At 46.4% G+C, this 57,375-nt stretch carries 45 protein-coding genes and 5 pseudogenes; 28 read left to right on the top strand and 22 right to left on the bottom strand.

The annotated features are described in order from the left end of the window. Positions 1 to 296: 296 nt before the first annotated feature. The 3 genes from QVA83_RS14350 (at position 297) to QVA83_RS14340 (ending at position 1,215) form a co-directional block, all read left to right on the top strand. The gene (locus QVA83_RS14350; RefSeq protein WP_015068532.1) at positions 297 to 557 is read left to right on the top strand and encodes a hypothetical protein; all 261 of its coding nucleotides are present in this window, start codon (positions 297 to 299) and stop codon (positions 555 to 557) included. A gap of 129 nt (positions 558 to 686) precedes the next feature. After that, complete coding sequence (locus tag QVA83_RS14345; RefSeq protein ID WP_081106152.1) at positions 687 to 989, top strand: hypothetical protein; 303 nt, start codon at positions 687 to 689, stop codon at positions 987 to 989. Further along, entirely contained in the window at positions 964 to 1,215 is a 252-nt protein-coding gene (locus QVA83_RS14340; protein ID WP_061487057.1) for a hypothetical protein, read from the top strand. The genes QVA83_RS14345 and QVA83_RS14340 overlap by 26 nt, the downstream gene beginning before the upstream one ends. A 99-nt stretch (positions 1,216 to 1,314) precedes the next feature. On the opposite strand, the gene QVA83_RS14335 is transcribed toward QVA83_RS14340, so the two are convergent. Together QVA83_RS14335 and QVA83_RS22455 are read right to left on the bottom strand one after the other, a co-directional pair. Next, positions 1,315 to 1,704 carry a hypothetical protein gene (locus tag QVA83_RS14335; protein WP_061487056.1) on the bottom strand — a complete coding sequence of 130 codons (390 nt, stop codon included), beginning with the start codon at positions 1,702 to 1,704 and terminating at the stop codon, positions 1,315 to 1,317. A gap of 9 nt (positions 1,705 to 1,713) precedes the next feature. Then, positions 1,714 to 2,871 (bottom strand): annotated as a pseudogene (locus QVA83_RS22455) (IS3 family transposase). A gap of 56 nt (positions 2,872 to 2,927) precedes the next feature. Between QVA83_RS22455 and QVA83_RS14315 the strand changes: the two are divergent. Further along, positions 2,928 to 3,229 (top strand): annotated as a pseudogene (locus QVA83_RS14315) (integrase core domain-containing protein); the annotation flags it as partial. A gap of 370 nt (positions 3,230 to 3,599) precedes the next feature. On the opposite strand, the gene QVA83_RS14310 reads toward QVA83_RS14315, so the two are convergent. Together QVA83_RS14310 and QVA83_RS14305 are read right to left on the bottom strand one after the other, a co-directional pair. Continuing rightward, positions 3,600 to 4,454 (bottom strand): hypothetical protein, encoded by an 855-nt coding sequence (locus tag QVA83_RS14310; RefSeq protein ID WP_061487054.1) that lies wholly within the window; start codon positions 4,452 to 4,454, stop codon positions 3,600 to 3,602. Positions 4,455 to 4,866: 412 nt separating this feature from the next. Continuing rightward, the gene (locus QVA83_RS14305; protein WP_156079194.1) at positions 4,867 to 6,333 is read right to left on the bottom strand and encodes a helix-turn-helix domain-containing protein; all 1,467 of its coding nucleotides are present in this window, start codon (positions 6,331 to 6,333) and stop codon (positions 4,867 to 4,869) included. Positions 6,334 to 6,868: 535 nt separating this feature from the next. Between QVA83_RS14305 and QVA83_RS14300 the strand changes: the two genes are divergently transcribed. Continuing rightward, the gene (locus QVA83_RS14300; protein WP_156079154.1) at positions 6,869 to 7,792 is read left to right on the top strand and encodes a ParA family protein; all 924 of its coding nucleotides are present in this window, start codon (positions 6,869 to 6,871) and stop codon (positions 7,790 to 7,792) included. Continuing rightward, positions 7,792 to 8,919 carry a ParB/RepB/Spo0J family partition protein gene (locus tag QVA83_RS14295; RefSeq protein WP_061487048.1) on the top strand — a complete coding sequence of 376 codons (1,128 nt, stop codon included), beginning with the start codon at positions 7,792 to 7,794 and terminating at the stop codon, positions 8,917 to 8,919. The genes QVA83_RS14300 and QVA83_RS14295 overlap by 1 nt, the downstream gene beginning before the upstream one ends. A 337-nt stretch (positions 8,920 to 9,256) precedes the next feature. On the opposite strand, the gene QVA83_RS14290 is transcribed toward QVA83_RS14295, so the two are convergent. From QVA83_RS14290 to QVA83_RS14280, 3 genes are all read right to left on the bottom strand, one after another. Then, positions 9,257 to 9,973: a hypothetical protein gene (locus tag QVA83_RS14290; RefSeq protein ID WP_156079155.1), complete on the bottom strand. Its 717-nt coding sequence runs from the start codon at positions 9,971 to 9,973 to the stop codon at positions 9,257 to 9,259. An 843-nt stretch (positions 9,974 to 10,816) separates the two neighbouring features. Next, complete coding sequence (locus tag QVA83_RS14285) at positions 10,817 to 11,476, bottom strand: hypothetical protein (protein ID WP_061487045.1); 660 nt, start codon at positions 11,474 to 11,476, stop codon at positions 10,817 to 10,819. Positions 11,477 to 11,585: 109 nt separating this feature from the next. After that, positions 11,586 to 11,936 carry a hypothetical protein gene (locus QVA83_RS14280; protein ID WP_156079156.1) on the bottom strand — a complete coding sequence of 117 codons (351 nt, stop codon included), beginning with the start codon at positions 11,934 to 11,936 and terminating at the stop codon, positions 11,586 to 11,588. A gap of 331 nt (positions 11,937 to 12,267) precedes the next feature. On the opposite strand from QVA83_RS14280, the gene QVA83_RS14275 reads away from it, so the two are divergent. Continuing rightward, positions 12,268 to 12,999 (top strand): hypothetical protein, encoded by a 732-nt coding sequence (locus QVA83_RS14275; protein ID WP_287498614.1) that lies wholly within the window; start codon positions 12,268 to 12,270, stop codon positions 12,997 to 12,999. 12 nt (positions 13,000 to 13,011) lie between these two features. Here the strand turns inward: QVA83_RS14275 and QVA83_RS14270 are convergent, their stop codons facing one another. Next, positions 13,012 to 15,945, bottom strand: a complete 2,934-nt coding sequence (locus tag QVA83_RS14270) for a Tn3 family transposase (protein ID WP_049589046.1) — start codon at positions 15,943 to 15,945, stop codon at positions 13,012 to 13,014. Between the two features lie 169 nt (positions 15,946 to 16,114). On the opposite strand from QVA83_RS14270, the gene QVA83_RS14265 reads away from it, so the two are divergent. From QVA83_RS14265 to QVA83_RS14255, 3 genes are all read left to right on the top strand, one after another. Next, positions 16,115 to 17,044 carry a chromate resistance protein ChrB domain-containing protein gene (locus tag QVA83_RS14265; RefSeq protein WP_049589047.1) on the top strand — a complete coding sequence of 310 codons (930 nt, stop codon included), beginning with the start codon at positions 16,115 to 16,117 and terminating at the stop codon, positions 17,042 to 17,044. A 2-nt stretch (positions 17,045 to 17,046) separates the two neighbouring features. Next, positions 17,047 to 18,504 carry a chromate efflux transporter gene (gene chrA / locus QVA83_RS14260; protein ID WP_049589048.1) on the top strand — a complete coding sequence of 486 codons (1,458 nt, stop codon included), beginning with the start codon at positions 17,047 to 17,049 and terminating at the stop codon, positions 18,502 to 18,504. A gap of 118 nt (positions 18,505 to 18,622) precedes the next feature. Next, positions 18,623 to 19,465 carry a DUF1259 domain-containing protein gene (locus tag QVA83_RS14255; RefSeq protein ID WP_197044410.1) on the top strand — a complete coding sequence of 281 codons (843 nt, stop codon included), beginning with the start codon at positions 18,623 to 18,625 and terminating at the stop codon, positions 19,463 to 19,465. 29 nt (positions 19,466 to 19,494) lie between these two features. Here QVA83_RS14255 and QVA83_RS14250 read toward each other — a convergent pair whose 3' ends face one another. Next, the gene (locus tag QVA83_RS14250; RefSeq protein WP_049589050.1) at positions 19,495 to 20,502 is read right to left on the bottom strand and encodes a tyrosine-type recombinase/integrase; all 1,008 of its coding nucleotides are present in this window, start codon (positions 20,500 to 20,502) and stop codon (positions 19,495 to 19,497) included. A gap of 207 nt (positions 20,503 to 20,709) precedes the next feature. Between QVA83_RS14250 and QVA83_RS14245 the strand changes: the two genes are divergently transcribed. Further along, positions 20,710 to 21,846: a DNA-binding protein gene (locus QVA83_RS14245; RefSeq protein ID WP_287498613.1), complete on the top strand. Its 1,137-nt coding sequence runs from the start codon at positions 20,710 to 20,712 to the stop codon at positions 21,844 to 21,846. Here the strand turns inward: QVA83_RS14245 and QVA83_RS14240 are convergent. After that, positions 21,831 to 22,880, bottom strand: coding sequence for a DNA-binding protein (locus tag QVA83_RS14240; protein WP_101566853.1), 1,050 nt, complete (start codon positions 22,878 to 22,880; stop codon positions 21,831 to 21,833). The genes QVA83_RS14245 and QVA83_RS14240 overlap by 16 nt on opposite strands. A 204-nt stretch (positions 22,881 to 23,084) precedes the next feature. Here QVA83_RS14240 and QVA83_RS14235 point away from each other — a divergent pair, with 204 nt between their 5' ends. The 11 genes and pseudogenes from QVA83_RS14235 to QVA83_RS14180 form a co-directional block, all read left to right on the top strand. Then, complete coding sequence (locus tag QVA83_RS14235; protein WP_287498612.1) at positions 23,085 to 24,107, top strand: tyrosine-type recombinase/integrase; 1,023 nt, start codon at positions 23,085 to 23,087, stop codon at positions 24,105 to 24,107. Positions 24,108 to 24,109: 2 nt separating this feature from the next. Further along, the gene (gene merR, locus QVA83_RS14230) at positions 24,110 to 24,496 is read left to right on the top strand and encodes a mercury resistance transcriptional regulator MerR (RefSeq protein ID WP_040133151.1); all 387 of its coding nucleotides are present in this window, start codon (positions 24,110 to 24,112) and stop codon (positions 24,494 to 24,496) included. Between the two features lie 93 nt (positions 24,497 to 24,589). Next, positions 24,590 to 24,937 carry a mercuric transporter MerT family protein gene (locus QVA83_RS14225; protein ID WP_007642845.1) on the top strand — a complete coding sequence of 116 codons (348 nt, stop codon included), beginning with the start codon at positions 24,590 to 24,592 and terminating at the stop codon, positions 24,935 to 24,937. Between the two features lie 55 nt (positions 24,938 to 24,992). After that, positions 24,993 to 25,268, top strand: a complete 276-nt coding sequence (gene merP, locus QVA83_RS14220; protein WP_011711647.1) for a mercury resistance system periplasmic binding protein MerP — start codon at positions 24,993 to 24,995, stop codon at positions 25,266 to 25,268. Positions 25,269 to 25,271: 3 nt separating this feature from the next. Next, a complete protein-coding gene (gene merC / locus QVA83_RS14215) occupies positions 25,272 to 25,691 on the top strand; it encodes an organomercurial transporter MerC (RefSeq protein WP_007642843.1) in 420 nt (139 codons plus the stop codon). A gap of 37 nt (positions 25,692 to 25,728) precedes the next feature. Beyond that, the gene (gene merA / locus QVA83_RS14210; RefSeq protein WP_101566849.1) at positions 25,729 to 27,396 is read left to right on the top strand and encodes a mercury(II) reductase; all 1,668 of its coding nucleotides are present in this window, start codon (positions 25,729 to 25,731) and stop codon (positions 27,394 to 27,396) included. 11 nt (positions 27,397 to 27,407) lie between these two features. Continuing rightward, positions 27,408 to 28,207 (top strand): annotated as a pseudogene (locus QVA83_RS22450) (putative bifunctional diguanylate cyclase/phosphodiesterase). Between the two features lie 19 nt (positions 28,208 to 28,226). Continuing rightward, entirely contained in the window at positions 28,227 to 28,661 is a 435-nt protein-coding gene (locus QVA83_RS14195; protein ID WP_011711644.1) for a MerR family transcriptional regulator, read from the top strand. A 23-nt stretch (positions 28,662 to 28,684) separates the two neighbouring features. Next, a complete protein-coding gene (locus QVA83_RS14190) occupies positions 28,685 to 29,080 on the top strand; it encodes a hypothetical protein (RefSeq protein WP_101566845.1) in 396 nt (131 codons plus the stop codon). Continuing rightward, a complete protein-coding gene (locus QVA83_RS14185; protein WP_040133153.1) occupies positions 29,077 to 29,643 on the top strand; it encodes a hypothetical protein in 567 nt (188 codons plus the stop codon). Before QVA83_RS14190 ends, QVA83_RS14185 begins: the two co-directional genes overlap by 4 nt. A gap of 116 nt (positions 29,644 to 29,759) precedes the next feature. Next, a pseudogene (locus tag QVA83_RS14180) lies at positions 29,760 to 32,522 on the top strand (Tn3 family transposase); the annotation flags it as partial. Here QVA83_RS14180 and QVA83_RS14175 read toward each other — a convergent pair. Next, a pseudogene (locus tag QVA83_RS14175) lies at positions 32,522 to 33,397 on the bottom strand (IS1595-like element ISAma5 family transposase); the annotation flags it as partial. The pseudogenes QVA83_RS14180 and QVA83_RS14175 overlap by 1 nt on opposite strands. A gap of 105 nt (positions 33,398 to 33,502) precedes the next feature. On the opposite strand from QVA83_RS14175, the gene QVA83_RS14170 reads away from it, so the two are divergent. The 3 genes from QVA83_RS14170 (at position 33,503) to tnpA (ending at position 36,190) form a co-directional block, all read left to right on the top strand. Then, positions 33,503 to 34,636, top strand: a complete 1,134-nt coding sequence (locus tag QVA83_RS14170; protein ID WP_175578052.1) for an argonaute/piwi family protein — start codon at positions 33,503 to 33,505, stop codon at positions 34,634 to 34,636. Between the two features lie 63 nt (positions 34,637 to 34,699). Further along, positions 34,700 to 35,617, top strand: coding sequence for a COG2958 family protein (locus QVA83_RS14165; RefSeq protein ID WP_069945404.1), 918 nt, complete (start codon positions 34,700 to 34,702; stop codon positions 35,615 to 35,617). A gap of 144 nt (positions 35,618 to 35,761) precedes the next feature. Next, entirely contained in the window at positions 35,762 to 36,190 is a 429-nt protein-coding gene (tnpA, locus tag QVA83_RS14160; RefSeq protein ID WP_069945403.1) for an IS200/IS605 family transposase, read from the top strand. Between the two features lie 328 nt (positions 36,191 to 36,518). Here the strand turns inward: tnpA and QVA83_RS14155 are convergent, their stop codons facing one another. The 6 genes from QVA83_RS14155 to QVA83_RS14130 form a co-directional block, all read right to left on the bottom strand. Then, positions 36,519 to 38,567: a TonB-dependent receptor family protein gene (locus QVA83_RS14155; RefSeq protein WP_158297413.1), complete on the bottom strand. Its 2,049-nt coding sequence runs from the start codon at positions 38,565 to 38,567 to the stop codon at positions 36,519 to 36,521. Between the two features lie 121 nt (positions 38,568 to 38,688). Next, complete coding sequence (locus QVA83_RS14150; RefSeq protein ID WP_101566840.1) at positions 38,689 to 39,837, bottom strand: alpha-hydroxy acid oxidase; 1,149 nt, start codon at positions 39,835 to 39,837, stop codon at positions 38,689 to 38,691. 22 nt (positions 39,838 to 39,859) lie between these two features. Next, on the bottom strand, positions 39,860 to 43,180 hold the full coding sequence (locus tag QVA83_RS14145) for an FG-GAP-like repeat-containing protein (RefSeq protein WP_101566838.1): 3,321 nt from the start codon (positions 43,178 to 43,180) through the stop codon (positions 39,860 to 39,862). A gap of 19 nt (positions 43,181 to 43,199) precedes the next feature. Beyond that, positions 43,200 to 43,661: a hypothetical protein gene (locus QVA83_RS14140; RefSeq protein ID WP_069945400.1), complete on the bottom strand. Its 462-nt coding sequence runs from the start codon at positions 43,659 to 43,661 to the stop codon at positions 43,200 to 43,202. Between the two features lie 12 nt (positions 43,662 to 43,673). After that, entirely contained in the window at positions 43,674 to 44,315 is a 642-nt protein-coding gene (locus tag QVA83_RS14135; RefSeq protein WP_101566836.1) for a QcrA and Rieske domain-containing protein, read from the bottom strand. A gap of 93 nt (positions 44,316 to 44,408) precedes the next feature. After that, a complete protein-coding gene (locus QVA83_RS14130; protein WP_231513035.1) occupies positions 44,409 to 46,205 on the bottom strand; it encodes a PQQ-dependent dehydrogenase, methanol/ethanol family in 1,797 nt (598 codons plus the stop codon). Between the two features lie 536 nt (positions 46,206 to 46,741). Between QVA83_RS14130 and QVA83_RS14125 the strand changes: the two genes are divergently transcribed. Both QVA83_RS14125 and QVA83_RS14120 read left to right on the top strand, forming a co-directional pair. Continuing rightward, entirely contained in the window at positions 46,742 to 48,736 is a 1,995-nt protein-coding gene (locus QVA83_RS14125) for a sigma-54-dependent Fis family transcriptional regulator (protein WP_231513036.1), read from the top strand. A gap of 381 nt (positions 48,737 to 49,117) precedes the next feature. Beyond that, positions 49,118 to 50,215: a hypothetical protein gene (locus tag QVA83_RS14120; protein WP_239247807.1), complete on the top strand. Its 1,098-nt coding sequence runs from the start codon at positions 49,118 to 49,120 to the stop codon at positions 50,213 to 50,215. Between the two features lie 67 nt (positions 50,216 to 50,282). Here the strand turns inward: QVA83_RS14120 and QVA83_RS14115 are convergent, their stop codons facing one another. Then, the gene (locus QVA83_RS14115) at positions 50,283 to 50,660 is read right to left on the bottom strand and encodes a hypothetical protein (RefSeq protein WP_101566832.1); all 378 of its coding nucleotides are present in this window, start codon (positions 50,658 to 50,660) and stop codon (positions 50,283 to 50,285) included. Positions 50,661 to 50,898: 238 nt separating this feature from the next. Then, entirely contained in the window at positions 50,899 to 52,338 is a 1,440-nt protein-coding gene (aldA, locus tag QVA83_RS14110; protein WP_101566830.1) for an aldehyde dehydrogenase, read from the bottom strand. 446 nt (positions 52,339 to 52,784) lie between these two features. On the opposite strand from aldA, the gene QVA83_RS14105 reads away from it, so the two are divergent. Further along, on the top strand, positions 52,785 to 53,486 hold the full coding sequence (locus QVA83_RS14105; RefSeq protein ID WP_101566828.1) for a hypothetical protein: 702 nt from the start codon (positions 52,785 to 52,787) through the stop codon (positions 53,484 to 53,486). Between the two features lie 559 nt (positions 53,487 to 54,045). Here the strand turns inward: QVA83_RS14105 and QVA83_RS14100 are convergent. From QVA83_RS14100 to QVA83_RS14090, 3 genes are all read right to left on the bottom strand, one after another. Beyond that, entirely contained in the window at positions 54,046 to 55,341 is a 1,296-nt protein-coding gene (locus QVA83_RS14100) for a tyrosine-type recombinase/integrase (RefSeq protein WP_239220270.1), read from the bottom strand. A 106-nt stretch (positions 55,342 to 55,447) separates the two neighbouring features. Continuing rightward, positions 55,448 to 55,723 (bottom strand): hypothetical protein, encoded by a 276-nt coding sequence (locus QVA83_RS14095; RefSeq protein WP_101566822.1) that lies wholly within the window; start codon positions 55,721 to 55,723, stop codon positions 55,448 to 55,450. Between the two features lie 643 nt (positions 55,724 to 56,366). Next, complete coding sequence (locus tag QVA83_RS14090; RefSeq protein ID WP_061487042.1) at positions 56,367 to 56,834, bottom strand: hypothetical protein; 468 nt, start codon at positions 56,832 to 56,834, stop codon at positions 56,367 to 56,369. Positions 56,835 to 57,375: the final 541 nt, after the last annotated feature.

Below are 57,375 nucleotides of genomic sequence, written 5' to 3'. Positions count from 1 at the left end.
AAATTTATGTTAGTAACAACTAACTTTTTAGCGTTATACAAGCGTAAAATATCCAGATTGCAAGCGCTTTTAATTATTTCTAAAACATAAAAATAAATTTATTCTTAAAAAAGGGTTTTTATAAAAACACGACATATGGTGTTCAAAATTTAAGTAAAACAGCACATGTAGTGTTAATGCTGATGAAATCACGTTAAGTTCATAAGTGTAAAAGTAAACGGCTTAATGGGTGGAAAGTCTTTACAAGAATCAACAATACACCATAATGTCGACAACAATAACTCAAGATGTAAATTATGGCGAACGCGTTCTATAGAATAAAAGAAGGTGAGTTTGTTAGACAGCTGGAAACTCAATCCATCACAAAGGTTATAGCTCAAGAAAGCCCAACCGAACCTCAGAAGTTTTTTGTCGTGGCCATCAATGCCAATACAGAAATAGCTTATGTAATGCGCCATGGGCGCTCAGACGAACCTAGAACATGGCGACTCGACAACTTGGCTAGGTTTTTACGTAAGAACGGCGTAGCATCATTTGAGACGCTTTTTGAGGCGTAAAGTCATAGCCGAGATTTTGTTTTGCAGCATGCCCACTTTTATAAAGTCGATAAGACATCACTGGCAGAGTAGTTAGAAATGTCTATTATGCAGTAACAGCATTAGAAAGTGGAAAACGTAGGAGTTGTTTTGAAAAAAGGACTTGATAGGCTGAGAGCGCTCAATGAGCAAATGTTGAAAGAAGCACAAAAGCGTCGAGATAAAGAGCCAGAGCGGATAATTGAAGAGCTTTCTGGAGTACCACCTTTTGCCTTTGGCCAAGATAAACAGTACACGCACGACGGCGTGGACAAAAGCACCCTGCGAACGGTATCGACCATCTGTACTACTAAAAGAATCTACGTACTGAGTTCACCTGGCGCTGCGGATGCTCTAAGAGCAGTTATTTTAGAAAGAATCTGGGAGTATGAAAAGCAAGATGAAACCCAATAAGCAGGAACTTGAGTTAATCGTAGGCCATGCTAGCAATGCCCACCCTCTAGGCATGCTAGCTAACATAATTTTTATTGGGGTCTTGGGAGCAGCGTTGTTTGGCCTGTTATTTAAAGGCAAGGCGATGATAGGCGTTGCCTTATTTGTAGTAGCCGGTTTTGCCTGTCGCCAATTAATATTTTTTCTTCTTAAGTTACACCTCAAGAAAAAGTATTGGTCAGAGTAAGCTAGTAACATTAAGAAGTAAGGCCTCGAACAAAATGGATATAGTATGGCCATCTCCTTCGAGCCTTCTAAAGCTTATTTAACCCGTTTCACTGCTGTTTTAATCTTCTCTAGTATCAAAAACAAAGCGTTCTTTATAGGCGTTTGAATATTCAATCACTAAATCATATTCATCAAATGTCGCCTCAATATCCTGTTTGAGATATTCTCTTCCCTGCCCTACATCCAGAGAAAATAGAGTAAGCTTTTCGTTTACAACCAAAGATGCTCCTTTAGCAAGCCAGTGCGTCGAACTATGAACAATGTTCACTTTAGAGCGTCGCGCTACTAGTTGAGGGACATCGGTATCCTTATCTACTTTCTTCCCGTTATGGAGAACCGTCAATGAACTGATAAAGGCCAGCCCAATTCCATTATTAGCTATATTAAAATGCAGCGAAATCACACCATTATTCACACTTGTAAGAGTGACGTGGTCAACCAAATTCACACAACTCAGTTAAGCCGCTTTTCCTAAATTAGCCATATCAGCCTCATATTGGTTTAGACTTTTGCAATCCAGATATGAGTGCATTCTTTGACTGTTATAAAACATAGTAATGTATTGCAGGATATCCTGCTGAGCAGCATGGCGGCTTTGGTAGTGACGCCATTGCACTCGCTCTTGTTTTACTGTACCGAAGAAGCTCTCCACAACGGCATTGTCCCAACAATCACCTTTCCTGCTCACGCTGCCTGTTACCTTGTACCGCGTCAGAAGTCTTCTAAATTGGCGTCTGGTGTATTGTGAACCACGATCTGAATGATGTATCAGACCTGCCTTGGGTTTACGTTGCCATACAGCCATTGTTAACGCATTACACACAAGCTGAGCATTCATCACTCCAGCCCACGACTTTGCGTGAGAACAGATCAATGACAACGGCCAGATACAGCCAGCCTTCCTGCGTCTAGATATAAGTAATGTCAGAGACATATGCCTGATCTAGTTTTTGCGCATCAAAGTCACGTGACAGCACGTTATTGAAGACAGGTTGTTGATGGTCACTGTTAGTCGTTACTTTGTATTTTCTACGCCGTATTACGCTCACGCCGGCTTCCGTCATCAAGGCTCTCGTACGCTGTTTTACAACCGGGTAACCGAGCGAATTCAGTGCACGTTTCATTCGCCTTACGCCATAGGTAAAGTCACTGGAATCTGCTATTATTTCAACCCACTCAATTAGCTCATCATGTTGTGGTTCGGGTTCAAGTTGTTCATTTCGTCGCACGGCACTGTAATAGTTATGGCGACTGACCCCCAGAACCTGACACATCAGACTAATCGGCCAGATCTTCTTTTGTTGGGTTACGAAACCGTATTTCACTTGGTTTCTTTGGCAAAGAAGATCGTCGCCTTTTTTAGGATCTCTTTCTCCATTTTTAGGCGCTTATTTTCTTCTCGCAACCGCCGAATTTCTTCCTGTTTCGGCGTCAACTTACCGTTGCCACGAAATGCATGAGCACCTTCCGACTCCTGCTCTTTAAGCCAGCGGCCTAGCATATTGGCGCTAATGCCAAGGCTACGAGCTGCCTCAGCGATCTTGTAATTTTGTTCTGTAACCAGACTTACGGCATCCAGTTTGAATTCTTTTGAGTAGCTTTTTCGCGATTTCATATACACTCCAGTTGAGATTATTATCTTTTAACTGATTGTGTGAATCTATTCGAGAACGTCACGTACGCGTGTTAGAACAGCTTAAGTCTGAGTGAGGGTTACCAATGGATAATGGACCAGAGCTAATTTCGGCGACGCTGACGGATTGGTGTGAATCCAATAATATTGAACTGGTATATATACAGCTAGGTAAACCGCAGTAAAATGGTTTCGTAGAGCGCTTTAGTGGTTTATTCCGCAGATAGTTTCTTGATGCTTACTTGTTTGAAAATCTTAATCAGGTAAGAGAAATGGTTTGTTCTGGCGACTGAATTATGACGAAGAAAAAACACATGAATTTCATGTTGATATAATCTAACTATAATCATAGTTCGATTAAAAAAATTTGTGAGTGGGTTAATCCCCCCTATCCTCTTCTTTCTTTTTCTATCTTATTCTAATGTGGTTACTTTTGGCACGTTCCGAACGTGGTTGGAATTTTAAGCATATCTATGGAGAATTTCGATTGTGGATGGAGCTAGTTTTATCCATCTGCGTATGGATGGCACCACTTGTGTTTAGCGCGGGCTCCATAGCTTTCGCTTGTCTCTTATTTTTATTATTTTATCGTGTATGGTTAAAAACTTGAGCGTTCGCTTTGTTGAATTGTATAAATTGCAGACTAATCTGAATTTTAGGCACGAGAAAACTCCAGAACAGTGTCTGGATTCCAAACAGTTGTTTTTTTGTCAGTGGTTTTGTGCTTTTTTCATTGCTGCAAGGTAGGACGCGTGTTCCGCTGGCGTAGCATGCTTACCCGGCCTATTTAGTCCCATTGGCTTATTTATTGAATTGAGAGTAACGCCAACAGTTTTTTGTCTCACGTCAAAAAGTCGAGATTTTAGCTGCTTGTACCCTTCCCTGACCCGCTCAGCTAATCTAACTTGTAAAAAAGCGATTCGTTTGCCCTCAAGCTTGAGTGTTACTAGCCCGAGTTCGACAAGTGTATTCACTACCCGCCTTACGGTATTCCTTGACCACTGCATCATTGCTGATAAGTAAGGTACGCTTAGTGACAAGGTCGATTTATCAAATTTGTCTCTGAATTTGATCTTATTGTGAAGGTACCCATGCAAAACTAGCGTTTTATGAAGGTGCCGAGATTGATTGCGCTTCCACTTTTCCCCTTTTTTAGAGGCTTGCAGCGCGTTAACATAAACTTTGAAAAATACATTTTTCAAATTTGGCTTTTTATGTTTACTACTTTTTCTTAGAAAATTTAAGATTTCTGACAATTCAGATGAGAATTCCTGAGCATACTTATGAGTACCAAGTACTAAATAATGTGATATGTCGTCAAAGTAGTTATAACGAAGAGCCTTATTTTTGTCGTCAGGTTTTTCAGCACGTGCTAAAAAGTTCTTCTCGACAAGCTTATCTATTGTTGACCTTATTGTGTTCGCGGAGTATCCAAGATTGTTACAAAGACTTGCTGTGCTACGTTTAAATACTTGTCCCTTTTGTTTATCACAAGCAAAATAAGTAACAAAAGAGAAAACATATGATTCTGTTTCGTTGAGGTGTTCAAAAAGTCCCGTGCTCATGAACACAAATTCTGTGTTTGTTCTCATGTTTTTACCAACAAATCGAGTTATTGTTGATAAAAAACGCCCTAACAGTTGACGTGATCGATCAATCCGCTAGAATTGGATGTGTAACTAGTTCCAAAAAGTTACATCCTAAGACCCGTGCAGTGCGCCAACACTTCACGGGTTTTGTCTTTTCAGCGCTTCTTATCTTCCCAAATAATTTATGTTGCTCTTCAGTGAGCAAGTTAAAGATTCAATATAAGTAAGAGAATGTCTTTAACAGATGTAATCTTTATACGAATGGTTTTAGAGATCAAGTTGGATCGTGATCTATTTTGGATCTTTTATAGATTCGATCCGAATCCTAATCTATTGATTTTCATTACTATAGATTCGATCCGGAAAGTTTTTATCATTAAATTATAAGCTAGCCCTGACTTTTGAAGTGGCTCAAAATATGTAACGCGGACATATCTCGTCTAAAAGCTATAACTGACGAGCCATGTTCTGGTGAATAACCAATATTGATCAGGTAACCTTGAACTGTGGCCCGACCGTATTCGACTACCAATTCACCTTTTCTTGGCTCAGACAAGTGGCACGTCTCAATGATTCTAACAATTTTATTTTTGACAACGTTGTGTATTTTAGCTTTATATTCGGGATCTGCATTCGTGAGTACCATGTTTGAAAACTTGCGCTTAAATTCACTAAGACTAGTCGAAGGAGCTACTGACTCACGAAGCTCGTTCCATGTATACATCTGCTGTGCCTGACGTCCGGTAATGAGATGTTCCCTCGCCCATAGACCAAACAGAATTTCAATCTCATTTTTTGTTGCGAAAATATCACTGTCTATTAACAACATTTCGTTAAGAGATTTTTCAGCTCTCACGGCTGCTATAATATTTTTTACTGTCGATCGCGGAAACTGAACAACTGCAGCTTTCTTTTCTATCTTTTTTTCATCTTCATAGGTAACAAGGGCCTCAAGCCTGAAAAGCTTGTAGTACATCTCAATGTCTTTAATTGTACTGTGGTCTTGTCCATATAAATCGCGCATATCAAACGTGGTTGCTGATATTCGCTGCAAAGATTGAATAGCATTATTCATATAACCACCAGCTGATGCATCTGAAAGCGAAATATCCTTCGCCATTGATATAAGAGGCTCCAGTGGTAGTGTAAATGTTTCTCCAATGGTATCGGCCTGTTCAACTCGTTCAGAAATATGATTTATAAGCCAGGTAATAGCGCCTGCGTAGTAGCTCATATCAGGGAGATAGATAAGCCTCCCCTCTTCTGCGCGTGAGGTAATGGAAATTGGTTTTACTCTTCCATCTACTTTTAGTTTAACGTTGATCGTACCTGCCTTATCTTTACGATTAGTTCGCATGGCTTTGACTAGATATCTAACAATTTGTAGCTCAAGGAAACGCGTTTTATCGTCATATCGGTCAATATCTATAGTTTCAACGGTATTAGATGACACCAACTGATAACTATCTCCGTCCGGTACTGATGAATAGTCTGCCGCTGCTACGGTCTGCCCTTTAGGTATCACTAATGTAAAAATTTTTCCTCTACGACGTCGTATTGGATCAGTCGTAATGAACTCACTTTTTATAAGGTTTGCTTTTTCAAGGATTACCAGATGATGTCGAATATTTGATACTTTTCGATTTATACGTTCAGCGATATATTGGAAACTTGCAATGCGTTCTTCGATATCTTGTATTGCAATAAAGATGTCAGAAATCACTGCTACTGTGATTGGTGAAATAGATAATGCACCACATAAGCGGAGGTAAAGTTTTAAATCGAGAGATTCAGGGGCGTCAACCAGAGGCGCTTTAAATCCATATTTTTCTGACAAGTCAAAAAGCTCTCGCACAATAATTTTCCCCGTTATTATAGATTGCAGTTATTTCGTTGATTCGATCCTGAGATTACCCAACTATCTTAATCAAGTCCATTTTTAAGGTTGTATTCAAATGTATGTTCAAAGGAAGTAAAATCTTCAATAGGTTCAGGTGAACCTGATATGAATTTTTATCTCGCAAGAGCTTGCCAGTAAAGGCTTTCAAGAAGTTTTCAATTAACAAATTAAATACTGAATTTAGTAGATTTTTTGTCATTAAAATACTGATTTTCTGTGATGATGCGTCAAGAATAATTACAAACTTTTTATCCTCTATTTATCTATCGAATACGTTTTTTTACTTAAAATCTTTTATATTGGGTTCATGTGAACCTGATAGGTATAAACACCTCTCAACCCCCGACCATTAAAGGCTTTCAGTTAGGTATTAATTATTGAACGAAATAACCTAAACATCCTTTTTAAATAGATTTTTAAAGATTCGATCCGAGACATTAAAAGATTAGGATGTCAGACTAAAGTTATGTGCTGATACAAGGTAAAGACGATGAATACAGACGAAATGTACAATGGGCTGCGCGTGCTTTCTAGTTACCATAGAAAAGGAGGCGTTGGAAAAACGTTTCTTGCATCAACAATAGCATATCTGTTAGCAACCGGCGGCCCAGATGGAAATGGGATAAAGCGTCGTGTTTTGGTACTGGATTATGATTCACAGCAAGATTCGTCTAAAGCATTCTTAAAAATGGATGCTATTCCAGGTGATGATGAATACGCTGCTCCCCTACACCCAGAATTAGAAGAGATTGATGATCCAGAATGGAGTGGTCGAAATACTTCTACTGATATTTTGTTTGACTCACCAGTATATGAATACCCGACAGCTTTTGAGAACATCAAAGTGTTACCATCCGAAGGTAATGTTGATCGTGTGCTAGCTCTGACACCGCAAGCGGACAGACTGGTTTCAAAAATTTCGACACATATGCACGATTGGTTTTCAATTCCAGAATTGGCCGAAGATTACGACATTGTTATTGTTGATAACCCGCCAAGTAAGTCACCTGTTAGTGCTGGTATGTTGGGTGCTGCTACTCATGTGATAATTCCAACTGAGCCTGAATACGACTCTATAGATGGTGTACCTATGTTGCTTAATCGCGTAGACCGAATTAATGAAGACCGACAAAGAGCACCACTGAAGATTGTCGGTGTTGTTCCAAATAAAGTTCCAAGCAAATCACGTCTTACTCAGAAAGATGAAGTGGCACTTGCTAAACTTTATGACAAAAATGGTCCTACTGGAAAATATATGACGCGCTTTTGGCTTCAGCAACGTAATTGCTATCGCGTTATGGAACGTCCATCTGTTGATGAGTCACATTTTAATTATGTACATAATCACCACGCGCAAAAAGAAATGCAGAAGCTTTATGAACTGATTGAAGGCAGTTTATGGGGGAATGAATAATGAACAGTCCTAAAAAGGCAAGACGTAGAACAGTCGGAAAAGTTAATTCTCAAGAAGATTTAATAAGCCAATTTGAGTCAGGTGAAGGCGTATCTAAAAAATCTCAACAGATGTTGGATGACCTCAAAGCAAGGGACAAATCCAAGGAAAGCGAAGTACATGACGATCCTATCTTCAAGACGTCCTCTGAATTAGATAGAGTGCTGGTGGATTATATACAACCGCAGTCAGATAATTCCCGATACTTACCTGTTACGTTTGCACAAAAATCAGATGATGAGTCCATCGCAGCTTTGAGCAATTGTGTTGTCTGTGAAAAGGGGGTGCTTGAGAACCGATTATCAAAAGATAACCCTCGTTATGACGCCGTCAGTTTAGAAATAGAAGAAATAAAAAATTTAGCTGAGACCTTAAAGCACAGTGAACTAGTTCATCCAATTTCTGTGTGGAGAAAAAATATGACTGACTATCCTATTGTAGCTGGTCATAGACGTTTCTATGCAATTCGTTTTCTTTATGGTGGTTTGATAAAGGTTAAAGTCAAAATCTATGCTGAAAAACCACGAAACCTTAATGTGCTCCGTCACATTGAGAATTTCTCCCGCTCTGATCTGACTCCACCTGACGCGCTAAACAGTTATGCAAAAGCAGTTCGCGAACTTGAAAGTTTAGAAGGAGCAAAGATGCAGACCGAACGAACTTCTTTGGTAACGTCATATTTAGGCATTAGTCGTCCTTCCTATTATCGATACGATAAGCTTTATGAGCATTTTGAAATTGTTTATAAACTACTTGAAAACAAAGTTGTAACAAGTCTTATAGCGCTATATGAAGAGATTAAGAAAGCGGAAAAATATAACGATGTCGAGCGATACCTAAATAGATTGGCAGATGTCGGAAAATTTAAAAAATATATACCTTCTAACATATCCAAAAAACCTGGTAGGGCGAAGCAGTACATTACAATGCCAAAAGTGAAAGTTACTCAAACTTCAGCAATTCGTCGGTTATTAACAGAGGATGTTACAAAGCTCGATATAGGTATTGATTGGGAAAATGTTAACTTTGACGATGCTGCGGCATTAGAAAAGGTATTAAAGTCTTTACTTGTATCACTGTCAAAATGACGCATTTCGGTTCAAGTGAACTTTAGTAATTTTCTGGCGCTGCAGGCTAATATTTACGAGGCTTGCAGCATTTTTTAATTTAAAATTAAATTGGGGGAGAAATTAAAGATTTTATATGAGCCCCAGATTCGATCCGACACTTTTTATCTCCATTTTTACCTAACTTTGGTATTCAATTAAAACAATGGCAGCAAATGATGGTTGAAAAGTGGATTACAAGGGGATTTATTCAGGCGTCTAGATACGCGAGTATTAGCGCTAAATCTATCCAACACCTTTCTCGCGTCTATGTTCTTCTATCTATAATAAGTTCTAATGATTACAACAATATTGCTTGCTATACGCTCACAAACTTTGTGCTGACCAAAAGCTTCTCTATAATTTTCAATTGCCTCGGATGGGAAATAATATCTATGTTGACCTTAAAGGGTAAAGCTTTGTCTAACGAGGCATTCGCATTGTGATCTTGCGTAAGTCGAATTCGTCTTTTTTTAGCAGAAAACGTTAATTCCTCAGTTGTCACTACCACAGGCAGACCTAATTTAAGCGCAAAGCTAATTGCGTGAGAGTCGACTAAGCCCCTATCGAAAATAAGAACATCAAACTGATGATGACCTATAAGTAACATGTCCATGAGGTTACCGTTTTTAATCAGGATCGCATCGCATTCGGTATAAAGGTGAGAATAGGGAGAAATGGCATACTGCATAAAAGCAAAGAACTCTTGCTTTGCAGTAGTGGGCATAATATTGATGAAACCAGACTCCATCATCGAAAGGAGGCCTTCTCTTACGCTGTTATGGAATTGGACAGCACTTTTCGCACTATTTTTAAACTGCTGATTTGTAATAAGCTTAGAAAGTGCTCTTACTTCAAATGAATCTCGAATAAAGCTAGGCAGTCCCTCGAACGCCGTGGCAGTTAATGTGTCCCATCGATTGAAAAAATCATCAATGTCGATGTTATCTGCAGGCACTGGTAACGGTTTATGACACTTGAGCGAATATTCGTCTCGGACAATCAGCGTTTCATCATTTGTATAGGCTTTTATCACTACTTTTTATTCACCGCTTGAAAACAATATCGTTAATGTATTAAGTATGAAAAACACGTTTTGATAATTGGTACATTAACGATAAATGAGTAAGGTTGAAGAGCAGCAGGTGGACTGATGCTCAATAGTTCAAAAGCGAGTACCGCTCGAACTCCGGTTGAAAAAAGGAATATTAGTTATCACTCAGTTCGTAAAGTGTTGTATCAAAGGTGCACAACGGTTTTGTTTGTTCAGGGGGGGAGGGTGACAACCAACTAAGAGATGAACTGCTTCTGGTAATATTTAGAGTGGTTATTATTAGGCAAACTCCGAACACTATAGCCAAAAAAAGTTTCGTATAGACCATTATCAGGGCTACTTTACCAGCTTCTTTGGCAGAAACTTTACCGACCACGGTTAATTTGTGAGTTGAATTAAGTTTCATGATAACCCCTTATCTTCAGGCGCAATATGTGCGAAAAAAATCATAAGGTGGTCATTAAAAGCGTAGACTAATGCAAGTAAGATTGAAATCAAATTGCTTTTTTTAGTGCGAATCGATGGATTCAATGAAGTGCTAAAAATGCATTTAAAAACAATGAAGTAGGAATTTTTACGTTTCAGAGATAATCACTTTACTACGCTAATTATCACTAATAAAAAATAGAGAATCTGTTCTATGTGATTGATACAAAGTGTTTTTTAGACTGTTAATTAAAGAAGTTTTATAGCATGGTTAATTTCATCACAGAGTTTAACTTTAGATGATTTGCCGCCTCCAACCGGCCCTATTAAATAAAAGTGTGGTTAACTTTGTCTTAGGCGCGTTTCCTTCTTCTATTAGTGAGAAATAGACAATAATTGTCATGGTTCTCCCTTGGCGAACGGCTTTCGAACTAACTGCAATACATTAGTAAGGGCCAGGAACGTGATGAGCACCAAGAATAGAACAGACAATGTGGCTGGAATGTAATGAAACTCATATTCTCCGACAATGTTGTTGAAGTGCCATAAGAAAAAAAGTACGACTAATGGAGTTAATGTTGCAGATACATAGCCCACAATAGCACATGCCGCCTCGATCATACGGCTGGCTTTACTGGCGAGGCTATTATTTGGGGAAAAGACTTTCCAACTGGTCAACGAAAAGCGTTCAAAATCCGCTCGCTGGATAGAGGCATTTATTAATCGTAATTGAATGTTTAAGTACGTTAAAAGAATAGCGACCAGGGCTAATATATACAGGTACGCTTTTTCTATTTCCATGGAGACGTTGAAAACCGGTAAAGAGACTTCGCCTTTAAAAAGCTGGCGGACCGTATCTAAAGTAATTAGCCTTAAATCTTGAATGTCTAAGCCATAATTGACGTGAAAACTATTGGCTTTTCCTTCTACAAACTCTGCTCGTTTCCAGTTGTCTCGGGGAGAAATGATTTGAAAATCACTGATCGTGCGACGCAATTCAACGAAAAACGCAGAAAACTCTTTTTCGTCAATCGGTATTGTGTCATAGCTTACTAACACTTCACTTTTTGATTCAATAAAAACAACTCTGTCAATTTCGGGATCAGAAAAAAAAAGAATTGCGAAGTGTGGTTATTACCTGAGTTACCTTTGACGAAATCTGAGGGGTTTACAACCTGAAATCGATGTAACTCCAGTCTAATGTGACCTCTAACAGACTGTCTTTCTTCAGCGTATCAACAGTCCATCCAACTGTTTGTAGGATTTCAGATGCTGTCGGGTTTTGCTGAAGATTGCTGAGGTTTTTTTTTACGTCTTGGTAGGAATAAATACTATCGTCCGGCTCAACTTTTGGTATGACCTTGGAATCTTCCTTTAACGCCTCGAAAATCCAAAAACTCCATAGTACATTGTACTTTTCTATATTTGCTTTAAAGGTGCTGTTTAGATTGAACGTAAAGACAAGCAACAATATGAGAAGAATAGCAGTCTGCCTAGCTGACTTTATCTTGTCTTCCATGAGATTAGCCTTCATTTGTGCGTATAAATAATAAACAGTTTTAGTACCATATCGTACGGAATAAATATTGTACATTGGTAAATCTCAGGGAAACTCTAGCGCGTGATCGTAAAAGAGGATGTTAACAGTACTCATTCTCTTCGTAAGTTCACAATGGAAGATTGAAACACTGATTTCTCTATGTGCAGAAAAATAGCTGTCGACCATGAATACTGTCTATTTATTTTACATTCGTTTCATATCAATTAAGTCCAATTCGTTGTAGCTCACAATACATAAGGCAAGGCACATATTTTGCTAATGTTTCACTGCTCTGGAAAAGGAAAACAGCATGAAGCATATTCTTACCACCATACTATTGCTATCAATCAGTAAGGCAGCATTCGCCGACATTATAAAATATGAGTATTCACTCAACTATACTGGCTATGAATACTACGGTGTAAGTTATCTCGATGAGTTACAGATTGCCTCTGAACTCGATGATCTGAACACCAATCCGATTGAAGTCTCATTTACCTATGATGATACACTCATGTATTACTCATATTGGCTCGATGGTGAAAATAGAGTAGGGCAGTTCGGAGGTGGAGATGATACCTTATGGTCTCGTTCAGGACCTTCAAGGGGAGATAATTATTTTGACTTTACAGCATTTAATATTTCTCGAGTGCATTCACTACTGGAAGGTCTGATTGTTAGAATGCCGGAGATAACGACCACGAATTATTTAAGCGGTTCTAGTGCTTACACATTGACAAATCCTAGTGTCGATTTATTTACAATAGAAAGGGATTATTATTCATTTTCATTAGAAGGCAGTACTAGCCAACAAGCGAGTCGCGTTGTATTTTATCTGAATGAAAGCTCGCAACTGGCTGTTGATTTTGAAAGCAGTCTAGTCTCAAGAACCGTTACGCCATCACAATCCGATGTATCTGTTCCTGAGCCACAAACGGGTATAATCCTGGCAATGGGTGTAATGCTGTTGTTATTAGGACCCGCGGGGGCATTTGAACGAGAACCTACGGTTTTGAACCCAGTGACCACGTCGAAACCGTAGGTTTCCGTCGAATCATCCCTTCTCCTCATCTTCAATAAAGTATGTACCGTTGGGTAACACATGCTTATAGGGCAACAACGAGATATGAGATAAGGTCTCGTCGTCGATTTCCTCCCCTTGCTGCCGAAGCAGCTCCACAATGTCGCTTATCTTGATGGTGTTCCAGTACAGAATGGCATTGGACACAAAGCTGAGACTACTGGCCTTGTTCATGATTTCTTCATAGTCGCCTGTGGTGAATTCACCCTGATCCGCAAAGAATATCCAGCGCGGCAGTTTATGTCGGTATTCCCCTTTATTCAGTTGCCGTTGGACGGTTTGACGGAGTTCTTTGTCAGTCAGGTACCGCAGAATGTATTCGGTCTTGATAATCCGCCCCAAGTTCGTAAAGGCTTTGGTGAGGCGATCCGAAGGTGAACTATTGGTTAATCGTTGGACGATGACGTGTGCTGGCGCAGTTTTCTGCTTCAGTGAAATCGCCACTCGCATCATATATTCCCACTGTTCCTCAATGATGGCCAGATCGGCTGTTTTGGTGAGTAAATGGTTGAGGTCGCCGTAATCGACGGTTTTGTCAATACGGTAAAGCTGCTGATCTTTGAGATCCCGAATGCGCGGCATAAAGTAGAATCCGAGCAAATGACAGAGTGCGAAGACGATTTCGGTATAGCCATGTGTATCGGTGGTGTGCTCCCGGATTTTCAGAATCGTGTTGTTTTCCAGCAGGCCGTCCAAAACATACAGCGCTTCACGCGGGCTACAGGAAATAATCTTGGTGCTGAACACTGAATATTGATCGGAAACGTGGGTGTAGATCCCGATGGCTTTTTCATAATAACCGTAGTAGCGGGGATAGTAAGAAGCCAACAGGCTGTCGGCGCGGATTTTAAAGCGTTGCGCATCCGATGAGGACAATGTACCGGTGCCGTGCACCGCACTCAACGGCAGCTCATGGTGTTGATTCACAATTTCAGCACTGGCGTTGATCAGGGTTTCCTCTCGAATATAGTATTGCAGGATATGCCGGAGCATATCGACGGTCACACCTTTAACGCTATTGCTCATGGATACGACACCCAGGTTGGTGGCCTGCGAAATAATGGCGGCCATCAGGCTTTTGTAAAAGGCTTTGGGGCGCGATTGATGGTGCTGGATAGGGACAAAATGACGGCTGTAATGTGTCATTTGATCTACTTCCATCAGAAGCTGTTCGATACGTATGCTGGGCATATGTGCATCGATCACTTTTTGCAGTTGGTTGACTTTATCCGGGACCTCGAGCTTGTCATCACGTTTGAGTTTCAATCGGCCGTTTTGAATTTCCGCGAAGTTGTCCAGGCCGAACAGCTTTTTCGCTTCAGAGACTGATTCGTGGAACTGCGTTGAAATGGCGGCTCGAACTTCGTGCGGTGGAGGCTGTTGAAGTTCGGTATAGACAGCCTGTCTGGTTTCATCCCAACTGGGTTCATTTAAGGTGAGATCCCAGAACGAAACATGCTGCTTACTCTGCGGCAAGTACAAATCGCCGGAACGCAAGGCGTCTTTCATAGCGAGAGCCAATCCCATTTCCCAAACGTTGCGATTGATGTTACCGGCTTGATCTTTAAGGGTGCGGCGTAGTTCGCGGGGAATGAATGCTGTCGGTGTGTTCTCGGGTAGCTTTTTCAGGTCGCCATCATCCAATTTCCGGACGAACTCAATAGCTTTTATCAGCGGCCCGGAACCTTTAGCCACTTCAAATGGTAACCGGATAAAGTCGGCAAAATATTTTCGTAAACTGGGATAACGGGCCAGCAACAAATCGCAGTAGCCGCGTTCCTCCAGGCGTTTAAAAATGTGCAGGTCGTCAATGGATGCCAGCAGATGTTTCTCGTCAATGCGTTGCCACAAGTCCTTCTTGTACAATGGCTGTTCATCCGGCCATTCCAGCAAAACATGCGTGGTTTCAAGCACAGCATCGATGGCTTTCTTTTGGCGCTTGCGAAACTCCTTGTGTTTTTTGTCGTGGCTGTTTTTGGTTTGCCGGCATAGCTCTGTCATGTACTGATCATGCATTTTGACCAGATGATCCAACAGGATCTTGCGGGATTCCAACAGGAAGCAAATCATCAATGCATAGCGCTTATGGTCCTTGAAGCGCTTCATGTCCTTAGCGCTGTAACGCTTGGTCAGTCGGTACAGGTAGTTAAGAAAAGCGGTATCAATGACCTTTTCTTCGAACTCATTAATGCCGGTGGACACCAGATTGTCATAGCGTTCCAAATAGCGTTTCAGTGATGATATTTTCGCACCCGGCGGGTACTCTTTGAGTTGGTTGAAGTAGGTTCGTTGATTGCCGTCGGTGGCTTGCAACAAATCGTCAATGGCATCGCGTAATTCCGGCGACATCTGATCAAACACTTGCTCAAAAAGCTGAGCGTGTACCTGGTTACATATGCGGATGATCTGTCTTTCGATCGTCGTGGGGCCAGGTAAAACAATACGTTTCAACAGAAGGTGGCGTTCTGCCCGGTGAAAAAGTTCATCCGGAAGCAGTCCCTGTTGGGCATGTTCTTCAATCCAGCGGTCCAGATCTGCTTCCACTTTGTCGTCAAACCGATGAAAGCCCAGGTACTTGAGGATATTGTTCCGGTGTTCCAACACCGTGGCTTCTCTTTCGGGCACTTCCACCGTTAGCGTAGGAGGAAGATCGAGTTGACTACTCAGGTAGCTGATCACTCGTGGCGAAAGATCATGGAGCTGGTTTAGAAACCGGCCATAGAGGCGCATGGCACACAGTTGGATGGCAAATCCCAGGCGATATTGCTTGCGATACTTGTTGACGACCTCGCAATCACGACGGCTTAGCGTCCAATCGCGAACCATTTCCTCATCGGAGAATCGTTGCGGCAATATTAACGGTTGGTACCGCTGCTGATCGGTTAAGAACTGCTCTTTGGCTGTCATAGGACCTCACTTGGCTCCGGTCACGCCAACTGCGCTATAGCGCTGTTTTTATTGATGGATGCGGTATTTAAAGGTGCATCACCGCCTTTAAAGGCAATCGCTCTTGCCCAGGGGTTATTCGGTTTAAAAATGTGTAGAGTTTATAACATATATGTACTAAGATCTACGCATGTCCTGGATACTGCTGATACTTTCACTCCCCACTGAAAACGCCACCGTGCGCATGCGGGCATGGCGCGCCATCAAAGCCCTGGGGGCCGTTTCGCTGCGTGATGGCGTCTATCTACTGCCAGCCATCTCTGATCATGCCGAAAAGCTAGAGGCAATTGCCCAGGATGTCCGTGATAGTGGCGGGACCGCCCATGTACTGCACGCTAATGATCCTGAAACCGAAGCGTTCCCCCCGCTATTCGATCGCTCGGAAGACTATGAGTCGCTGGACTCGGCGATGGCGGACCTGCGGGCAAAGCTCTTGCCGGAAACCGCCATGGAGGTCATGAAGGAAACACGCAAACTGCGCAAAAGCTTCACGCGACTGTCAGCCATCGATTTTTTCCCCGGTGCCGCGCGGGATCGAATCGATACGGCTCTGAAACAGCTGGAAAGCGATGCCAACCGGGTCTTGTCTCCCGATGAGCCGCAGCCCGAACCTCGCACAATCCGCCGTCTTGATCGAGCCGATTATCAAGGCAGGCTCTGGGCGACGCGGCGTCGGCCGTGGGTGGACCGTTTGGCCAGTGCCTGGCTGATTGGCCGCTTCATCGATCCATCCGCACGCTTTTTATGGCTGGCCTCGCCGGACGACTGCCCGGATGAGGCGCTGGGGTTCGATTTCGATGGGGCGACCTTTACTCACGTGGAAGAAAAAGTCACTTTCGAAACGCTGCTGGCGAGCTTCGACCTGGATTCACCCGCGCTACTCCGGCTTGGAAAACTCGTGCACTACCTCGATGTGGGGGGACATCAGCCGCCGGAGGCCGCCGGGGTCGAGTGTGTATTGATAGGGCTGCGCGAAACCCATAGCGATGATGATCAATTATTACAAGCTGCCAATCAGGTTTTCGACAGCCTGTTGGTCACTTACGGTAAGGAACAATAACCATGCACGAACCGTCAACTTCATCTGTACCGCCAAGCAGCGGGTCCAATCAAATCACCAGGGATGCGACCGCTGGTAACCTCAATGCATTCGGCCATCACATCACCTTCGGGGAGGCCGTGCGTGTCTGGTTGCGGGTCGCCATCCTGAGCTTTGGCGGTCCCGCCGGCCAGATCGCGGTGATGCACCGTATTCTGGTGGATGAAAAGCAATGGGTCAGTGAGAGCCGCTTCCTGCACGCGCTGAATTACTGCATGGTGCTGCCCGGACCTGAAGCCCAGCAACTGGCCACCTATATCGGCTGGCTGCTGCATGGCATCAAGGGTGGACTGGTTGCGGGCGCCCTGTTCGTGCTGCCGGGCTTTCTCAGCATTCTGGTGCTCAGTCTGCTCTACGCTGGATTTCAGGAAGCGTCACTGGTGCAGGCCCTGTTTTTCGGTATCAAGGCGGCCGTGCTGGCGATCGTGATCCAGGCGGTGATCCGCATCGGCAAGCGCGTCCTCAAGAACGCCTACATGTACGCATTGGCGGTCGCCGCTTTCGTGGCGATCTTCTTCTTTGCCGTGCCTTTCCCGATCGTAATCGTTACCGCCGGATTGATCGGTCTGCTGGGTCGGCATGTCGATCCGGAACGCTTTGTGGTCATCAAGGGGCACGATACCCCCGAGGACGCCGGGCGTGCGATTGATGCCATGATGGAGGGCGGCGCGGCAAGCCATACCCGGGCGTCACGGGGGCGGGCACTCAAGGTGCTCGCCGTCTGGCTGCCGCTGTGGTTTGCGCCACTTGTCGCCCTGCTTGTGACCTTGGGCTATGAGGATGTGTTCACCCAGATTGGGCTTTTCTTCAGCAAACTGGCGGTTGTCACCTTCGGTGGCGCCTATTCGGTGCTGGCCTACATGGCCCAGGAGGCGGTACAAAACTATGGATGGCTGGCACCGGGGGAAATGCTGGATGGTCTGGGTATGGCGGAAACTACACCCGGCCCGCTGATCCAAGTGGTGCAATTCGTGGGCTTTATGGGGGCCTTCCGGGCTCCGGGAACGCTCGACCCCTTCACAGCAGGCATCTTGGCATCGGTTTTAGCCACCTGGGTCACCTTCGTTCCCTGCTTTTTGTGGATCTTCCTGGGCGCGCCGTATGTGGAAACACTGCGCGGCAACCAGGCGGTGAGCGCGGCGCTGTCGGCGGTCACGGCGGCCGTGGTGGGCGTGATGCTGAATCTCGCCATCTGGTTCGCGGTGCACGTCGCCTTTAACGAGGTTGAAACTGTACGGGCCTATGGTATGCTACTGCTGATACCCGCCTGGGGCAGCATCCACATTGTCAGCGTCGCGCTGGCCGCGGGCGCCTTTATCGCTATGTTGCGCTTTAAGGTGGGCATGTTGCCGATGATTTTAGTCAGCGCACTGCTGGGTATTGTGTACCATCTGTTATTTGCAGGCGTCCCGGCGGCGTAACCCCCCAATACAGCCAAAAATGTTTCACAGCAACAAAAAAAGAGGAATAGCCATGACAATGTCTCCGCTTCGAGCATTCATTCTAATGTGCGCTTTATTCATTCAAGCATCCATAACAATGGCCGACGATTCCGGCCGCCTCGATGATAAGGCCATTGGCCAGGCGGCTGGCACCCAGGCAACGGCCAAACCTGATGGCGTGGTGCGTATCGGCTGGAAGCGCGACGACGTGCCCGTCACCGTTGACGGTATGAAGTTCCCGCCGCCGGCGGGCCTCGGGAGTTGGGCCGCGTTCAAGGCCTTGCCGGAGGGTGGTGTTATGGTGATGGGGGATACGGTGGTGTTTGAGGATGAAATCACCCCGGCCATGGACGCCGCCTTTGCCCACGGCCTGGACATCACCGCGCTGCACAACCATTTCGTGTTCGACCGTCCGCCGGTTTACTTTATGCACATCGGCGGCCATGGACGAAACGCCGAGTCACTCGCCGAAGGCGTCAAGGCCATGTGGGATGCCATTAAACAAGTGCGTAAAAAGCATCCCGTACCGCAAGAACGATTTCCGGGTGATGTGCCCGATATCACCGGCAAATACAACACCAAGACGTTGGAAAAGATTCTGGATGCCGAGGGCAGCCTTAACGGGCAGGTGCTGAAATTCACGTTCGGGCGCAGCGCCAGAATGCACGGTGTGGAATTTGGCGCATCCATGGGCCTGTCCACCTGGGCCGCCTTCTCCGGGAATGAGAAGCAGGCGGTCGTCGATGGGGATTTTGCCATGACCGCGGACGAGATCCAGCCGGTGATGCGGACGCTGCGTCAGGCGGGCATCCACATCGTGGCGCTGCACAACCATATGACCGGTGAAACGCCTTCCTACTATTTCCTGCATTATTGGGGCAAGGGCAAGCCCGAGGATCTGGCGAAAGCGATACGGGCAGCGCTGGAGACGCAAAGATGAATTGAGAGTGGGATTCGTGATTTGACGGGTTATACGGGGTCGATCAGCGTGACCAACTTTTCCATCAATATCAGCGAGGCATTATTCGAAAGTTGCTGGCCTTCTTCGATGTACTCCCAGACCGTTGCATCGCTTTTCCAGCCGCCTTGTTTCTTGATCAGCTCGAAGTCTACCCGTTCTCGAGCCGCCGAAGTGGAGAGGCCGCGGCGAAAACTGTGACTGCTCAACTCGGGCACGAAGTCGAACTGACAGGCCTTGCCCAGGGTTTTGAGCAAGTCATTAATTGCCCCTGGGTTCAGAGGCCTGGGCGTCACCTGATCCCAGCGGTTAACCGGCCTAAAGAGCGGGCCGCTATCAATCTCAGCGCTATCCATCCAGGCCTTGATTGCTGTAGCCGGACAACAACCTGGTGTACCGAAAGGTAAGGCGCGGGCCAGCCCTGTCGCCTGTTGATCCGTTTTGGAGCGCGGCAACCGGATGATCAGGCCTTCCGGCTCCCAATTCAGATCACTGATTTGAATGGCCACCAGTTCGCTGCGACGAAAAGCGCCGAAAAAGCCGGTCAACACCAGGGCGATATCCCTATGCTTCTTTTTGCTATCCGGCAAACACCGCAGGTAATCCACCATTTGTGCGATGTGTTCCAGGCGTAGGGCCTTGGCCTTGCGTTTGGGTTGGCCATGAGTGCGACGAATGCCTTCCATGGTTTTCCGCACCAGGGGATCGCGCACCGGATCAGTGACGCCTTGGTAATGGTGCCACTGGCTAATGGCGGTGAGGTGGAGATCTAACGTCCGGGCGTTGAGCGATTCGGCCCTGGCGAGCAGATAGCGCACCACCGTATCTCGGTCAGTCGGCAACCGGCCACCCCATTTCTCAAATTGGCGAATGGCGGATCGGTAGGCCTTGCGGGTGTTATCGGAGGTGGCCGCCTGGAGGTAGTGCCGCAGTGACTCGGATTCCCGATGAGCAATCTGGTTCGATTCCTCATTACGTAATGCTAAGTCGGTGGCCATTTTGGGTGGTTTGGTGTTCATGAATTGGATTCCTATCGGTGTCACCAGAAAGGCGGCTATGTACCGGCGTTACAAGCAGAAGATTTTCAGCTTAATACCATAGCCAACGATAACCTTGATTATCGAAGGTTAAAAATTGAAACTCAAGAAACTTTGATAAGCATAAATATAATGTTATATTACGTGTTACATAATACGTTACTAAATAGTTTGAGAGGAAATCTCCCTATGGCACGCGCCGGAGTCACTTTCCACGATGTCGCCAAAGCCGCCGAAGCCATCAAAACCCAAGGCCAGGAGCCTACGGTGGATCGAGTGCGGGAACATATGGGCACCGGCAGCAAAAGCACCATCGCGCCGCTGCTCAAGCGTTGGCGATCAGACAACGGAGAGGCAGCCGATATCGGTGGACTCCCGAACGACCTGGTGGAGGTAGTGAAATCACTCCACGAGCGGGTACAGCAGATGGCCGACCACCGTATTGAGGAGACCCGTCAGGAATTTGAGGCGTCAAATAAAGAACTCCGCAAAGAATTGGCCGATTCCAAAAACACCATCGCGCAACTTACTGCCCGACAACAGGATCTTGAGAGCCAGATTGAACGGCAGAACAAAGAAAAAAGCGCGTTAGACAAGTCTCTGGAAGATGTGCGTATCAGCCTGGTCAAAGCCGAGGCCCAACGAGACGAAGCCATTGTGCGAACCGCTGAATTAAAGGAAAGTATTGCGGAACTTAAGCAGGAAAATAAGGACATCCGCGATCATTTTGAACATTATCAGCAGCGCACTGCCGAAGACCGTCAGCAAGAACGCGAACAGTTCCGGATCGATACCCAGGGGTTGAAAGACCAGATGCAGGAACTGCAACACCGGTTCGACCAGGCTGAGTCAAGAGCGTCCGAGTTATTTGATGCCAATGCGCAGTTACAAAGCAATGCCGATAAACTTGAACAGACCAATGCGACGCTAAACAGGGATTTGAACGGAAAGGTAGATGAGACCCAGAACCTGAAGCGCAACCTTGAAGACGCCATGACGAAGAACCAGGAATACCAGCATAAAAATGAGCAATTGGCAGAAAAAATAGCAGCTCTCACTGCTCAGAAAGCAGATGTCGATAAGCAAGTGGCCGTGTTATCCCAAGCTTTGAAGGCCACCAAAACCGAGTTGAAAACCATCCAGGATAAAGTGACGTATCTGACCGATGAGAACAAGGTAATTCTTCAGGAAAAGGCGATGATCCTAGGGTCTTGTGGAAGAACCGACAAATTTGCCAAGTTTGCTCGTTTAGGGGCTGGCAACGATTTCTGCATTTGCAGCCAGACGATCAAAACACATCCATTAAATCGTTATAGCGAACTTTGAAGCTGTTTAAACTGCCCTTGGATCACTGCTTTTTCCTGAAGAATCACCTTGTTCTCATCGGTCAGAAATGCCACTTTATCCTGGGCGGTTTTCAGTTCGGCTTTGGTGGTCTCCAGTGCGTGGGATAACACGGCCACTTGCTTATCGACATCTGCTTTCTGAGTGGTGAGCGCGGCCATGTTTTCCGACAATTGCTCATTTTTATGCTGGTATTCCCGGCACCTTGTCACGGCTTCTTCATACTCGTGTTCCAGGTTCTGGATATCTTCCATCTTTGCGTTCAAGTCGCTATTTAGCGCCGCATTGGCCCGTTTTAATTCATCGGCATTTCGTTGTAACTGCGCGTTGATGTCGAATAGCTCGGACGCTCTCGACTCAGTCTGTGCGAGCCGGTGTTGCAGATCCTGAATCTGATCATTTAACCCCTGGTTAACTATACGGAACTGTTCGCGCTCCTGCTGTCGGTCTTCGGCAGTGCGCTGCTGGTAATGTTCGAAATGATCGCGAATATCCCGGTTTTCTTGCCTGAGTTCACTGACACTCTCCTTCAAGTCGTTGGCTCGCGTAAGAGCTTCGTCCCGCTGAGACTCGGCCTTTGCCAGCCTGACGCGTGCGTCTTCCAGGGACTTGTCTTGCAGGCTTTTTTCCTCGGTAATTCGTGCTATCTGGTTCTCAAGGTCCCGTTGTCGGGCAGTAAGTTGCGCGATGGTGTTGTTGGCATAGGTCAACTCTGTGCGGAGTTCTTCCTTTAAAGTCTCGAATTCCTGGCGAGCTTGTTCGATACGGTGGTCGGCCATCTGCTGTACCCGCTCATGCAGGGACTTTACCACCTCGATGAGGTCGTTCGGCAGTCCACTGACATCGGCCGCCTCCCCATTGTCTGACCGCCAACGCTTGAGCAATGGCGCGATGGTGCTTTTGCTGCCGGTGCCCAGATGCTCGCGCACCCTATCCACCGTGGGTTCCTGGCCATGTGTTTTAATGACTTCAGCTGCTTTAGCGATATCGTGATAAGTGACTCCGGCACGGGCCATGGTGATTCCTCTCGGATTATTTAGTAACATATTACATAACACGTAATATAACATTATATATGTGTTTTTCAAGATCGCTTGAATTCAAGATACTAACCACCGATAATCATCCTTATCGTGGGCTAGTTGATCTTGACGTAAATTTTCGACTTGTAACGCCGGTACATAGCCGCCTTTTGAGCGACATCGAAGGAAATCCTATTCATGAACAACAAACCGCCAATACAGGCTAGCAACTTGTCGTTACGTAATAAGGATGCGACCCTGGTTGAACGCCAGGGGCCCGAACCACTACGGCAATACCTCCAGGCAGCGACATCCGACAACACACGTAAAGCCTACCGTTCGGCCATTCGACAATTTGAAAAATGGGGTGGTCGCCTGCCCTCGGATCGGGATACTGTCGTGCGTTACCTGCTGGCCAGAGCCGAATCGCTTAATCCCCGAACCCTGGATCTGCACCTGACCGCTATTAGCCAATGGCACCATTATCAAGGGCTCATCGATCCAGGAAGTGATCCGTTGGTCCGCAAAACCATGGAAGGCGTTCGTCGTACCCATGGCCAACCCAAGCGCAAAGCCAAGGCATTGCGCTTGGAGCACGTCGCCCAAATAGTGAATCATTTGCGGCAACTACCAACCACCAAAAAGAAACTGAGGGATATCGCGCTGGTGTTGACCGGCTTTTTCGGTGCCTTTCGCCGTAGCGAATTGGTGGCCATTCGCTACGGTGATCTGGTGTGGGAACCTGAAGGACTTCTCATCCGGCTGTCTAGTTCCAAGACCGATCAACAAGCCTCCGGCTTAGTGCGAGCATTACCTTTCGGTGCACCAGACTGCTGTCCTGCTACGGCCATGAAAAACTGGATAGAACTGGGTGGCATTAATGAAGGTCCGGTTTTTCGCCCCATTAACCGGTGGGATAAGATTCAGCCTAAAGCGTTGAATCCCAGTGCCATTAATGAATTACTCAAGACTTTGGGTAACGCCTGCCAGTTCGATTTTGTACCGGAATTGAGCAGCCATAGCTTCCGGCGCGGCCTCTCTACATCGGCAGCCCGAGAACGAGTTGATTTTGAGTTGATTAAAAAGCAAGGCGGATGGAAGAGCGATGCCACCGTCTGGGAGTACATTGAAGAAGGACAGCAGCTCTCCAATAACGCTACCCATATATTGATGGAGAAAATGGCGGTTCTTATAGATACCGTTCGGGTAAAAGAGATATGAACATGACAAGAACTATCAGTAAAGTTGCCAAAGAACTGGCTATCAATATAGAAACCGTTCGCTTCTATGAGCGTCGTGGATTAATAGAGCAACCGCCAAAACCCGAGTTGGGCTACCGCCATTATCCCGATGAAACGGTTAATCGCATCCGGTTCATTAAGCGGGCGCAAGAATTGGGGTTTACCCTGGAAGAGATCGCCAACCTGCTAAGCTTGAATGACCGCCCATGTGCTCAGGTGCAGGAGCTGGCCGAGTATAAACTCAGCGCCGTCATGGAAAAAATTGCCGATCTGAAGCGGCTCGAAAGCGCACTCAAGGCATTATTGACGCAATGTCAGAGTAATAACGATGACTCACATTGTCCCATTATCGACTCCCTGCAACCTTAATTAGTTTTACACGGGCATCACAAAAACGTTTGACTCCGTACATCGGTACGGAGATTACACTTGCTCCATACACTGAAATCAGAGGAGTAAGTCGTGTCACAGAAAGAATCCAATCTACCTATTATTGGCGGCGTTATCGCGGCTGTTGGCGCTGGCCTGTGCTGCGCTGGTCCTTTCGTGTTGTTGCTGCTAGGCGTGAGTGGCTCCTGGATTGGTAATTTAACCTTGTTAGAACCTTATCGTCCCATTTTTATCCTGCTGGTTTTAGCCTTATTTGGCTTCGCAGGCTGGAAGGTCTATCGCCCCGTTGAGGACTGTGAGCCAGGCACCGCCTGTGCAGTTCCTCAAGTGCGAAAACGCCGGCAGGTGATCTTTTGGTTAACGGCACTGACTGCGTTGGTGCTAGTCACCAGCAATTATTGGATTGTCTGGTTTGCCTGAATACTTTCTTACCGCTCACTTTTATTAATGACTTAATACGTTACTGGAGAAAATGATGAAGAAAATTGCCTTGTTGTCTTTGCTAGCCTTGACCAGCCTGACCGCTTTTGCTGCGCCGAAAACAGTTACTTTGGAAGTTCCAACCATGAACTGTGTGACCTGCCCCTTTACGGTCAAAAATGCCTTAAAAAATGTTGAGGGTGTGAGTAAAGCTGAAGTCACCTTTGAAACCAAATTGGCAGTTGTCACATTCGACGACGAAAAAACCACAGTAAAAGCACTGACCGAAGCCACCACTAATGCGGGTTATCCATCAACGCTCAAGGAGTAAAGCATGGAAATGCTAATACAGTTACTGACCCGTTTCGGCGATAAGATTAGCTCATTGGGCGCGCTGGTTTCTGCTATGGGATGCGCCATGTGTTTCCCGGCCATCGCCAGCCTGGGCGCTGCGGTCGGGTTGGGTTTTCTCAGCCAATGGGAAGGTTTGTTTGTTAATACCCTGTTACCGTTGTTTGCCTGGATTGCCCTGGTACTCAACGGACTTGGCTGGTTCAGCCACCGGCAATGGCACCGTAGTGCGCTGGGTGTGGTCGGCCCCATTTTATTGCTGTTATCGCTCTATCCGTTTTTCCAATACGGCTGGAGCAGCTATGTCACCTATTCAGCGTTAGGTCTGATGGTTGCCGTATCGCTTTGGGATATTTTTTCACCCGCGAATAAACGCTGTGATGATGACAGCTGTGCTGTTTAACACGACGCAATGCCTGACTACTATTTGAGGAAAACGAATGATCTTACTATCGATAGAAGGGATGACCTGTCCAAGTTGCGTCGCTCACGTTAAAGAAGCGCTCGATGCGATCGAAGGCGTGAATAAGGTTGAAATATCTTATGAAAACGCCAGCGCAACGATCACCACAAACGGTGGGGTCAGCGTAACCGATCTCATTGGAGCGATTGAAGCCCTGGGTTATACCGCAAAAGAAAACCCCTTAGCGGAAAACACAGCACCGAACGCCTACTGTGACAACGAAAATACCAGCAACACAGAAAGCAACCGAACTCAACATGTGGCGATTATCGGTACGGGTTCCGGCGCTTTTGCCTGTGCTATCAAAGCCGCTGAAGGTGGTGCCAAGGTCACTCTTATTGAGGGAGCCGATGTGATTGGCGGCTGTTGCGTGAATGTCGGCTGCGTACCCTCAAAAATTTTGATCCGCGCCGCTCAATTGGCACAGCAGCAACGCAATAATCCCTTTGCCGGACTGGAAAATCATGCGCCCCAATTGAGTCGAGCCTTGTTGGCTCAGCAGCAGACCGCTCGAGTCGAAGAGCTGCGCGCTGCAAAGTATCAGAAAATTCTAGAGACAAATCCTGCGCTTAGTTTACTTAAAGGTTGGGCGCAATTTAAAAATGCAAACACCCTGATAGTCAGAAAAAATGATGGCACTGAGCAGGAAATCTTTGCTGATAAAATCCTGATCGCCACTGGCTCCACGCCAACCATTCCTCCCATCGAGGGGCTGGCCGAAACGCCTTACTGGACCTCTACCGAAGCGCTGTTTGCCGAGGAATTGCCGCAGCACCTGGTGGTGATTGGTTCATCGGTCGTGGCGCTAGAAATTGCCCAGGCTTACCGACGATTGGGCAGTGAAGTCACCGTGTTGGCAAGACACTCACTACTTTACAGTGAAGACCCCATAATCGGTGAAAAACTGGCGGGCTGTTTTGAAAAAGAAGGCATTCGAGTTTTAAACAACACGCAAGCCACCCAAGTGACCCACGATGGAAATCAATTCACCCTGAACACTAATGCAGGCGAGCTCAGTTGTGATCGTTTGCTGGTAAGCACCGGGCGACACGCCAATACCAGCCAACTCAATCTGGACGCGGTGGGTGTCACCACCAACAAAAAGGGCGAAATCGTTGTTAACGAACGCATGGAAACCAATGTTGCTGGTATTTACGCTGCCGGTGACTGCTCTAACATGCCGCAATTTGTCTATGTCGCCGCGGCCGCCGGTAGCCGTGCTGGTATCAATATGACGGGCGGCAACGCCAAACTGGATCTGTCCACCATGCCCGCCGTGATCTTTACCGATCCACAGGTGGCTACCGTCGGACTGACCGAGGAGCAAGCCAGGGCTCAGGATATTGAGACCGACAGCCGCGTACTGGGTATGGAAAATGTCCCACGTGCGTTAGCCAACTTTGAAACCGACGGTTTTATCAAACTGGTCACAGAGAAGGAAACGGGGTTGTTGCTAGGCGCGCAGATCCTGGCTCACGAAGGCGGCGAACTGATCCAGAGTGCGGCTTTAGCCATCCGCAACCGTATGACGGTGACGGAATTAGCCGACCAGCTTTTCCCTTACCTCACCATGGTGGAAGGTTTGAAGCTCTGCGCGCAAACCTTTAACAAGGATGTCAAAGAACTGTCCTGTTGTGCAGGATAGGAGAGGGCAGTATGGGAACGGCACCCGCCACGCATTCACTGACAGCCCCAACGGTCAATGCGTTGGCGGATGGATTGAACAAGGGTGAATTCGTTCCTTTTTACCAGCCTCTATGGGATGTTCAACACCAATGCTGGGAAGGCGCTGAAACGCTCATTCGCTGGCAACATCCAACTGAAGGATTGATCCAGTCAGACACCTTTATTCCCGTTGCCGAACAAAGCGGATTAATTCTGGAACTGGGCGCGTTTGTCTTACGGGCGGCCTGTCAACAGATGATGCATTGGCGTCAACGCGGTTTACCCGAGGGTATCATCGCGATCAACGTCTCTGCCTACAAATCCACCAACCTGACTTTGTCGAAGACCTTGCCAGGATATTGCGTGATACGGGACTGCCTGCTCCGGCATTGGAACTGGAATTACCCGAAACACTGGCCCTGGAGGATACGCCAATCCTGATCGAAAACCTGCATCGCTGCCAGGCGCTGGGCATTCGCCTGTCCATCGACGATTTTGGTACCGGGAGTTCGTCGCTGGCACGCTTGCAATGCTGCCCAGTGACCCGCCTAAAAATCGACAAAACCTTTGTCACGCATATGACAACCGAGCCAAAGGATCGCGCCATTACCGAAAGCGTCATCACCCTTGGCCATAACCTGAATTTATCCATCGTCGCGGAAGGGGTTGAGACGGCCACTCAACAACAACTTTTAGAGAAGCTTGGCTGTGATGTATTACATGGCTATCGGCTGGCGCGGCCAGCCGATGCCGAAACGACTGAAGCGTTGTGGCCAGGCCGCAGTGTTTGAAACGAACGGAGACAAACCCATGTCAAAAGCCGCCGTGTCAAAAGATGTGTCACGATACTTTGAGGTGATCCCCGACTTTGCGGCATTCATGGATGCCGATGGGCAGGCACTCGAATTTCCCCTGACGATCTCGCAACTGGCGAAAGCCGCGCAAACCACAGTGCATACCGTCAGGAATTACGTCTTGGAAAATTTGGTACTTTGCCCAGAGCATTCCGCGGGTGGTTTCGGTTTATACAATCAATGCGCTTTAAACCGGCTGCGCTTCATTCGCGCAGCGCGTGCGGCGGGCCTGCTGATCCTGGATATAAAACCCTTGCTCTACGCCATCAACGAAGGCGACCAGCAAGCCTGTGAAGCCGCCATGCGCGAACTGCAAACCAAAATTGATGAACGCCAGGCTTACTTGCAGGCATTGGATTCACAGCTGTCGGAGCTGCGCCAACTGGCCTGATCGCCATAACAAAGGAGTATACGATGTCAGAGAAATGTGAAACCGGCCCCCACGACTGGGTAGCCAATAAAGGCCGATTTATTCTCACCTGGGTATTGCCAGCGATACTCATAGTGATTACCGGCATGATGCAACTTGCACCGTGGATGACCGGCAGTATCTGGGCGATCGCTTTAAGTTGGATGGGATATGCCTGTTTAAGAAATGCGAGTCAATGTGGGCGAATGCATTGTTTTTTCAGCGGGCCATTTTTTCTGGGTTCCGCCATGTTGGCATTAGGCATTGGGATGCAGTGGATACAATGGCTCACCTTTAACGGATTAGGACTCTCTTTACTGATCGGTACACCACTGGTTTGCGTGTTACCGGAGATGTTCTGGGGAACTTACAAAGTTGCGACAAACGGCAAAGAAGAATGAATGCGATAGTGAAGCGCGCTACAAACTCTATAAAACGCCTCTGGTCACTTGTAGTGTATGCATTTCAATCGCCGGTTCAGGATTCTCACTCAAAACGGCGTACCGCGATCCTCTTTAGTCTGGTGCTGGTCGTCCACTTGGTTGTCCTGCCAGCGCATGAACTGGGTTCCGATATTGGCTTGCGTTCTTTTGCACATCTTAATCTGAGAATCGCGCTATTTGCGTTTTTGTTCGCAACGCTGGAGAGCGTTCTCATCAATTTATGGGTTCAACTGATACGCAAGAAGACCCATTGCAGAACGGCACCAGCGGCGGGCGGCATAGTTATCGGGATTGTAAGCCCCCTGTTGTGTTGTACCCCGCTGCTGCCGACCATCTTAAGTTTTATCGCCATTTTGTTTCCTTCCGCTGTTTCTGGTATGGGTCTCAAAATTCAGTATGCGGTCAATGTGTATCAAACCGAACTGTTGCTGTTGGCGTTGGTATTACTGTTGTTTGCGATTGTTCAAAATGCTTGGCATCTCAATTCAGGCGACGTAATGGCAGGCCATCACAAGGAATAAAGCAATGAAAGCCACTTGCGACTAATCTAGGCATATCCAAATGACGACTAGAAACCTGATAACTATAACGCGATGCTTTTACACAATAATGCATCTATCAGAGAAAATTTAAGTCGATGGCCGCTATCTATCAGACAGCTTATCCACGAATTAAATCTAATATCACCGAAGATGAGTTAGGGGATGTCTATACACCTACGCCGGAAGATCAGAAGTTTGCACTGCGTCACTGTAAACGAACCAGCGCATCCTTTTTGGGGCTCCTGATTCAGCTAAAAATCACGCAGCGATTGGGCCGGTTCGTAAACCTGGGTGAAATACCAAAGGTGATCATCACGCACATTAAAAATCAGTGCCGTTCGCGGGTGACACTGAAGGATCTCCAAACCTATTACACATCGGGCGCGAAGGATCGTCACGTAAAGCTGATTCGGCGCCATCTTAATATAAAAGCCTACGATGCGGCCAAGACCTCTGAATTGGCACAGATTTGGGCACTTGAGGCAGCGACTACCAAAGAAGCATTACCGGATATCATCAATGTCACGTTGGAATATTTGGTCAAAGAGCGATACGAGTTACCGGCGTTCAGTGTACTTGAGCGGATATGTCAGGCGGCCAGGGCCGAAGTCAACACTCGGTATTACGATCAATTGTGTGGCTTTTTAGAGTCTGAAAGTCGCCAATGCATCAACGATATTCTTCGATCTAGCACAGGACTGAATGGTTTTGGTTGGAGCACGCTGAAAAATGAACCCAAACGCCCGACCCCTCGCAATATCCATGCGTACATCCAATACCTGGAATGGCTTACATCCCTGCAAACACTTTTGCCCACGGATTTGGGGTTGCCGCCAGTTAAACACCAGCAGTTTATCAACGAGGCCAAGGCCCTGGATTACGCCGAATTGATGAAACTAAAGCTGAACAAGCGACTCGCACTCGTCATCGTTTTAATCCGGCACCAATACGCACAAACACTGGATAACGCCGCCGATATTTTTATCAAGATGTTGTTAAAAATGGATCGCTCGGCGCAGAAGCTGTTGGAGAAGTACCTTGCAGACCATCAAAAGCAAACCGATCATTTGATTTCTGTGTTGTCTGGGACGGTCAAGGTGTATCTTGATAAACCCGATTCGGTGGCAGCTTTTGATCCGATACTGGGAAAGAACAGTGATCAGCTAATGCAAATGTGCGAACAATATATGTCATTCGCAGGCAACAACTATTTGCCGTTTATGGTTCGACTCTATAAAAAGCAACGATCCACCTTGTTTCGTACGATTGAAATACTCAACCTGGCATCGGCCACGGAAGACAAGGACTTGCTCAATGCGTTCCAGTTTATTTTGACGCACAAAAAGCGTCGCACGGAGTTCCTGTCAATTCAAAGCGATCCGAACGATCCCTCTTCCAGAAATGTCATTAATATTCGCTGGATTCGCGAAAGCTGGTGGAAATTAGTCACGGGAAAATCAACCAAATCAGCACAGGTGTCGGAGGTTAATAAAACCTGTTTTGAGCTGTGTGTGTTTGAACGGATCGCTGAAGAACTAAGTACCGGTGACTTGTTCATTCCCTACAGTGAAACCTTCGATGATTACCGGGAGCAGATGATCACCTGGGAAGAATACGAAGCGCAGTTGCCTACCTATTGCGAGGAGGTAGGGCTCGTCGCCGGTGATACTGAATTTACAACAACGCTGAAGAAGTCCATGGAAACGAGCTGCCGGAAAGCTGACAGCCAATTCCCGGAGGACGAACTGGTTCGTATTGAAAACGGGAATCTGATTATCGGTAAACCAAAGCCTGATCAACCCTTACCTGAAGTCGAAGAAATTGGAGCGCTTTTGCGCGATCGGTTGGACAAAATCAACCTGCTTGATGTGATTATCAATGTCGAAAAGTGGCTGAACCTGAATAAACATTTTGGCCCGTTGTCGGGCTTCGAATCACGTATCAGCGACCCGGAGTTACGTTTTGTCCTGACCGTGTTTTGTTACGGTACCAACATTGGTCCCACCGAAACCGTGCGATCTGTGCAGGGCGTTTCTCGCAAGCAAGTCGCCTGGCTTAACTTAAAACGCACGACGGAAGCGCGTCTCGATAAAGCTATTGCGAAGATCAATAGCGAGTATAAGAAATACCGGCTCATTGAGTGTTGGGGATCAGGCAGCAGTGTGTCCGCTGATGGAAAGCTTTGGGATCTCTACGAAGATAATTTGCTATCTGAATACCATATTCGGTATGGCAGCTATGGCGGCATTGCCTATTACCACGTCTCGGACACCTATATTGCATTGTTCAGCCGGTTTATTCCCTGCGGTGTCTACGAGGCGATTTATATCTTGGACGGCCTACTCAACGATGAATCTGATTTTAATCCGGACACCGTTCACGGCGATACACAGACGCAATCCACACCCGTCTTTGGCCTGGCGTACTTGCTGGGCATAAAGCTCATGCCCCGTATCCGAAATATCAAAGATCTCAGCTTTTATAAGCCTGATCGCTCCATGGTACTCAAGCATATTCAGTCTTTGTTCAAGGAGCCGATCAAGTGGGATCTCATTGAAAAGCACTATGCGGATATGATGCGAACGGCCATGTCAGTTAAAGCAGGGAAAATCACCGCTTCGACAATCCTGCGCCGGTTCGGCACCAAGAACCGGAAAAACAAGCTGTACTTTGCGTTCCGTGAACTCGGGCGCGTGGTCAGAACCATGTTTTTGCTGGAATACATTACCGACGTTGATCTGCGCAAAACAATCCAGGCAGCGACCTGTAAGAGCGAAGAGTTCAATGAGTTTGCCCGGTGGTTGTTTTTTGCTAATGGCGGGAAAATTCCTGCAAACTTGAGACACGAACAAAGCAAACCTAGGTAGTGTTCCAAGTATTTTGTGGCTACTCCGTGAAACCGTTTTATCCACGCTTTCAGACGGCTGTGATAGGCGTTAACATTTTGAATGTGAAAGACTTTATCTATCACCTTAACTCCTCCTGCCACATCTAAGCGCTTGTGTATTAAATCATTTTTCTCAGAAAGAGCTATGTAGGGCTTATAGCCATCACTACACAACACACTGTCTTTCTCTAATTTCCCTGCTAGCTCCTGATGCAGAGCTGCCGATGTAACACTTGGCACAACGGCTTCATACGTATTCTTAGCTCGGTCTCTGACCGTTAAAACTGGCACCCAATCATCCTTTGAACGCCCCCGTTTTTTCGCTTTCATCCCTCTTTTACGGGGCTGACGAGTCATCCGTTTTGAGCCTTTCTCTGAGTAGGGAAAAAGTGTTTCGTCTGCCTCGATAATGCCTTCTAATTTGCTCGCTTTCAGTGCTGATGGTAGCGCCAAGAATCGGTGCCGCCACCTGAACGATGTTTCAAGGTGGAGGCCACATTCTTCGGCACATTTACGCAATGGCTTACTGTCCAGCATACAGCGAATATATTCTAACCAAAGCTCTTTGTACCTCAGTCGAGCTAGCGGTGTCGCCGTTGTCGCTACAAAGGTTTTGCCGCAGTTCTTGCAGCGATAACGCTGCATCTTGTTTACCTTACCGTGCCGATTGATCAGTGAGCTATGGCAGTGTGGACATTCAGGGTTTTCAACCATCCGCTCCTCAAGCTCTGTTATCAACTGTGAGACGCTATCAGTGCCTTTCAGCAGCTTCTCAACATAACGGGTTTGACTATCTGTTAAGTGTTCTAACTCGGCTATAAGCTTTGTAAATTGTGCTGGGAGCATGATCAATTCTCAATGACTGTATTCATATACAGTGTAGCAACAATTTAGCAGAACATAGCCTTTGGGAAAGGTACTCATATATGTCCAAGGAATGGAATTGAACGTATGGGCGTATATAACACAAAAGATGAATTGCGGCGCTCAGAACTTAGATTAGGGATCGTGGGAAGAGGGGAAGGTGTTGACAAGCTAGATGTCTGGCTGGATTTATGTCGAACTGGTATTTTAGCCAAAGAAAGCCATCTTTCAAATCTATTTAAAGGCTTTGGAGGGGTGTCATTGGATTATGGGTTTCATACCCAATTACTTTCGTCTCCGGGCTACACACGCACTATTCAAAAATCATCAATTGTCAAAGTTGGTAAAAATAAAACGCGAGAGGAGCGAGTTGTCGATGCCGTTAACTTGTTTTATGAGCAGATACAATTTCTTGCGGAAAATCGTTCAATTGATGTAATCATCTGTGTAATTCCTGATGAAATGTTTATCTCTCTGACAAAAAGAGAAAAGCATTCAACAGAGGACACTGGGAAAGTTGAACTCTATCTGGAACATGATTTCAGAAGGCTCCTAAAAGCAAAGTGTATGCATCTCGGTGTACCACTGCAGTTAGTTGTTGAGAGCACATTGTTAACGGGTAAAGCTAACAGAGGCAATCAGGATGATGCGACACGAGCTTGGAATTTTGCAACAGCTCTCTATTACAAGGGTAACAAAACAGTTCCCTGGCGGTTAAAAGAAGAGCGATTTAAACCCAAAAGTTGTTATGTTGGAATAGGGTTTTATCGAAGCAGAGATGGTGAAACGATCTCAACAAGCCTTGCTCAGGTGTTCGATGAATTCGGACACGGTGTCATTCTCCGTGGCACGCCCGTTGTAATAGACAAAAATGATAAACGACCATATATGTCTGAGCAACAAGCCTATGATTTGTTGAGCTCAGCATTGTCAGAATATGGTAAAGCACTAATGCACATGCCTGCAAGGATTGTCATCCATAAGACTTCGAAGTTTAGAGATACTGAGATTAAAGGATTTAATCGTGTACTTGAGGAAAAGAGCATCAGTGCAAAGGACTTTGTTTCGATAACAAACACTGACATGCGTTTGTTCAGCGATTCAAACTATCCACCGGTAAGAGGTACTTTACTTTCAATCAATGAAAATGAAGGTATTCTGTACACACGAGGAACCATAGATTTTTATCAAGGAAGTAGTCAATATTCTGCAAAACGATGATATTAGAAAATACAAATACAATTCTAGTGATATCTCGATTGTTCGAATAGAGGAATCATTTAAATGAGTAACAAAACGCGAGTAGATATGATCATCGAAACCTTGCGTGATCATAAGGGTGAAAAGCTGACCGCACGTGAGCTTGCCAAGCTTTTTCTCGAACGCTATCCAGCCGAAATGGCTGAGAAGATGAAGAATCCCAACTACGCCAATGACGAAGAGCTTATCGCACAACTGGCGGCAGAAGTTGGTGGTCAGAGAACACGTCGAGCCAAAGTGAAGTGCATCAATATTAAAACTCGCGAAAAACCAAGGCCACGTTTGTATTACTGGGAAGATAATCCGCAGGAAGAAGACTTAAGCGCAGTGGATGATGAACTGCACGAAGCGGAAGATCTTAAATTAAAAGAGCACGACCTATATCCCATACTTATCGAGTTTTTAAATAAGGATATGGGTCTGTACTGTCATCGTATTGATGAAAAAACGTCGAAGAATAGCCAAGGCGCAGGCGGTAATCATTGGCTACATCCTGACATTGTAGCCATGGAGCCATTGGATAAAAGTTGGTCTCAGGTTGTAAAAACATGCGTGAGATTCGGTAACGACAAATCAGTAAGGCTCTGGTCCTTTGAAGTAAAAAAAGAACTTACCCGTGCAAATGTGAGGAAGTGCTTTTTCCAAGCAGTCTCTAACTCAAGTTGGGCTAACTTCGGATACTTAGTTTCAACAGGTATCTCAGATGGTGTGGAGCCTGAACTCCAAATGCTTTGCTCATTGCACGGAATAGGGGTGTTGTTACTTGATGTTGGAGATTTATATAACAGCCAAATTCTTATACCAGCAAAGGAAAAATCTGATATCGACTGGGTATCGGCAAATCGTATCGTAGAGGAAAACCCAGATTTCATGAATTATATTAAGCAAGTTGGTATATATCACCAAACAGGAGAACTGATACCAAGTGTATGGAATAAATAGCGAATGACACGGACGAGATAAAACGATCGCTATGTCTAATACTGTTTAGTATTAGACATTGCTTTTATGTGACCGGTCGCGAAGCGACAGAACACCACGGGTTTACCCGAGGATGAATGAGTCCGAGGCCTGTATGCTACGAAGATGGAAGTTCGAGTCTCATCACATGGTCTATATAGACTTCAATATCACGTAGTCTGGGTAACTAAATACAGGCGTCGGATACTGAAGCCTTTCGTCGTGGAGTATTTGCGCAAAGTGTTGCCGAAGCTGCTTCGAGGTATGCCCGGCGTAACGATAGAGCGAATGGGCTTTGATAATGACCATATGCACATGCTGATGGTCATCCCTCCGAAATACTCGATAGCAGAAGTGATGGGCAAACTCAAAGCCCAGTCAGCGTCAAACATGAGAAAGACATTCAAATGGCTGGGAAAGGTCTATTGGAATGAAAATATTGTTTGGTCGCCGGGTTACTTCGTAAGCAGCGTAGACTTAGACGAGCACACAATACGGAACTACGTTGAGCATCAAGGTCGGAAGGATTCAGATCAGCTCCGAATGGAGCTGTAACCGTAAGAACCCCGGGCATGCCCGGGGGAATCTATTAAATTCTTCCCGTGAGGTGTGTATGCTGCCACAACACTATAGATTACAAAACAATCAAGATGGTCATTCATTCCCGCAATGTTTCTCGATCGGGATGATATTTTTTTCGCAACGCTCATCGCGTTTACAGTATAATTGCTAGTTAAGCTCTATAAGTCGGAGGTCACTTATGTGCAAAGCTCTGCAGCATTTAGAAATGGTTAACGTTTCTAAGAAGTCTGCCACAGGTTTTGCGCGCAATTTACTCCACGCTTACCTCACCGTGTAATAGCGTTGCGCAGGTTTTATGCAGTTAAAATTGGGCGGTCAGGCCGAAGTAAAAGCTGCGACCCGGGGCGGGCTCGAAATAACCCCGACTGCTTACTTCCCGGTCGGCATTGGCGTTTACTCTGACATTCGAAAAATACATCTTATCGAACAGATTACGCACACCGGCCTGAATTCGCAAAGTAGAAGTAACATCATAGCCAACCCGGCCGTTCACCAGCCAATACTGTGCTATTTTCGTTGTATTGCTGTTTTCTGCATAGTAGTTACCGCTGAATGTACCTTCCAATTCCACTCGCCATGCATTTTGTTGCCAGTTGAGCTGATTAACCCATTGAATTTGGGGTAAGCCCGGCATCCGGTTGCCATTCAGGTTGTCGCCGCTGAGTGCGGCAAAGTCACCAAACTCATAGCGGGCCAGTGTCAGCGCGCTACGCCATTGCCAGTGTTGGTTAAGTTGCCACTGAAGGGCCGTTTCAAGGCCATGGCGATTGGTCTTGCCGGCATTTTCATAAAATGCCCGACCGTCAATCTCGTAGGCAATGAGTTCGTCGGTAACGCGGATTGAAAACAGCGCTACATCATAACTTAAATCGTTGTACTGGCCGCGCCAACCGAGCTCAAGACTCACGGTATCCTGGGGTTTTAAGATGGGATTGAAGCCGCTGCCCTGCGGGTTGGCAAACTCGGTAAAGGTAGGTGACTCGTAGGCTGAAGCGACATTGGCGTACCATTGGTGTTGCGTGCCTGGCCGATAGCTTATACCAATGTTGCCATTCCATTGGTGATAGTGGCGCTCGCCTGAGCCTACCGCACTAAGGCCGAGCCGGTCGTTTATCGACATTGCAAGATCATCATAACGCACGCCGGTGGTCAGGGTGAGGGTGTCAAAGAGCAACCAGTCGACAATGGCAAATACGCCAACTGAAGTGGCTTGCTGCAATTCATCTGCGGTTTGCTGCGTGACAACTTTATCCGGAGTGACTCTAAATCGGGTGCGGTCGTCTTCCTGACGGCGGATTTCTGCGCCTGCGGTATACCTTACTGGCCAGCCAGCGTTCTGCCAGTCCTGAGAAAGCTCAATACTGCCGCCATAAAACCAACGGTCGTACCTAATCAGACTGCTGCCAGGAAAGGGTAGCTGCTGGGTAAAGTTGCGGTGAGTAGCAAAGGTATTGGCAGACCAACTGCCATATAAGATGTCCTCATCGTGGTAAACCAGTCCGATGGTTTGCTGTGCCACTTGCTGCCCGCTGTTTAGCCTGCTGGCCATAAAGGTAGCCTGGCGTCGATCTGAAGCCACTTGCGCGACAGTAAGGCCTCCCGGATCCTGTGCTTCAGGCATATCCATCAGCGAGGTGATTATCGTAAAGCTTTTAGTGTCACTGAGGTCCCAGCGCAGTTTACCGCGCAGGGTACTTTTCTTTACCTGACTTTGCTCCCGGTAGCCGGCAAAGTTAAGGTGGCTTATGCTGATAACCGCGTCGATGTCGTTCTCGCGGGTACCAGCCTGCAGGTTTACTTTATAAAAATCATGGCTGCCGACATTCAGACTGGCATTAACTCCTTGCAGGCTATCGCCGGTCACAGTGGTGATATCAATTGCGCCGCCAGCACCATTACCGTACTGCACTGCTGCTGCGCCCCGGATAACCTGTAATTGTTCAACGCTGTTTAAATCAATATCATCCACCTGGGTTTGGCCGTCAGGCAATGTGTAAGGGATGTCATCAACCTGCAATTGCAGGCCGCGCACACCAAACGGAGCGCGCGAACCGAAACCGCGGATGGATATCCGCAGGTTCTGAGCAAAGTTGTAGCGATTCTGAAAATATACGCCAGGCACAAACTTAAGCGCTTCGTTTAATTGCAGTGCTTCCTGCAGTTGCAGTTCCTGCCGGGCATCGAGTAGCGAAACTGCCGCCGGGGTAGCAAAGAGATCCCGTGATAATCTCGTTGAAGTCACCTTTACTACTTCAATATCTTCAGCTGCTGGTGGTCCCGCTGATGGTGTTACTGCTGCAGCAAGCAGAGGCGGGCTCATGAGAAGTATGGTTAATGTTAGTGAGGTCATTAGGTGATGCTGAGTCATATTGGCCTTGCTGATTCAGTCGTTAGTTGTCGATGTGTCGCGAACAGGTGAGTTCATGAAGTCATCGCTTTATAGGGGTTATTTCCGTTTTGCGGGCAGGGGATCAGGGACGAAAGCGAACATGTTCCCGTTGCAGGTCCTTTATGCTGCTGCAGCCCATGAGTCGCATGTCGCGTTCAATTTCAGCCTGCATGAGCTTAAGGACCCGCTCCACACCTGGTTGTCCGGCCGCCGCCAGTGCATACAGGTACATCCGCCCAATTCCCACCGCTTTTGCGCCCAGCGCCAGTGCTTTGAGTACATGTGAGCCACGCTGCACGCCGCTGTCAAAAAGAACGTCGATATCATTGCCTACTGCGTCGACAATTTCGGCCAGTTGATCAAAAGAGCTGCGTGAGCCGTCAAGTTGGCGCCCGCCGTGATTAGAAATCACGATACCGGTGCAGCCAATGTCTACTGCACGCCTGGCATCTTCAACGCTCATAATGCCTTTTAAACAGAACTGACCATCCCAAAAATCAACCATGTCGGCCACATCCTGCCAGTTCATTGCCGGATCCAGCATATTGGTAAAATAATCACCGATAGAGCTGCTGCCGCCGTCCATGTCAATATGGGCCTGCAGTTGTGGTAGGGAGAATTTTTCGTGGAGCAGATAGTTGATGCCCCAGGCGGGTTTACTGGCAAATTCAACCATGCCGCCCAGGGTCAGACGAAAGGGTATCGAAAAGCCGGTACGTAAATCCCGCTCCCGATTGCCACCGGTGATTGAGTCTACCGTCAGCATCATAACTTGTATGCCACTGGCTTTCGCCCGTTCCATCATGGCCCGGTTAAGCTCGCGGTCTTTGTGAAAATAAAACTGATACACCTGGGGAATATCAAAATCCTGTGCAATTTTCTCCATCGACACGGTGCCCAGCGACGACACGCCGAACATAGTGCCAAACTTTTCGGCGGCGGCCGCAACTGCATATTCACCTCGGTGGTGATATAACCGTTGCAGGGCGGTAGGAGAGCAGTACATAGGTAATTCAAGTCGCTGACCCATCACCTCGATACTCAGATCAACATCTTTGACACCGCGAAGTACCCCGGGAATTAAATCACACTGATTAAAGGCTTCAGTGTTACGCCGCATGGTTACCTCGTCATCGGCACCACCGTCGATGTAATTGTAGATTGGGCCTGGCAGGCGTTTTCTCGCCAGGGTTCTGAAGTCCTGATAGTTATAGCATTGGTTTAAGCGCATAGCGTGTTACTGCCTCTGTTCGTTACTGCGATTGGGGTGGGGGCGAAGGTGAGCGTTGCTCAATAGTTCCCCGATCGGCCTGGATGTATAAAAACTGGTTAGCCGGAATATTGTGAAACGTACTGACACTTCCTGTTTTGTCTGGCCATTCAATAGTAATGGTGTCGGCCTGGCTGGCGTCACCCAAACCAAAGTGCAGGGTTGACGGCGCACCGCTTAAAAATCCGCCGCCTGCGCGTACTTCCTGCAACTGGGTAGTGTTGCCGGTAGTCACATGCACTTTAGCGCCCAGTGCCCGGGTGTTTTGCGTACTATCGCGCAGGGTGATGGATAAGTAGTTGTTGCTGGCGTCATCGTTGTGACGATTGGCATACAGTACCGGTCGCTGTTCGTGGTTACTGACCACAATATCCACATCACCATCCCGGTCGTAGTCCATGCAGACCACGCCGCGGCCAGAAAAGGTATCGGTGATCCCCCACTGACGACTGCGTTCTGTGAATGTACCGTCCTGATTAGAAATAAAAAGCCGACTCGGGGTGTTCTCAAACTCAGCCATGGCTTGCTTCAGGCGACGATACGCCAGCGGGTTACCAAGATGGCGGCTGAGTTGTGGCGGCAGATCAAAGCCGTTAACGTGAAATAAATCCAACCAGCCATCGTTATTAAAGTCGGCAAAGCATGCGCCCCAAGCCCATAGCCCTTCGGCCACACCAGCCTGTGTTGTTGCATCCTCCAGCCGACCCTGGTGATTGTGGTACAGGCGGTTACCACTGACCCCCCAGCTACCTTCCGGCTTGCCGTTCGGGTCCCAGATACTGCTAACAAACCAATCCAGGTAGCCATCGTTATCATAGTCTGCAACGGCTGCCCCCATGCCATTCTGATCTGAAATCTCATGAGCGTGGGTCTCTCTAGCAAAAGTACCGTCGCGGAGGTTTTTATACACCTGGCTGGTTTCAAAATCTGCTGCAAACAACAAATCCAGCCAGCCATCATTATTGATGTCGGTAAAGTTAGCGGTAAATGTAAAGTCTGCATTGCCTACCAAATCTGTAAGGCCTGCCTCGGTATCCAGACCTTCAAACCAGATCCCCTCCGAGCTGCTTATGTTGCTCCACAGGTGGGTTGGCTGTTCGCCGCCCAGTCCGGGGCCGCGCCAATGGTTGGTCAGCATGTCTACGGTGCCATCTTTATTTACATCGGCAAAAGCAAAAGACCAACTGGTAAGCTGTATTTGTAATCCGATGTCAGCGGCAACATGCAACTTTTGTTGCGCATCGTTGAGGTATAACGTGGGAAGCTGGGAGTCTGGCAACTGCATCTTTTGACCGGTGATGGATGGCAGTTCGGGCTGTAGCAGATTAGAGGTGAATAAATCTAGATCGCCGTCGCCGTCAATATCTACCATGGCTGCACCGTTAGACAGTTCAACGCTGGTTAATCCCCACACTTTACTGACATCGCTAAAGGTGCCGTTTCGTTCATTTTTATACAGTACGTCCGCTGCCGCGTCTCCGGTTGCAAAAAATAGATCCGGCCAGCAGTCACCATCAATATCGCCGGCCGCCAGTCCACCGCTAAAGATCAGGCGTTGTGCCGAAGACAGGGTATAGTTCTCCCAATTGATGTGATGTTTGTGAGCTAACCCGGCACTCACAGCCACTTCATCAAAGCGTTTGGCGCTTTGATGGGGGCTATGGTGCTTGGCAAGAGACTGATGCGTCGGTGCAGAGCGGGAACAGCCAAATGCGTCATCGCTAAGCAACGCAGCAGGGAGTGCTGGCCCCGGGGTCTGATGAGGCAGACTGGTGTGAGTTGCCTCCAGGTGTATGGCTACAGGTTGAGGAGGAGGCATATGACCGCGAAATTCTGCTACGAGGCGGTGCTCGTCAGGGGCTGGTGCATTGCTATCAGGTACCCATTTCGCCATACAGGCTCTATCGGTAATACAAGGATCGGTAAGGCTGGCTAGAAAGGCCTTTAAATCGTCTATCTGCGTTACTGTTAGGGTCAGGCCGTCAGGCAGCAGGCTGCTGCCTGCGGCTTGCTCTCGGTTAAGCTGAGCCAGTGCACCCTGGGTGTGTTGTTTACTGTCGCTAAGCAACCCGGCAACGTGCTTCAATTGCGGGTTGTTAGCAAAACTAAAGTCAAACTGACTAACCGACTCATCCGGTGCCAAATGATGCGCAATGATGGCATCAAGATCCGTGAAAGCGCCAGCGTGAGTGTAGGGGGCGGTTGCCGTCACGTTTAGTAGTGAGGGAGTACGAAATCCGTATCGGTCTTTGTCTTGTTGTGTTACGCCGCGGCGGCCAAAATCTTCCCCATTGGGTTGTTTACCACGTCCAATCTGCACCGCAGCAATATTATGAAATTTCTCATCTGTAAAAATTGGCGGCGTATGGCAGTTTATACAACCTGCACCGCCCTTATCCGGGCTGGTTAAAAATAGCTTTGCGCCGCGCTTCTGACTGGCCGTCAGTGCGTTGGTTTTACCGTTAACATAGTCAAACCAGGGGGCATCCAGCAAGATTTGAGTAGACTGATAATAGGAGATAGCAGTTTCGATATTGGCAAATGTAATCAGCGAATTCGAGCTGCCAGTGGGTGAGGCGAAGGCCTGCCGAAAGAGCTGCAGCCACTGCTGCACATTTTCGCTTTGTTTGAGCCGTTCGATCAGTGCGTGGCGTACCCCTTCGTTAGTACTGTCGGCAGCAAAGGTATGGCCACGCATTTCATCGGTGGATATCACCGGAAAGCGCACCTGAGTGGCGAGTAAATCGCGTCCTGCAGAGCTATCGCCCTGCCACAAATTACTATCCGGTGTCCGGTGGCGCTGATCTTCACCATGGGAGCGTAAGGTAGGATCAAGCACAAAAATGCGCCCGTCATAAAACATCGAGCGGCTGTATAATGACGCGTTAAACGTGGTTTGAGAGTGTCTGGCAACATTGGGTGTCCCGTCAGCTTTTGGATCGGCCGAACGCTGCCAGTCATGCCAGCGTCCGGGTCCTACCCAATTGTCATTATACGGTGACTCGCCAACCGGCAGGCTGAGACTATCGCCCCCGGCAAGATATGGGTGATGGCAACTGGCGCAAGCAACATCCTGATTACCACTGAGTGATTTACTAAAGAACAGCTCCATGCCTAACCGAAACATTGGTGTTTCGGTTGATGGCGACACAGTATCAACCGTAAATGCATAAGAATCACTTAAGCTGTCTAACAGTTTGCTCAGAGCCTGCTCTTCATTGGCTTCCAACCGCGCATTGCCACTGGCGCTGACCAGCGTCAGCAGTGTTACTATATATATCTTACCGCGACCAATGAGCCCCATTACCTTTTCCTTTCTTGCCTTACTTAATAGCGCTAACTGCGCTGCAACTACTGCCGCGCAAAAACTGGTTATTCACCAGGCGAATTTCCAGGCCATCAGCAGACGGGCGGATGCGGTTTATCTTTACATCGCCCTGATAGAGCGTGCGGGTTTCGCCTTGTTCGCGACCAATATCTTTGCAGTTAGGGCTGTAATAAGCGGCATACTCAGTTTTTTCTGCCTGCTTTTTCTCGAACACGGTAACCACTCCGGTGCCACATTCCGCCATTGCGTAGATATCATCATCCTGTGCGTATACCTGTACCGGCTTTGCTTCTTCGTCATTTATCCAGTGAATATGTTTATCTGGCGTGCGGACAAAAAAGCCGCCCTGGCAACTCACGCCTGTCATTGGCTTAGCTGCGCTGATTGCCTGGCTGCAAAACAACGTCATTAGCAGACCAGTGGTAACAGGAAGCATTAATTTATGTTTGTTGTTCATGGGGGTTCTCCGTTATCTGGGGGGCTTACCAAAGCCAATCCAACTATTAAAATTGCCTGCTACCACTATTTCGTCATTCTCAACTTTGAGCGGTAATGCGGGCAGGTTTCGTGGTGCCGGGCCGGCCATCACAACTCCGCTGTCTTTGGGGTTAAACACAGACTGGTGGCACGGACACATGTAGTTTTCCTCGTCTGTCATCCAGCCGGTGACCGGGCAGCCAGCATGGGTACAGATGGCTGAATAAGCCACCACGCCACTGGCCGATAGTGCCTTGGTGTCATTGGAAAGCTTGCTCTCGGGGAGCTTTTGCAGCAGCACCTGGTTGTAGCGTGAGCCGTCGCGGACAATGTTATTCTGCACGTCGTAGGGCAAAATGAGCTGTTGTTTGTCGAGTTCGGCCAAATCGGATAGTTTTATAATCTGGCCGCGTTTGCTTTTACTGAAATACGTCAGTCGGTCGCCGGGTTGTGGTGGCAGTCGCTCAGGTCGGTTCTGAGCAGCTGACAGCTTGCCGCTGACAGAGAGGTTGGCAATAGGAATGGCAAAGGCCAAGTACTTCAGCATGTCCCGACGAAAGCCATTATCTGGTCCATCATAATCCGCCTGGCAGCACCGGGATTGTCTGACATTGTCAGATGTACGATTTTTCATAGGATACCTTCTTACTACTTTATTGAATCTGTTTATGTACAACGAACCTGGAAGCCGGCGCCAATGCGCCGACTTTCGTCACCCCAAAGAGACTTAATCCGGCAGTGCAAAGACCCAGATTACCCCGCCCTCAGGGACATCTGCGATCCATTCACCAGATTCATCTTTGTCGGCCAGAACACTGTTGGTCCAGTGTGCGTCTACGCCATAGCCAGCGGTAATAGCGATATACTGCTTACCGTCAACTTCGTAGCTCACAGGGGGCGCAATGGCCGTTGAGTTAAGCGGGAATTCCCACAATACTTCGCCGCTTTCGGCGTCAAAGGCGCGTAGTATCCGGTCGTTAGTACCAGCACCAAACACAATGCCGCCTGCTGTCGATAGCACAGGGCCCCAGTTCATGGTTTTGCCAAAGTCGTGTTGCCAGACTTTTTCGCGGGAATTGATATTCCAGGCCTGAAGTTGACCTACACCCTTGTTAGGGTCATCAAGGTAAACATCGAGGTCGGGAATATCGATGCCAGCCCAGAATTGCCCGGATGCAGGTTCAACATCATCCTGAAATTTGCCGAGGAATGAGTTACATACGTTGTCATTGGCCGGCACATAAACCATGCCGGTTTGCGGATTATAAGACTCGTAAGGCCAGTTTTTACCGCCCCACAGACTAGGGCAGTAATCCACCCGTTTACCCGTGACCGGAACATGATCATAGTCATAGGTAGGGCGACCGGTTTTTTTATTAAGCGACTTAAAGGCGTTATTTTTAACAAAGGGTTTGCCTTCAACATAACCTATTTCACCGTCGTCACTGCGCTCCAGCCAATACATGTAGCCATTACGCTGAGGTGAGACCAGGCCCTTAACCGTTTTGCCATTTTGTTTAAAATTAACCAGCATTGGTGCATTCATGGCGGCCCAGTCCCATGAATCATTGTAATGGTACTGGAAATGGCCTTTGATCTTGCCGTTGTCCGGGTCCATGGCAATCGATGAAGCCACATAAAGGTTATCCCCGGGGCGCTGATCACCGAGCCATGGTGAGCCGTTACCCACTCCCCAGTAAAGTATGTCGGCCTCTGGATCGTAGTTACCCGGCATCCACATGCTTCCGCCACCATATTTCCATGCGTCGGGGCGTTTTCCTTGCTTTTTCCAGGTTTCATGACCTGGCTCACCCGGACCTGGTACGCTGTATGTGCGCCATGCCTGTTCACAGGTTTCGGCGTCCATCGCTTCTAAAAAGCCCCGCACGCCATACTCGCCGCCAGACGGGCCGACCAGTATCTTACCTTTCACCGGAGTGGGCGCCGAGGTGATATAAGCACCGATACTCCAGTCACCAATCTGCGCCTGACAAATGCGTTCCCCGGTTTTGGCATCCAGCGCATTCAAAGTGCCATCAAGTCCGGCGACATAGACTTTGTCGTCCCATAAGGCAATGCCGCGGCTGGTGTTATGCATCACCGACAGATCATAAGGATTGTCATGCTTATAGCGCCAGTAAACCTGCCCGGTTTTGGCATTCAATGCGATCACGTGATTGTAGGGTGTTGATACAAACATGACGCCATTATTGATCTGGGCGGGAGCCTCATGGCCGGAGTCCAGGTTGGTGGAGTAGGTCCAGACAGGTGTGAGCTTTTTAACATTCTTTTTATTAATTTGCTGAAGTTCACTGAACATCCAGCCTTCGTAATTCCCTTTGGGTAGCAACCAATCTTTGGGGTTTGCTTCGTTTAACCGCTTTTGCGTGACAGGTTTGTAGTCTTCAATTTCTTTTGTTAGCTTGGTCAGACCGGCGGCTGATGCATAAGAGCTAACCATGATACCTGCTAACCCCAGACAGCAACTCAGGTAGCTCAGGTGTGGAGCACTAGTTTTTTTCATTTTTTACCTCTGAAAGTCGTTTTGTTCGAGCAGAATGCCTAAATCAATTAACATGCCAATAACATTTCCCGATGGTTATATTCTTAATTTGTTGATTTTTAAAAGGTTTATTGGGACGTGCTGTTTCGTTGAAAAAATTAAGTACAGAAAGTCGTTTGAGTGAAGAAACACCTGTCGCAGCGTTAATGCAACAATGAGACACTTTTCGGTTGCGGTTGGCAGAATCGCACTTACCAATATTTGCCGAGCCGTTTTGCCGTATTTTCCCTGCAGGGCTTTTAGCTACTAAGTAATAACAACTAAAAAATAATAAGTGATTGTATTTGTTTTATTTTTCTCTTTATTTGATGGTGGGGCGGCAAACGGATCCACATCAATGTGGCGGTAAATACAAGAAAAAATGCATATTTGAAAAAAATGTTACAAAAATTGCATCATTACGTTAATTTGATAAGGTGTTGAATAGTTGACCAGGGGAATTGCCTGATGCTGCTAGTACATTGCCTGCAATAAACTAAGAACGGAGTACGACGGTAATGATGAAACAAACTTCGCAATCTATGGACGTTAGTGGTGCTGAAACATTTATGTCGGCCGAATTTCAGCTTCGAAATATTCAGCCGACAGAACCGATTTCCCGCTCTTGGCAACGTAGCTTGCTAAAGCACGGCCTTGATCCGCATGCGACCAACGAGGTTGAAGTTTTATCGTCCTCAGAGATGCGATTGCAATTGCAGCAACAGGAAGACTACTTAAATATTGCCCGGCAGGGGCTAACTGGTTTATCGAAGCGAATTGCTGATGCAGGCTACTCGGTTGTGCTAACCGATGCTTCAGGGTTAACCCTGGCGACCAATCTACCTACTCGGGAAAAAGTCCGCAGCAAAGAGTCAGGATTACTTATCGGGGCACGATGGGCGGAGGATCAGGTAGGTACCAATGGTATTGGTACCTGTCTGGTTGAAAAAGAGTCGATTATTATTCACCGGGATGAGCACTTTTATCCCAGTCACAGAGACTTAAGTTGTTCCGTTACCCCTATATTTGATCCCATGGGGGAATTACGTGGCTGCCTGAACGCGTCATGTCTTGGCGCTGACAAAAACAGAAGCAGCCAGTTTATGACGCTGCAAATGGTCATGATGTACGGGCGAATGATTGAAAACAGTTATTTTCGCAAGACCTATCGGAATCAGATGACGTTGAATATTCGTCCGGCGGAAAGCTTTTTCGATTTGGCGCAGGAGCAGCTATTAGCGGTTAACGAAAGAGGCGTTATCACCGGGGCAAATCGTTCGTCATTTTTTGAATACTCGTCACTGCTGCCAACTGATCAACTGCTCCCAGGGAGCCGGTTACAAGATATCATTGGTATTTCTATCGATGAGTTACTCACCAAAACAAACGGTGGTAGCAATGTTATAAAGGTTTATTCGCCACTATTACTGGAAGAGATTGAACTGGCATTGCGGGTGCCTGGTTCCCGGTCGGTGGCGTCTGGATCGGTTCGGACTGCTGCTAAAGCAGCCTCTCCCTTAACTTCAGGAAAGCATCCTTCACTGAACGAATTAAGTGGTGAAGATCCACGGATGCAAAGAATCGCGCGACAAGTTCTGCAAGTTATTGATAAAGACATTCCAATATTAATTACCGGCGAGACCGGCACGGGTAAGGAAGCCTTTGCCAGGGCAATCCATGATGCCAGTTCGCGGGCCGGCCATGCCTTTATCGCATTAAATTGTGCTGCCATCCCTGAAACGTTGATAGAAAGTGAGCTATTTGGATATCGCAGTGGCAGTTTCACTGGCGCCAACAAAAATGGCATGAAGGGCAAGCTGGAACTGGCCAATGGAGGAACCCTGTTCTTAGATGAAATTGGCGATATGCCTGTGCAATTGCAAACACGCTTGCTACGTGTACTGGCAGAGCGAGAAACAATGCCATTAGGTGCCACCGAACCGACTGCGTTGGACTTGCAGGTTATTTCTGCCACCCACCAGGATCTGCGAGCGCGAATAGACCAAAAGGAGTTTCGGGAAGACTTTTACTACCGCCTCAATGGCATGGCGCTGAAACTGCCACCGCTAAGGGAGCGTACCGATAAATCAGCTATTATTGCCAATGTAGTAAGACGAGAGCTACAGCACCTGGGTGACTATCAAATAGATGAAAAGGCTCGCCAGGCGCTGGAAATGTATCACTGGCCTGGCAACATACGCCAGTTAATGAGCGTGTTGAAATATGCCGCTGCGGTGAGCGAAAACAATTTGATAACGCTTGATAGTTTGCCAGATGAGATTCTCGATCATCATTCGCTGGATGCGTTAGATACGGAGCAAGAGACTGGTGTTGTCAAAGAAAAGGCTTTGTCTAAGTATGCAGGCAGTCACGAAGGTCAGTTATTATTAGACACGTTAAAAAAACACCGGTGGAATATTACAACGGTGTCAGAAGAGCTCAATATTTGCCGTTCAACGGTCTACCGAAAAATGAAAAAATACAATATTGTTCAGCCCAACGATATTTACTAATAATCTGAGTTTTATTATTTGAACCGTTAATTGTCGAAAGGTAATTAACGGTTTTTTATTTCCGTAATTAATTGTTGCATTATGCTGCAAATGGCGTGCGACACTAGTTTAATTTTTAAGAAAAATGATTTTTCTATAAAGTCCGTATCAATTTAAATTTCCTTTTAAATTAATGGTTAAACTTAATTTTTACAATTTAATTACAATGGCATGTTCTTTGCCATCCCTTATTTGCGAATGAAAGTTTAAATTCCAAACAGGGGACACAATGAAATGCAGTTTAATAAAATAGTACTAGCCACTTCTGCCTTAGCACTGACTTATTTTAGTCCGGCTTCATTTGCGCAGGAAAAAAGCCGGATTCAGTTGTCTGGTGCGGTGATGCAAAGTTGGCAGGCGGGGATGGAAGTCGACGGCGCAGCTGCGGACCCGGGCAATGCTAACACTGACTCTGGTTTTCATCGTTTGCGCTTTGCGTTAAATATTAATGCGCAGTTGACAGACAAGCTATCTGTTTTTGCCGAACTCGCCGAGGAGCCCAACGACTGGAATAACGGCAGCGCTGCTATCAGCCAGGATTTAGCGTGGATACAGTATCAGATTAATCAGGAAGTGGGTGTCAGGCTGGGAAATATGATCGCCACCACGCAGAACTTCCTGCGCTATTCTGATGGTGCGGCAGTGCAAAGTAACCCATTTGTTGGCAATAGTCTGGTAGACATGATCACAGCAGAAGAAGGTTTGTGGTTGTATGGGGTACATAAACTGGCAGGCGGCAGCAGTATTACCTGGGATGGTACGTTGTCGACACCGGACTTTTTCGCGGACTTTTCCGACGGACGAGGGTACAACTACGGCTTACGCGGAACCTATAATTTAAGCAATGGTTTATCGTTTGCAGCAGGTGTTTTTTCCACCAATCATGAGATGAGTGCTGTAGAAGGGAAGACCGCTGGCTCGTTGATTGCTGTGGGAGACGGCGATAACTATCAGTTTGCCAGTTCGGCACCGAATGCCAGAGTAACCCACCCGTTGATTGTGCCGGGCGTTGACGCCTTTATCTGGCAGGCTGATGTCCAGTACATGACCGATACAGTTATGTTCCATGCTTTGTACGGGAGTGCAAAAGACGATTATAGCTGGGAAAATGGCCAGGGGGCGTTTCAAACCAGTTATGTAGAGCAGGAATCTGAAATGAAGTTTTGGTCTGTAGAAGGGCGCTATATGATTAATTCAGAGTTTTATGTTGCAGCCCGTTACGCCGAATCAGATAACGAAAGCGTTGGTATTACCGGCAATAACACCGCAAGCCGTTTGCAGTTGGGCGGCGGCTGGTGGATGAATGATTTCACGTTATTCAAAGCTGAATATGTTAAGCAAGAGGAAGAACAGTATTCCGGAGGCGGTACTGCAGCATTCGGTGCTGCTGGTGGAGCAGAGTGGGACGGTATTATCGTTGAGGTCTCAGTGACGTTTTAATCTGTTCATTGCTTTGTGAGTATATAAAAAGCCGCAGCATCAACCTGCGGTTTTTTTAATTTTAAATTTAATTGTTTATAAATATAACGTGATTATTTCTGGCGTTTTTAACTGATAATCTAATACTATTTTGAGGGGGGGGAGCCTGAGTCTTCTGAAAAAAATAATCAGCTTCTTCTACTGATGAGTAAATATCTATTGAATTGATTATTAAAAAGGCGTTTCCGTCAAATAATTTATGAGGTTTTTGCTCAGTAAAAAAAGTTATTGAATCTTCGATGGCTAATTTACATAACACTAGCTCAGCTTTTTTTATTTCAAAATTAGCTGGAATTTTTGTGCTGAATACTTCAATTGTCTGCTGGTTAACTGAATTGGTATATGGGCAGTTTATTTCAAAAGTAGGTATGTGAATTCGGTTTAGTTTCTTTTTTAATCTTGTCATGATTAACTTTCACGTAAAATAGGCTATGGGTACCGCTGAAAACTTTTTATAAATGCTGAGGCTAACGCTGTTTGTAACAGTAAACTATAATATGAACTATGCGTTGTTAGTTTTCATTTTCCTTTTAGCTTCGTGATACAGAGGGCTGCAGCCCTAACAAAACTGCTAGTAATTGCCGTTTCGGCAAAAAGCGCACTGTATACCGCCACAATGCGCTTTGTTTATAGATTAATTAGACTTAGTTTTGCACATAGGCGACGTGGGTGCGGGTATATTCATAGAGCCCGTGTTTGCCGTCGGCACCGCCAATCCCGGACTTACGGGTACCGGCATGAAACCCTTGCATGGCTTCAAAGTTTTCACGATTAATGTAGGTTTCGCCATAGTCCAGTAAGTCAATTGCACGCATGGCCTGCCTGAGATCTCGGGTGTAAACCGAGGATGTCAGGCCGTATTCAGAGGCGTTGGCTAATTCAACGGCTTCCTCCAGGCTGGCTACTACTTGCACGGGCAATACCGGTCCAAAAATCTCTTTTTGCATGATCTCCATGTCTGAGTGGCACCCTGCAAGAACAGTAGGTTCGTAATGAAATCCCGGGCCGATATCTGCAACTTTACCGCCGGTGATGACTTGTGCACCCTCGCTTTTCGCCTTACTCACCATGGAGATGACTTTATCCAGACTGGCTTGGTTAATGAGAGGTCCCATTTCCAGATCGGACTGTTTCATTGGGTCACCATAGCGCGTCGCTGCCATCGCACTACTCAACTTTTCTATAAATTTATCGGCTACCGCAGTGTGCACATAAATTCGTTCTGCGCAGTTACACACCTGGCCTGTATTGATAACCCGGGATGCCTTAATTGCATTGACTGCCAGATCGAGGTCGGCATCTTCAAGCACTATTGCCGGCGCCTTTCCTCCAAGTTCAAGGTTGAGCTTGGTAACATTTGGCGCGGCGGCTGCCATAATCGCTGAGCCAGTAGCTACGCTGCCGGTAAAGCTGATCATATCGATTTGGCTGTTTGACGTTAGTGCTTGGCCTACTCCATATCCAGTGCCACAAACCACGTTAAAAACACCCGCGGGTAAATCAACTTCGTCGAGCAGTCGGGTAAATTCAAAGCAATTGTTTGGCGTTTCTTCACTAGGCTTTATGACGATGGTGTTGCCGGTGATCAGTGCTGGCGCCATTTTTCGTGCAATCAGAAAAAACGGAAAGTTCCAGGGCAGGATCCCGGCGACTACACCCAATGGTTTTCTGAACATAAAAATGTTTTCACCGGGCCTGTCGCTGGTGATGATTTCACCCTCAATTCGACGTGCCCAGCCAGCCATATAATCTAAGTAATCGGCGGTGAAATTTACTTCAACGGTTGCCAGACTGAGGACCTTACCTTGTTCTTTGGTAATTACTGCTGCCAGGTGTTCCGCGTTTTGTCGCAACTTATCGGCGATTTTGTGCAGATATTGTGCTCGTTCAATCGCGGGTTTCGCTGCCCAGGCTTTTTGTGCTTTCTTCGCTGCTGTTATGGCCGCTTCTACCTCCGACGTATCCGCATTGGGTACCCGGGAGAGTAGCTCACCGTTCGCGGGATTAGTGACCTCGATATAAGATGCTGAATGAGGTTGAAACTCACCATTAATATAATTTTGATATACAGGTATCTCAGACATACGCGATTCTCTTAATTTAATCATGAAAATATCGTGTGACACGCACTGCGGATCAAACTGCGCAGTGGTGTCGCTTCATGGTTACCTGAGCAATCGGCGCACCATTTTTTAGAGATATCGCTGATTGTCTTTATGTGTTTGAATAAATGTATTTTTTTCATATTTTCTGAATGTGGAGCATATTCAGGGCGCAGCGAAATCGAGCTGATTTGCATCAGCTGTAGCATCGCAATTGTCGCATTTCTTTTACAAATGAAGTCGCCTTACGCCAATGTGGCCTGCCGTTAAGCGTGCATAGGCTGCTATATATTTGTCTTTAATATTATGATTTTTATTAAATTATCAGTGTCGTTGGCGGTGTGCTCGGGCTGCTAATAACTGTAACGTCAGACTGGTATGTGAATTGCTGATTATTGTTACTTTAATGTGAATTGAGAAGGCTAAACATGATAAATACAAAATCAATCCGTTGGATCATGGTCGTTGTAGTGATGTTCTCATCAATTGCAGCGAGTGCTGAGGAACGCATTGTCTGGCAGCAGGGGGTAGATTACATAGCAGTCAAAGAACTACCAGGGGCAAGGAGTGACAAGCTATCGCCGACCATTCCTGAAGTAACCGTTAAACAGATGTTGGCAGGGTTGAAATATGAGGAAGAGGCGAACGTACCCGACTTACTTGGCTATGATCATGAGTCCGCCAGTGTATTTTCTGCCTCACTGGCCGAGCGTTTAGGACAAAAAGTGTATGCTCAATTGGTTCAGTTGTCAGCAGGCGAAGTCGTGACGTTTTCGGTCAGCGAAATCGCCCCCCAAATATTAGGACTGGGAGGTAAACCCGTGACGACTTCTGGAACGCTGTTTTATGCCAATGGCGCGTTGCAGCTAATTGTTGGCGAATTGCGGGTTAACTTCAAGAAGCGTTATATTCGGGCGGGTTATCCAATTCAAAATGGACGTTACCCAACACATGCTGAAATGGCGACCTTTCGTTTGGAAACGGGAAATCTTAACGAAATGTCAGGCGCAAAATGGAAATTGTTGCCGGGGGGCAAAGTCCAGCAACAGGTGCGACCTGATTGGATTAGTGTTGTTGTCACTGCAAGGTCGACAAATGATTCGACGGTATCCGGCGTGTTCGGAGTATGAGAATTATTAACGCTATAGACTAGACATAGTGATAGATGCATTCAAGTCTGGCGTCACGTTTACACAGTAGGTATTTTGAAGAAAACATGAAATGAATTGTCGTTAAGATAAGTAAGTGAACTCGTCTTTGGTACTGAAGTTTGGTACGAGGTATGTGGAAAGCCTTGCGATATATCGACACAAGTGCACTAACTTATCTGTTTGATGAGTGACGGCGAAAACGACAGAATGCAAACTAAAGCCGTCTATTTGTGCTAAATGTCTATTGTTACCTTTGTCTTGTTCGGGCAAGGCTTGCAAGGAAATACTGTTTTACCTGCGTTTTTGCCTTACGCGATCCGGTAGCTGACCGATGCTGCTCGAAGTTGCAGTAAGCTGTCCGTTTCCACTAAAAAACCACGTTCAGTGTTTTCATAGGAAAGAATATGTAATCTCCGATCCGCTTACAAAACAGTCATCTAGAACGATATACTAGTATGACCGCTTTTGATCAAACTGAGACTATCAGTACTTTTCTAAGATATGCTATTTCCAAGTTCATAATAATGTATTTTGGTGCTCAGAGCTTACGTTGTGAACCTTTGCGTATTCTGTCTCTGTGTGCCGGGGCTACATAAATTTCAACTGTCGTTTTTACACTGGCATGGCCAAGTTCTTCGGCTAACATAGTTTCATTCAATTCATCTAATGCTTGAGTAGCGCCGGTATGCCTCAACCAATGTGATGATGCACCGGCAATATCAAGCGCCTGTTGTTTCTTTCCACTCTTCATAAGAGTAGAAATAACCAAATCAAACGCTTCTTCAACAATATTATTGACACTGTCTTGCTTAAGCGGTTTACCAGTTTTCATTGATGGGAGGATTGGAGTGTCCTCATCAATTCTAGGAAGGGGGGCTAAGTCCATCGATTCACGGTATCTACCCAGTACATTTTCGATATATGAATCAGGCACCGTTACTACACGTTCTTTTTTTCCCTTGCCTACAACATGCAACACCCAGCCTTCATTACTAGGATCCGGTCGAAAATGATTGAACAAAGGGGTGTAATAGTCACGAGAAGATAATTCCGAAATTCTTAAGAACAATACTTTTAGGGATAACACTACAAACCTGTGAATTTCAAACTTCGGGTTTTCGTCAGCTGCAACCGTAAGGCATTGGATAAATGTTTCCCAGACTTCATCATCAAACGTATGTGGTGGCTGATATATTTTAACTTTGATCAGATATTTGCAGTTTTTCTTGGCGTCCGCCAAATAGTTACGCATAACCAGCTCAGCATCGATTAACCATTTAAAAAAAACATTTAATGATGCATATGAATTGCGAAGTGACGTTTGGCTGATTTTATAGGCATGTTTAGTACTGGAAGCCTTTCCAGGTGCTATCAACGATTCGATTTTCCGATTTGCCTTAGGCGTGCGATGCACGAAAGGGCGCCATTCTGGATTGACAACACGAATATCTGAATTAGGTCTGTATTTAAAGCGGCTCGATATTGTTGTATCAGCAATGAGTGTTTTGGGTGGTGACCAGATCCAATCGATATACAACTTTATATCTTCAAGTTTAGTATCTAGAACAGATTTTTCGCGTTCGCGCCAGCAAAACAAGGTAAATCTCTCAGCCTCATTTCTGAACCTTGATTGAGTGCCTTTTGCATTGCTTAAGCCTGTCACCAAAAAATTAAGCAATTGCTTCAAATCGTTTTTTGCAGGAATGCCTTGTTGCTCAAATGAATCAAGATACTCAGACAAAGTAGGGTACACCGATTTAAATTCATGAGTGTCAAGAATATCTCGCTGTGACGCTTGAAGGTCGATGGTGTCAGTAATGGGATGATATTTCATTTGAGCAGCATAACACTATATCCTGACAATTCAAAATCGTAATAACAGTTATTATTACGATTTCATTGAATGGCAACTTGAGATGTCATTTCATGGTTTTCCAGGTTTATAAGAAACGCTTTCTATCTTTGATATAAAACTTAATTGCCAGAATCCAGCAGGTAATCAGAGCGCCGAGAGCTAATTTATCATACCGTCTAAGAAATTTATCTCTGACAACATCTTCAATTCCTTTAAAAACTCCTTGTAGTTGAAAATTTTCCAAAGCATGGTGACCATAAGCGCTTATCAAGAAGAACAGGATAATCCCTAACAAGAACGCAAAAACACATCGCTTAGACATTAGAACAACATACAAAAATTCCACCATCCAATTTGGCATTTAACACAATCCTATAAGCAAATATTGCTTCTTACTTCTGGTAATTCACATTAAACGTCGCGTTGCGAATGTTCAAATAAAATTGTTTACGTTGAAACCTTTTTTGGTTATTTAGGGTGACGAATGTCATTTTGTAGATGATTAAATCAATATTTTACAAAGACTTGTGCAACTTTGACTAGATATAGCCCCCAAGAACGTCAACTTGCCTTAAAAGCAAACTTGTCAAATTTGTCGGTTCTTCCACAGGACCCCATCCTAGGACAATTCAAACAACTCCAGGGTTCGCTATGAAAAAGGCTGTCACAGCATTGAATATTCGGTAATGTTCCAAAGATGACCAAGTTTTAAGGGCAAATGCCGGGTTAGCGGCTATCTGACGGAAACCTACGGTTTCGAGGGTGCCACAGGATTCAAAACCGTAGGTTTTCGTTCAAATGCCCCCGCTGGTCCTATTACGGCGCCGCCGCTAATAAATATATTCACTAGGGCGTTTCTCTGTTTACCAATGAGGGCAACGCCCAGCAAACGTCATCAGATTTCACGTACGAGCGCCTATCTGGGTTCAATTAATGCAGCACGCCTTCAATAGTTATCAAGTCACTATACGAAAAGCAAAAAAGCGAACATCAATCTAAAGCGTCTATTCGGTTCCAGGTTTTTCGACGTGATAATCCCAGTTTTTCAACCAATAGATCAATAATACCAAAGTGGCCACAATAATGGCTGCGCGAGCTAAGAGGTCCATGTCGGTGAATGAGACCACTAACGTCCGAACAATAATGAAAATAGTGGTACCGATAATCCATTTTAATTTTACAAATTCATCATATGGGCAAACCTTAAAGCCTTTAACATCTTTAAGCAGATGGTTGTAGAAACGGTTAGCAAAAAAGTAGCACAAGTGTCCGATGTAGAGACCCGTATAAGTGATGCTTGAATCCCCATATTCATCACGCAACTGTTTGGCGCTTGAGGAAGAAAAGGTCTCTAGCCCAATTTGATAAAGTAAAAAAGTAAGTGCACCGAACAGTGATGCGAATAACAGAGAAGATAGTTTAAATGCTCGATTTTTAGCGATTTCTAGCGCATTTTGCTCGTTGTAATCCATAACCAATACCACAATTTTAATGTTACAGCGGTGATATTATTTTTAAATTTTTTGATATTTTCAATATGTGTAAATCGTTGATGAAGATAATTTCATAAGGCTGAAGGTACGATACCACCGGCGACTATGAAATCGATAAATTAGAAAAAAATCACTGAATTAATACTCCTGACTTCCGGAAATTTCACGTAGAAACATCTACTATCTCAACAAATTCTGGGGCTATGCCTGCTCACCAACACAAACGCACAACACCGAAAACAACGATACCAATCATTAATTACAGACCACCTTCAAACAGGTATTCCAAAGAAGGCGTCCCTCATCCACCACCGAGGTGCCCCTCTTGCTCAACTCGCGCGCGCCTTCGGCTGGTTTGTTAGGGCGGGGTTGCAGGGTAGATGCCACTTTGTGGTGTCCGCGGATGGGTTTTAATGGTGTTTTTATTTGAAGGTGGTCTGTAAATCTAATACAATAGAGGTAATGTTAATTGATAAGAGGATGTGGTGATGGTGAATGATTTTGCGCGCTTTAATGGTTT

It is taken from the genome of Alteromonas sp. AO-Serp, assembly GCF_017849675.1.
GTDB classification, from domain to species: domain Bacteria; phylum Pseudomonadota; class Gammaproteobacteria; order Enterobacterales; family Alteromonadaceae; genus Alteromonas; species Alteromonas macleodii.
This window is presented reverse-complemented; position numbering and strand designations above follow the sequence as displayed.

Coding starts and splice junctions, on each gene's coding strand:
- QVA83_RS14350 (WP_015068532.1), top strand. CDS start 297: ATGGCGAACGCGTTCTATAGAATAAAAGAAGGTGAGTTTGTTAGACAG.
- QVA83_RS14340 (WP_061487057.1), top strand. CDS start 964: ATGAAAAGCAAGATGAAACCCAATAAGCAGGAACTTGAGTTAATCGTA.
- QVA83_RS14310 (WP_061487054.1), bottom strand. CDS start 4,454: ATGAGCACGGGACTTTTTGAACACCTCAACGAAACAGAATCATATGTT.
- QVA83_RS14300 (WP_156079154.1), top strand. CDS start 6,869: ATGAATACAGACGAAATGTACAATGGGCTGCGCGTGCTTTCTAGTTAC.
- QVA83_RS14295 (WP_061487048.1), top strand. CDS start 7,792: ATGAACAGTCCTAAAAAGGCAAGACGTAGAACAGTCGGAAAAGTTAAT.
- QVA83_RS14280 (WP_156079156.1), bottom strand. CDS start 11,936: ATGGAAGACAAGATAAAGTCAGCTAGGCAGACTGCTATTCTTCTCATA.
- QVA83_RS14275 (WP_287498614.1), top strand. CDS start 12,268: ATGAAGCATATTCTTACCACCATACTATTGCTATCAATCAGTAAGGCA.
- QVA83_RS14270 (WP_049589046.1), bottom strand. CDS start 15,945: ATGACAGCCAAAGAGCAGTTCTTAACCGATCAGCAGCGGTACCAACCG.
- QVA83_RS14265 (WP_049589047.1), top strand. CDS start 16,115: ATGTCCTGGATACTGCTGATACTTTCACTCCCCACTGAAAACGCCACC.
- chrA (WP_049589048.1), top strand. CDS start 17,047: ATGCACGAACCGTCAACTTCATCTGTACCGCCAAGCAGCGGGTCCAAT.
- QVA83_RS14255 (WP_197044410.1), top strand. CDS start 18,623: ATGGCCGACGATTCCGGCCGCCTCGATGATAAGGCCATTGGCCAGGCG.
- QVA83_RS14250 (WP_049589050.1), bottom strand. CDS start 20,502: ATGAACACCAAACCACCCAAAATGGCCACCGACTTAGCATTACGTAAT.
- QVA83_RS14245 (WP_287498613.1), top strand. CDS start 20,710: ATGGCACGCGCCGGAGTCACTTTCCACGATGTCGCCAAAGCCGCCGAA.
- QVA83_RS14240 (WP_101566853.1), bottom strand. CDS start 22,880: ATGGCCCGTGCCGGAGTCACTTATCACGATATCGCTAAAGCAGCTGAA.
- QVA83_RS14235 (WP_287498612.1), top strand. CDS start 23,085: ATGAACAACAAACCGCCAATACAGGCTAGCAACTTGTCGTTACGTAAT.
- merR (WP_040133151.1), top strand. CDS start 24,110: ATGACAAGAACTATCAGTAAAGTTGCCAAAGAACTGGCTATCAATATA.
- merP (WP_011711647.1), top strand. CDS start 24,993: ATGAAGAAAATTGCCTTGTTGTCTTTGCTAGCCTTGACCAGCCTGACC.
- merC (WP_007642843.1), top strand. CDS start 25,272: ATGGAAATGCTAATACAGTTACTGACCCGTTTCGGCGATAAGATTAGC.
- merA (WP_101566849.1), top strand. CDS start 25,729: ATGATCTTACTATCGATAGAAGGGATGACCTGTCCAAGTTGCGTCGCT.
- QVA83_RS14195 (WP_011711644.1), top strand. CDS start 28,227: ATGTCAAAAGCCGCCGTGTCAAAAGATGTGTCACGATACTTTGAGGTG.
- QVA83_RS14190 (WP_101566845.1), top strand. CDS start 28,685: ATGTCAGAGAAATGTGAAACCGGCCCCCACGACTGGGTAGCCAATAAA.
- QVA83_RS14185 (WP_040133153.1), top strand. CDS start 29,077: ATGAATGCGATAGTGAAGCGCGCTACAAACTCTATAAAACGCCTCTGG.
- QVA83_RS14170 (WP_175578052.1), top strand. CDS start 33,503: ATGGGCGTATATAACACAAAAGATGAATTGCGGCGCTCAGAACTTAGA.
- QVA83_RS14165 (WP_069945404.1), top strand. CDS start 34,700: ATGAGTAACAAAACGCGAGTAGATATGATCATCGAAACCTTGCGTGAT.
- tnpA (WP_069945403.1), top strand. CDS start 35,762: ATGGAAGTTCGAGTCTCATCACATGGTCTATATAGACTTCAATATCAC.
- QVA83_RS14155 (WP_158297413.1), bottom strand. CDS start 38,567: ATGACCTCACTAACATTAACCATACTTCTCATGAGCCCGCCTCTGCTT.
- QVA83_RS14150 (WP_101566840.1), bottom strand. CDS start 39,837: ATGCGCTTAAACCAATGCTATAACTATCAGGACTTCAGAACCCTGGCG.
- QVA83_RS14145 (WP_101566838.1), bottom strand. CDS start 43,180: ATGGGGCTCATTGGTCGCGGTAAGATATATATAGTAACACTGCTGACG.
- QVA83_RS14140 (WP_069945400.1), bottom strand. CDS start 43,661: ATGAACAACAAACATAAATTAATGCTTCCTGTTACCACTGGTCTGCTA.
- QVA83_RS14135 (WP_101566836.1), bottom strand. CDS start 44,315: ATGAAAAATCGTACATCTGACAATGTCAGACAATCCCGGTGCTGCCAG.
- QVA83_RS14130 (WP_231513035.1), bottom strand. CDS start 46,205: ATGAAAAAAACTAGTGCTCCACACCTGAGCTACCTGAGTTGCTGTCTG.
- QVA83_RS14125 (WP_231513036.1), top strand. CDS start 46,742: ATGATGAAACAAACTTCGCAATCTATGGACGTTAGTGGTGCTGAAACA.
- QVA83_RS14120 (WP_239247807.1), top strand. CDS start 49,118: ATGCAAAGTTGGCAGGCGGGGATGGAAGTCGACGGCGCAGCTGCGGAC.
- QVA83_RS14115 (WP_101566832.1), bottom strand. CDS start 50,660: ATGACAAGATTAAAAAAGAAACTAAACCGAATTCACATACCTACTTTT.
- aldA (WP_101566830.1), bottom strand. CDS start 52,338: ATGTCTGAGATACCTGTATATCAAAATTATATTAATGGTGAGTTTCAA.
- QVA83_RS14105 (WP_101566828.1), top strand. CDS start 52,785: ATGATAAATACAAAATCAATCCGTTGGATCATGGTCGTTGTAGTGATG.
- QVA83_RS14100 (WP_239220270.1), bottom strand. CDS start 55,341: ATGAAATATCATCCCATTACTGACACCATCGACCTTCAAGCGTCACAG.
- QVA83_RS14095 (WP_101566822.1), bottom strand. CDS start 55,723: ATGCCAAATTGGATGGTGGAATTTTTGTATGTTGTTCTAATGTCTAAG.
- QVA83_RS14090 (WP_061487042.1), bottom strand. CDS start 56,834: ATGGATTACAACGAGCAAAATGCGCTAGAAATCGCTAAAAATCGAGCA.